38 protein-coding genes, 4 pseudogenes and 1 riboswitch (1 of these 43 only partly in view) are annotated in these 47,578 nt (G+C 71.1%); of the genes and pseudogenes, 20 read left to right on the top strand and 22 right to left on the bottom strand.

Going from position 1 to position 47,578, the window contains the following annotated elements; all coding sequences use genetic code 11:
• Positions 1-414 precede the first annotated feature (414 nt).
• The 3 genes and pseudogenes from ACLJT4_RS15030 (at position 415) to ACLJT4_RS15020 (ending at position 4,024) form a co-directional block, all read left to right on the top strand.
• Positions 415-1,446, top strand: a complete 1,032-nt coding sequence (locus tag ACLJT4_RS15030) for an endonuclease/exonuclease/phosphatase family protein (RefSeq protein ID WP_411122820.1) — start codon at positions 415-417, stop codon at positions 1,444-1,446.
• A 32-nt stretch (positions 1,447-1,478) separates the two neighbouring features.
• Positions 1,479-1,565, top strand: a pseudogene (locus tag ACLJT4_RS15025) (styrene monooxygenase/indole monooxygenase family protein); the annotation flags it as partial.
• A 1,058-nt stretch (positions 1,566-2,623) separates the two neighbouring features.
• The gene (locus ACLJT4_RS15020; protein ID WP_411122800.1) at positions 2,624-4,024 is read left to right on the top strand and encodes an acyltransferase family protein; all 1,401 of its coding nucleotides are present in this window, start codon (positions 2,624-2,626) and stop codon (positions 4,022-4,024) included.
• 126 nt (positions 4,025-4,150) lie between these two features.
• Here ACLJT4_RS15020 and ACLJT4_RS15015 read toward each other — a convergent pair whose 3' ends face one another.
• Entirely contained in the window at positions 4,151-5,167 is a 1,017-nt protein-coding gene (locus ACLJT4_RS15015; protein ID WP_411122799.1) for an Lrp/AsnC family transcriptional regulator, read from the bottom strand.
• A 112-nt stretch (positions 5,168-5,279) separates the two neighbouring features.
• On the opposite strand from ACLJT4_RS15015, the gene ACLJT4_RS15010 reads away from it, so the two are divergent.
• From ACLJT4_RS15010 to ACLJT4_RS14995, 4 genes and pseudogenes are all read left to right on the top strand, one after another.
• Entirely contained in the window at positions 5,280-6,731 is a 1,452-nt protein-coding gene (locus tag ACLJT4_RS15010) for an MFS transporter (RefSeq protein WP_411122798.1), read from the top strand.
• Positions 6,728-7,906, top strand: coding sequence for an amidohydrolase (locus ACLJT4_RS15005; protein WP_411122797.1), 1,179 nt, complete (start codon positions 6,728-6,730; stop codon positions 7,904-7,906). Before ACLJT4_RS15010 ends, ACLJT4_RS15005 begins: the two co-directional genes overlap by 4 nt.
• Before the next feature lie 73 nt (positions 7,907-7,979).
• A pseudogene (locus ACLJT4_RS15000) lies at positions 7,980-8,636 on the top strand (MSMEG_1061 family FMN-dependent PPOX-type flavoprotein); the annotation flags it as partial.
• Positions 8,637-8,744: 108 nt separating this feature from the next.
• Positions 8,745-9,341 (top strand): Imm63 family immunity protein, encoded by a 597-nt coding sequence (locus tag ACLJT4_RS14995; RefSeq protein WP_411122819.1) that lies wholly within the window; start codon positions 8,745-8,747, stop codon positions 9,339-9,341.
• 203 nt (positions 9,342-9,544) lie between these two features.
• Here ACLJT4_RS14995 and ACLJT4_RS14990 read toward each other — a convergent pair whose 3' ends face one another.
• The 6 genes from ACLJT4_RS14990 to ACLJT4_RS14965 all read right to left on the bottom strand — a co-directional run bounded on the left by ACLJT4_RS14990 (position 9,545) and on the right by ACLJT4_RS14965 (position 15,381).
• Positions 9,545-10,297 (bottom strand): alpha-ketoglutarate-dependent dioxygenase AlkB family protein, encoded by a 753-nt coding sequence (locus ACLJT4_RS14990; RefSeq protein WP_411122796.1) that lies wholly within the window; start codon positions 10,295-10,297, stop codon positions 9,545-9,547.
• A 400-nt stretch (positions 10,298-10,697) separates the two neighbouring features.
• Positions 10,698-11,336, bottom strand: coding sequence for a hypothetical protein (locus ACLJT4_RS14985; RefSeq protein WP_411122795.1), 639 nt, complete (start codon positions 11,334-11,336; stop codon positions 10,698-10,700).
• A gap of 5 nt (positions 11,337-11,341) precedes the next feature.
• Positions 11,342-11,836 carry a methylated-DNA--[protein]-cysteine S-methyltransferase gene (locus tag ACLJT4_RS14980; protein WP_411122794.1) on the bottom strand — a complete coding sequence of 165 codons (495 nt, stop codon included), beginning with the start codon at positions 11,834-11,836 and terminating at the stop codon, positions 11,342-11,344.
• A 438-nt stretch (positions 11,837-12,274) separates the two neighbouring features.
• On the bottom strand, positions 12,275-12,469 hold the full coding sequence (locus ACLJT4_RS14975) for a hypothetical protein (protein WP_100606552.1): 195 nt from the start codon (positions 12,467-12,469) through the stop codon (positions 12,275-12,277).
• Positions 12,470-13,492: 1,023 nt separating this feature from the next.
• Positions 13,493-13,966 (bottom strand): nuclear transport factor 2 family protein, encoded by a 474-nt coding sequence (locus ACLJT4_RS14970; protein WP_411122793.1) that lies wholly within the window; start codon positions 13,964-13,966, stop codon positions 13,493-13,495.
• Positions 13,967-14,025: 59 nt separating this feature from the next.
• The gene (locus ACLJT4_RS14965) at positions 14,026-15,381 is read right to left on the bottom strand and encodes a serine hydrolase domain-containing protein (protein ID WP_411122792.1); all 1,356 of its coding nucleotides are present in this window, start codon (positions 15,379-15,381) and stop codon (positions 14,026-14,028) included.
• Between the two features lie 363 nt (positions 15,382-15,744).
• Between ACLJT4_RS14965 and ACLJT4_RS14960 the strand changes: the two genes are divergently transcribed.
• Entirely contained in the window at positions 15,745-15,975 is a 231-nt protein-coding gene (locus ACLJT4_RS14960; protein ID WP_016577015.1) for a DUF6296 family protein, read from the top strand.
• Positions 15,976-16,526: 551 nt separating this feature from the next.
• Here ACLJT4_RS14960 and ACLJT4_RS14955 read toward each other — a convergent pair.
• The 3 genes from ACLJT4_RS14955 to ACLJT4_RS14945 all read right to left on the bottom strand — a co-directional run bounded on the left by ACLJT4_RS14955 (position 16,527) and on the right by ACLJT4_RS14945 (position 20,181).
• Positions 16,527-17,234, bottom strand: a complete 708-nt coding sequence (locus ACLJT4_RS14955) for an aspartate/glutamate racemase family protein (protein ID WP_411122791.1) — start codon at positions 17,232-17,234, stop codon at positions 16,527-16,529.
• A 65-nt stretch (positions 17,235-17,299) separates the two neighbouring features.
• On the bottom strand, positions 17,300-18,637 hold the full coding sequence (locus ACLJT4_RS14950) for a cytochrome P450 family protein (RefSeq protein ID WP_411122790.1): 1,338 nt from the start codon (positions 18,635-18,637) through the stop codon (positions 17,300-17,302).
• Positions 18,638-18,891: 254 nt separating this feature from the next.
• Positions 18,892-20,181 carry an ATP-binding protein gene (locus ACLJT4_RS14945; RefSeq protein WP_411122789.1) on the bottom strand — a complete coding sequence of 430 codons (1,290 nt, stop codon included), beginning with the start codon at positions 20,179-20,181 and terminating at the stop codon, positions 18,892-18,894.
• A 226-nt stretch (positions 20,182-20,407) separates the two neighbouring features.
• Between ACLJT4_RS14945 and ACLJT4_RS14940 the strand changes: the two genes are divergently transcribed.
• The gene (locus ACLJT4_RS14940; RefSeq protein WP_411122788.1) at positions 20,408-21,133 is read left to right on the top strand and encodes a Mut7-C RNAse domain-containing protein; all 726 of its coding nucleotides are present in this window, start codon (positions 20,408-20,410) and stop codon (positions 21,131-21,133) included.
• A gap of 15 nt (positions 21,134-21,148) precedes the next feature.
• Here ACLJT4_RS14940 and ACLJT4_RS14935 read toward each other — a convergent pair whose 3' ends face one another.
• Positions 21,149-21,811: an HAD-IA family hydrolase gene (locus ACLJT4_RS14935; RefSeq protein ID WP_411122787.1), complete on the bottom strand. Its 663-nt coding sequence runs from the start codon at positions 21,809-21,811 to the stop codon at positions 21,149-21,151.
• Between the two features lie 628 nt (positions 21,812-22,439).
• Between ACLJT4_RS14935 and ACLJT4_RS14930 the strand changes: the two genes are divergently transcribed.
• The 3 genes from ACLJT4_RS14930 (at position 22,440) to proP (ending at position 25,895) form a co-directional block, all read left to right on the top strand.
• On the top strand, positions 22,440-23,195 hold the full coding sequence (locus ACLJT4_RS14930; protein ID WP_411122786.1) for a hypothetical protein: 756 nt from the start codon (positions 22,440-22,442) through the stop codon (positions 23,193-23,195).
• Positions 23,196-23,377: 182 nt separating this feature from the next.
• On the top strand, positions 23,378-24,070 hold the full coding sequence (locus ACLJT4_RS14925) for a class F sortase (protein WP_411122785.1): 693 nt from the start codon (positions 23,378-23,380) through the stop codon (positions 24,068-24,070).
• A gap of 232 nt (positions 24,071-24,302) precedes the next feature.
• Positions 24,303-25,895, top strand: a complete 1,593-nt coding sequence (proP, locus tag ACLJT4_RS14920) for a glycine betaine/L-proline transporter ProP (RefSeq protein ID WP_411122784.1) — start codon at positions 24,303-24,305, stop codon at positions 25,893-25,895.
• A 27-nt stretch (positions 25,896-25,922) separates the two neighbouring features.
• Here the strand turns inward: proP and ACLJT4_RS14915 are convergent, their stop codons facing one another.
• A complete protein-coding gene (locus ACLJT4_RS14915; protein WP_411122783.1) occupies positions 25,923-26,543 on the bottom strand; it encodes a hypothetical protein in 621 nt (206 codons plus the stop codon).
• 220 nt (positions 26,544-26,763) lie between these two features.
• Here ACLJT4_RS14915 and hemC point away from each other — a divergent pair, with 220 nt between their 5' ends.
• A complete protein-coding gene (hemC, locus tag ACLJT4_RS14910; RefSeq protein ID WP_411122782.1) occupies positions 26,764-27,699 on the top strand; it encodes a hydroxymethylbilane synthase in 936 nt (311 codons plus the stop codon).
• Between the two features lie 220 nt (positions 27,700-27,919).
• Here hemC and ACLJT4_RS14905 read toward each other — a convergent pair whose 3' ends face one another.
• Both ACLJT4_RS14905 and ACLJT4_RS14900 read right to left on the bottom strand, forming a co-directional pair.
• Positions 27,920-28,957 carry a D-alanine--D-alanine ligase gene (locus tag ACLJT4_RS14905; protein WP_411122781.1) on the bottom strand — a complete coding sequence of 346 codons (1,038 nt, stop codon included), beginning with the start codon at positions 28,955-28,957 and terminating at the stop codon, positions 27,920-27,922.
• A 290-nt stretch (positions 28,958-29,247) separates the two neighbouring features.
• Positions 29,248-29,325, bottom strand: a complete 78-nt coding sequence (locus tag ACLJT4_RS14900; RefSeq protein ID WP_411122818.1) for a 50S ribosomal protein bL37 — start codon at positions 29,323-29,325, stop codon at positions 29,248-29,250.
• A gap of 257 nt (positions 29,326-29,582) precedes the next feature.
• On the opposite strand from ACLJT4_RS14900, the gene ACLJT4_RS14895 reads away from it, so the two are divergent.
• The 5 genes from ACLJT4_RS14895 to ACLJT4_RS14875 all read left to right on the top strand — a co-directional run bounded on the left by ACLJT4_RS14895 (position 29,583) and on the right by ACLJT4_RS14875 (position 35,605).
• On the top strand, positions 29,583-30,137 hold the full coding sequence (locus ACLJT4_RS14895) for a MarR family winged helix-turn-helix transcriptional regulator (protein ID WP_016576462.1): 555 nt from the start codon (positions 29,583-29,585) through the stop codon (positions 30,135-30,137).
• The gene (locus ACLJT4_RS14890) at positions 30,134-32,692 is read left to right on the top strand and encodes an MFS transporter (RefSeq protein ID WP_411122780.1); all 2,559 of its coding nucleotides are present in this window, start codon (positions 30,134-30,136) and stop codon (positions 32,690-32,692) included. Before ACLJT4_RS14895 ends, ACLJT4_RS14890 begins: the two co-directional genes overlap by 4 nt.
• 291 nt (positions 32,693-32,983) lie before the next feature.
• Positions 32,984-33,490 carry a DUF1269 domain-containing protein gene (locus ACLJT4_RS14885; RefSeq protein ID WP_411122779.1) on the top strand — a complete coding sequence of 169 codons (507 nt, stop codon included), beginning with the start codon at positions 32,984-32,986 and terminating at the stop codon, positions 33,488-33,490.
• A 240-nt stretch (positions 33,491-33,730) separates the two neighbouring features.
• Entirely contained in the window at positions 33,731-35,131 is a 1,401-nt protein-coding gene (gene lpdA, locus ACLJT4_RS14880; protein WP_411122778.1) for a dihydrolipoyl dehydrogenase, read from the top strand.
• 150 nt (positions 35,132-35,281) lie between these two features.
• A complete protein-coding gene (locus ACLJT4_RS14875; RefSeq protein WP_411122777.1) occupies positions 35,282-35,605 on the top strand; it encodes a hypothetical protein in 324 nt (107 codons plus the stop codon).
• Positions 35,606-35,780: 175 nt separating this feature from the next.
• Here ACLJT4_RS14875 and ACLJT4_RS14870 read toward each other — a convergent pair whose 3' ends face one another.
• From ACLJT4_RS14870 to ACLJT4_RS14835, 8 genes and pseudogenes are all read right to left on the bottom strand, one after another.
• On the bottom strand, positions 35,781-36,245 hold the full coding sequence (locus tag ACLJT4_RS14870) for a winged helix-turn-helix domain-containing protein (protein ID WP_411122776.1): 465 nt from the start codon (positions 36,243-36,245) through the stop codon (positions 35,781-35,783).
• A gap of 577 nt (positions 36,246-36,822) precedes the next feature.
• Entirely contained in the window at positions 36,823-37,170 is a 348-nt protein-coding gene (locus tag ACLJT4_RS14865) for a hypothetical protein (RefSeq protein WP_411122775.1), read from the bottom strand.
• Between the two features lie 102 nt (positions 37,171-37,272).
• A complete protein-coding gene (locus tag ACLJT4_RS14860; RefSeq protein WP_411122774.1) occupies positions 37,273-38,916 on the bottom strand; it encodes an NRAMP family divalent metal transporter in 1,644 nt (547 codons plus the stop codon).
• A gap of 306 nt (positions 38,917-39,222) precedes the next feature.
• Positions 39,223-39,395, bottom strand: a riboswitch (M-box (ykoK) riboswitch).
• Between the two features lie 148 nt (positions 39,396-39,543).
• A pseudogene (locus ACLJT4_RS14855) lies at positions 39,544-40,296 on the bottom strand (helix-turn-helix transcriptional regulator); the annotation flags it as partial.
• Between the two features lie 262 nt (positions 40,297-40,558).
• Positions 40,559-40,867: pseudogene (locus ACLJT4_RS14850) on the bottom strand (fasciclin domain-containing protein); the annotation flags it as partial.
• 177 nt (positions 40,868-41,044) lie between these two features.
• Positions 41,045-41,992: an NAD(P)-dependent oxidoreductase gene (locus tag ACLJT4_RS14845; protein ID WP_411122773.1), complete on the bottom strand. Its 948-nt coding sequence runs from the start codon at positions 41,990-41,992 to the stop codon at positions 41,045-41,047.
• 354 nt (positions 41,993-42,346) lie between these two features.
• Complete coding sequence (locus tag ACLJT4_RS14840; protein ID WP_411122772.1) at positions 42,347-43,438, bottom strand: phage tail sheath family protein; 1,092 nt, start codon at positions 43,436-43,438, stop codon at positions 42,347-42,349.
• 982 nt (positions 43,439-44,420) lie between these two features.
• On the bottom strand, positions 44,421-45,077 hold the full coding sequence (locus ACLJT4_RS14835; RefSeq protein WP_411122771.1) for a TetR/AcrR family transcriptional regulator: 657 nt from the start codon (positions 45,075-45,077) through the stop codon (positions 44,421-44,423).
• A 132-nt stretch (positions 45,078-45,209) separates the two neighbouring features.
• Here ACLJT4_RS14835 and ACLJT4_RS14830 point away from each other — a divergent pair, with 132 nt between their 5' ends.
• Complete coding sequence (locus ACLJT4_RS14830) at positions 45,210-46,220, top strand: hypothetical protein (protein ID WP_411122817.1); 1,011 nt, start codon at positions 45,210-45,212, stop codon at positions 46,218-46,220.
• Between the two features lie 370 nt (positions 46,221-46,590).
• Positions 46,591-47,578, top strand: the 5' portion of a protein-coding gene (locus ACLJT4_RS14825; RefSeq protein ID WP_411122770.1) for a hypothetical protein. It continues 443 nt past the right edge of the window; 988 of the gene's 1,431 nt are visible here — the first part of the coding sequence; it begins with the start codon at positions 46,591-46,593; its stop codon lies beyond the right edge, outside the window.

The following is a 47,578-nucleotide window of genomic DNA, read 5'->3' as shown; positions in this document are numbered from 1 at the left end:
ATCCCGACCACCTCATGCACGAGCTCCGACATGGCCTTCGCCAGATCCAATACCGCAGCGACATCATCAACGGATGCCTCACCGGAACAGGGCTCACACCGACGACACCACGACTACAACCTCAGTAGCCGCAGCAGCCCTTTCACCGGTTGGTAGAAGCAGCTCCGATATCGCGGAACGTGCGAACGAGCGTTCCGCCAAGCATTTCGCGCCAGTTCATTTCGGGGGTACTTCCGCGGCTTCGGAAACTCCGGGAACGTGGGTCTCGTTGGTGATCGAGGCGGTTGAGGACGACCGCCGACGGCGGCCGTCGACGGCCGGCAACCCGTGGTCGGTGCCCGGCGACCGACCCCCGCAAGCCGGCGATCGACAGCCAGGACTCGGGAGCGAACGGTGGACGGTCGGGCATCTGGAATGACGGAAGAAGAGGGTGCTGCGGGCTCCGGAGGCCACCTTCCGGAGCGGGCCGCCGGCGCGGCGTTCAGCCGGCGGGCCGTGCTGCGCGGCGCGGCCGCCACGGCGGCGGTCGGTGCCGCATCGGCCACGGCAGCGGCATCGGCATCGGCTCGGGAAACGGGTTCGGCGGCGTACGGGGACCGGCCCGCGCACGCCGCCGCCCCGCGCGGCGAGAGCCGGTCCCTGCGGGTGATGACGTTCAATCTCCGCTATGCGTCGGACACCCGCCCGAACTCCTGGGCCGAACGCCGACCCGTGATGCGGAAACTCCTCCGCCGGGAGGCTCCGCACGTGATCGGCACCCAGGAGGGCCTGTACGGGCAATTGCGCGACATCGCAGCGGATCTCGGATCGCATTACGACTGGGTGGGCACCGGACGGGCCGGCGGAAGCCGGGACGAATTCGCAGCGGTCTTCTACGACGCGCGATGCCTGGCCCCCGTGGAATACGACCACTTCTGGCTCTCGGACACGCCCTACACGATCGGTTCCAAGTCCTGGGGCAACACGGTTATTCGCATGGCCACCTGGGTGCGATTCCGGGACATCAGGTACCTTCAGGATCACCGCAATCACCGCAATCACCGGAATCACCGAGAATTCCTTCTCCTGAACACCCACCTTGACCACGCCGTGCAGTACGCGCGGGAGCGCTCCGCCGAACTCCTCAACGAACGCCTGGCAGAACTGGATCCCGCCCTGCCGCGCGTGGTGACCGGTGACTTCAACGTCGCCGCGCACAAGAATCCCGTGTACGACGCGCTGATCGGCAGCGGCCGGCTCGTCGACAGCTGGGACGCGGCCGCCGGGCGCAGCGCGCAGTACGCGACCTTCCACGGATACCGGCCGCTGGTGCCGGACGGGGACCGCATCGACTGGATCCTCACCTCGCCGGCGGTACGGACCCGATACGCCTCGATCAACACGTACGCCCTGGACGGACAGTTCCCGAGCGATCACCTTCCGGTGCAGGCGTCGATCGAGTGGTGAGGCGGCCGGGGCCCGGGGGCGGAAGGACGTCGGGGCGGGACGTCGCGCGTTCCCCGTACGATGCTCCGCAGCGCGCGCTGGCTCTGGCGTACGTCACCGGCATGGTGGCGCTGCCGGACCCCCGGACCCGGCGGTCTTGAGGTTGGGCAAGAAGGGGTCGGGGTAGGCGGCCGGCGCCGTGTGCGTGGCCGGGTAGGGCTGAGCTGAGGCGCCGGTCGCGGTTGGCGCCGTGCCGACAAGCAGGGCGCCCAGTGCCGCGCAGGCGAGCGAGTGGGGCAGCGCGATCTTCACGGGAGCTCCTGCCGGAGCGTGCCGGCCTGGGGCCAGCCGGTTCGTGCTGTCGGGGAGAAGCATCGGCATCCCAGGGCGCTTTCCCTCGCGGGTGTTTCGGTCTGGCGCAACCTCGTCCGCGTCTTCGTGGTCGGATACCGGCCGCCATCGAGCGGGTCGCTCACGAACCCTGCCTGTCGTCGTCTCTGGAGGAGTACCTCCACGGACCGCTGGGGTGCGTAAACGCCGGTTGGCGTGCGGCAAGAAGGGACCAGCCATGCTCCGGCGGCCAACGCATTGGCCCGCCCGTTCACGGGCGCAACTCGCCGCCCCCGGAGCCTCGGACGTGCGCGTGCCGGTGCGCACTCCCGCGCCAGAAAACAGGGTCTGCCGGCGTCGACAGCCATGCTTTCCCGCCGGCCGCCGTCGCCACTGCGTTGCGTGGTCCTGGCGAGGGGGACCGGATCGCCTTCGCCTGATCGGGTGGCACGACCGGGGCGGGCGACTCGCACGACGTACGGGCCGGCCCGCGATTGATCTTGTGAGCGTGGCGGCCTGCAGGGTGGGCCGGCTGACGGTCCAACGGACTTCGGCGTTCGCCGCCGGGCCCCGGACCGCGGCGTACGGCCCCGACCGTCGCTGATCGTGGCCGTATCGGCGGCGTCTTGCCTGCGCCTGCCGGAGACGCAGGCCCCCGGCCGGGACGGCCCGCGGGTGGACGACGCGCCTGGATGTCCAACTTGCCGATCTCCAGGGAGACTTCCTCGGCCGCGGCAGCTGGGTCAACGCACCCCCTTGCCGCCAGTGCCCGGCTCGCCACCCCTCTATACTCTTCATGTATACATGCAGGGCATAGTAGAGGGTCCGTTGCTCGGCGACCCTCATCACCCGCTCTGGAGAAGTCACCGTGCGCAAAGACAGTTCGACGCCTTCCGTCCGACAGGGACCCGGTGTCGCCGAGGGGCCCGCAGGCCGGAGCGGCGAGCGGAAGTGGAAGCCGGGCGGGCCGGTCGGGGGGACGAGGCTCGCCGCCATCGACGGACTGCGCCTCGTGGCCGCCGTCGCGGTGGCCGCTTTCCACTACGTGGGCACGACGACCCCGCACTTCTGGGGCGACAGCGACCCGAGGCAATTTGCTCCGGCGTTGCACGAGATCAGCCGCTACGGCTGGCTGGGCGTGGAGTTCTTCTTCATGATCAGCGGATTCGTCATCTGCATGAGTTGCTGGGGACGCACCCCGGCACAGTTCGTCGTCTCCCGCGTCTCCCGGCTTTTCCCCGCCTACTGGTGCGCGGTGCTGATGGTCGTCGGCCTCGTCCTGATCGCCCGGCTCGGCCACCTCCGGGCAGCCACGCCGATCGACCTCAGGACGGTCCTGGGGAACCTGACGATGGTTCCGGGCCCACTGGGGCTTCAGTTGATCGAGGGAGTCGCCTGGACACTCTGGGTGGAGGCCCGCTTCTATCTGCTGATGGCGGTCATGTTGTTCTTCGGGCTCACCTACCGCCGCATGATCGCCTTCTGCGGGACGTGGCTCACGCTCGCGGTCGTCGCCCGCGAACTCGATTCGGCCGTCCTCGACGAATTCCTCGTCGGCCAGTACGCGGGCCTCTTCGTCACGGGCATAGCGCTCTACTTGACGCACCGGTTCGGACCGAACCTCGTCCTGTGGCTGCTGGCCGGCTTCGCCTGGTGCTACGAACTCACGGTACTCAACGACCGGGTGGCCGCCCACGCCGTGCGGCCCGCCGAAGGGGGCGCGCTCTCCTGGGCCGTCTGCGCCGCGCTGCTGACGTTCTTTCTCGCCGTCCTCGCGTTGGCCGGATGCGGTCCGCTCGCCCGACTCCGGTGGCGGTGGCTGGTGACCGCCGGCGCGCTCACCTACCCCTTCTACCTGGTGCACCAGAGCATCGGCATACCCGTGGCCAAGGGATTGCTGCAGAAGGCCCCCGCGCTCGGCGTCCTCCCGTCGATGGCTGTGGCGGCCGCGTTCTCCCTGCTGCTCTCGGCTGTCATCCACCACCTGGTCGACGGCCCCCTGGGCCGCGTGCTGCGCCGTCACCTCACGCGCGGAATGAGCCCGCGGCCACCCGTGGCGAGCCACAACGGCCCGGCAATAGGACGCATGGAACAGCCCGAGGCGGGCCGGTGCCGTTGTGCGCCGACGTCTGCGCCGGCCGATGCCGACCGAAGCAATTCCGGACGAGGGCACCGGGAGCCACCGCGCCGAGGCACTGCCGCGGTGGCAGCAGCGGCAACGGTGCCCCCTCCAGAACGAGGTGCGGCACGGCAACGGCCGCCCCGGTGACCGCTTCGGGCTGTCGTACGTCATGGTCGGCTTGATCAGGTAGAGCCGGCGGGCCGGGTCCCACACGGTCGTCCGCGCGCGGCCGCCCACGGCGAAGGCGGCCGAGGGGCCGTCGAGCGACCTCGGTCACCACGGCGAGATGGGCCGCGTACCGATGCGGCGCCCCTCCTCGTCGAGGAGATGGCCCATGCGTTTGGCCGTGCGCAGGCCGACGATGCGGTCGGTCACCGTGAGGGCGGGCAGGCGGGCGCACAGGGCGACCTCGCGCCGCTGGATGTCTCCGAGGTCGTGCACCCAGAGCGTGGCGAAGATGTTCGCGGGACCGGTGACGGCCGCGACCAGGCGGCACTCGGGCAGGGCGGCGAGGGCGCGGTGGACGGTGCCGATGTCCCGCGCGGGCACCTGCCCGAGCAGGGACACCGGGACCGGACGGCCGGCGAGCGCGGAGGCGACGTCGCAGCGGAAGGTCAGGACGGCCGAGTCCATGAGGCGGCGCAGGCGGCGGCGGACGGTCGCCGGGCTGGTGGCCGTGCGCTCGGCGAGTTCGGCCAGGCCGAGACGGCCGTCGCGGACCAACTCGTCGAGCAGACACCGGTCAACGGGATCGAGCGCGAGGGTACGGGCCGGTTCCCGGGCCGCGGCCGTACTGCTGAGCGCCGTCAACTGGGCAGGATCCAGGGAGCGCAGACGCCAACGGCTGCCCTCGACGTACAGCGAGGTGGCGAACAGGCAGCTCACCGAAACGATGCCGGGCAGCCGATCGAGCTTCTCCTGGAGAAACCGGCTGAGCGAGGGCAGGTCAGGCGCCAGCACGTCGAGAAGCAGGTCTGCGCTGCCCGGGCTGGTGAGTTCGATCGTCACGACTTCCGAAAACGCGCCCAGATCCGCCAGCAGCCGGGACCGCTGCCGGGGGCGGCAGCGCAGCAGTACGAAGGCCGTGCAGCGGTTGCGGGTGAACTCCCGCCCAGGAGCCGCGTACACCCAGGCGAGCCCCGCCCCGGCCAGCCGGTCCCAGCGCCGCGCGAGCGTGCCCGCGGTCACGCCGAGCAGGGGCGCCAGTTCGGTCCACGAGGCCCGGGGCCGCAGTTGGAGGGCGTTCACGAGGGCGAGGTCCAGTTCGCTGGCGATGACCGTTTCTCGCATCACAAGCACTCCGTACGTACGAATCAATGAATATTCGGGGCTGTTCGCGCCTCGGCCCGCACAGTAGCCACCACATTCGGTTCCGGCCACCAAATGATCCAGAGGTGAAGCTGTGTCCACACACCCATCGAGAACGGGGCGCCGACCCGGGGTGCTCAGCTCCGGCACGGGCCTCGTCGCGACGATGGCCGTCGTCGTCCTCTTCAGCGGCATCGTCCAGGGCTACCTGACACCGCTGCTGCCCGAGGTCGGCCTGCGCCTCCGCATCGGCACCGTGGGGCAGAACAACATCTACCTGCTGTCCCAGCTGGCCTTCGCGGTGATGACGCCGCTGCTGTCCCGGCTCGGCGACCTGTACGGGCACCGCCGTCTCCTGCGGGTGGCCCTCGCGATGGTGGCGGGCGGTTCGCTCCTGATCGCCGTGCGGCCCTCCGCCGTGACCCTCGCTGTCGGCGTCGTGCTCCAGGGCGCCCTGGTCGGCTTCTTCCCGCTCCTCGTGGGCATCCTCCGCTCCCGCGCCCCCGAGCACAGCCGCACCGGGATCTCCCTCCTCGTGGGGGTCCTGCTCATCGCGATCGGCGTGGGCGGCCTGGTGGCGGGCGCGCTCAGCGAGCGGCATGCGGAGGCGGGCCTGTGGGTGGCCGTTCCGGTCGCCGGCCTCGCCCTGCTCGCGGGCCTCGTCCTGCCCGACAGCGACGCACCGCACGGCGGGCGCTTCCACTACGGGGCGGCGACGCTGCTCACCACGGGCCTGGTGGCGCTCGTCCTGACCCTCGCGCAGGGCGGTACGTGGGGCTGGGGCGCACCGCGTACGATCGCGCTCGCCGTGCTGGCCGTCGTCGTCCTGGCGGCCTGGGTGGCGGTCGAACGGCGGTCCGCGCATCCCTTGGTCAGCGTGCGGTTGCTGACCAACCCGCGCCTCGCCCTGGTGAGCTGCTACACCTTCTGCGCCGCCTTCGGCACGATCGGCTTCCTCGGCGCCAACGCCCTCTTCCTGGGCTCCCCACGGTCCGCGACCGGCTACGGCATGGGCCTGGGACCGCAGGCCATCGCCACCCTGTCGCTGGCCATGGTGAGCGCCGGGTTCGTCGGCGCCACGCTGACCCCGCGGCTCGCCCGGCAGTTCGGCGACCGTGCTGTGCTCGTCTCGGGCGGCGGCCTCATCGCCCTGGGCTTCCTGGGGATGGTCCTCTTCCATCACACACTGGCCCAGTACGTGCCCTCCGCCCTCGTCGTGGGGCTGGCGACCGGGCTCTTCGAATCGAGCACGCGCACCCTGTCGGCGGAGGTCGTGGCACGGTCCGAGACCGCGCTCGCCGTCGGTCTCAACGAACTGGCCCTCTCCCTCGGCGCGGCCATCGGTGCCGCCGTGATCGGTGCGTCCTTCGCGGCCCACGTGGTGCACGGCACCACGCGCGTCGCCGAATCCGGCTACCTCTGGGGCTGGGGCGCCTGCGCGTGCGCGGCCCTCGTCGGCACCGCACTCGCGCTGCGCTACCGCGGCCCGCATGCGGCGGACGCGACGTACGCACGACAGCCGGTGCAGAACGGAGAACTCGCATGACGGACACCTCGGCCGTGCACAGGACGGTGACCGCCGCCGCGCGTTCCTGGGGCGAGCGGCTCGTGGCCCTCAGCCACGGCCTGCATGACGAGCCCGAGACCGCTCTCCGGGAGCACCGCTCGGCAGCGAAGATCGCCGACCTCCTGGAGTCGGGGGGCTTCGCCGTCACCCGGGGCGTCGCCGACCTCCCCACCTCCCTCGTCGCCACCCGCGGAACCGGCGACCTCGTCATCGGATTCTGCGCCGAGTACGACGCCCTGCCCGGCATCGGTCACGCCTGCGGGCACAACGTCAACGGAGCCGCGGCCGTCGGCGCCGCGCTCGCGCTCGCCGCCGCAGCGGACGAACTCGGCCTGACCGTCAAGCTGATCGGCACCCCCGCGGAGGAGGACATCGGGGGGAAGGTGCTGCTCCTCGACGCCGGCGTCTTCGATGACGTGGCCGCCGCGATGATGGTGCACGCCGCCCCGGAGGACAGCGTCGGCGCCTCCTCACTGGCCATCGGCGCCTGGGACGCCACCTACCTCGGCAAGCCCTCGCACGCCGCGCTCGCCCCCTGGGAAGGCGTCAACGCCCTCGACGCGCTGACCATCGCCCACACCGCCATAGGTCTGCTCCGCCAGCAGTTGCCGCCCGGTGTGGTCGTGCACGGGATCGTCACCGACGGCGGGCAGGCCGTGAACGTCATCCCCGCCCGCACCCGCGCGCGCTGCGAGGTCCGGGCGCAGAACGTGGAGCAGCTCGCCACGGCATGGCAGCGGGTGCGTGCCTGCTTCGAAGCCGGGGCCCTGGCCACCGGAGCCGAACTCCAACTACAGCAACGAGGACGGGACTTCGCCGACCTGCGCCAAGACCCGGCCATGACGGAGGTGTACGCCCGAGTCCTCGGCGGACTGGGCCGTACGGCCGTCGCGCGGCACGGCGAGTCGATGGCGTCGACGGACATGGGCAACGTCTCGCAACGCGTTCCCACCATCCATCCCACGATCGGCTACGACACGGGCGGCGCCCAGCAGCACACTCCCGAGTTCAGCGCGTACGGCAAGAGCCCGGGTGCGGATCGGGCGGTGCTCGACGGGGCGACCGCACTCGCCCTGACCGGTGCCTGCCTGGCGACATCACCGGCCCAGCGGAGCCGGCTGCTCACCGGGGTGCGGAACCGGCAACGGGGTTAGCGCCGGCCCGGGCCCAGACCGTTCTGGTAGCGGGTGACGATGTCATCGCAGGTCGGCCCATTACGGTCGGGGCATGACGCCACCCCTCGCCGGCAGCGCCTTCGACTCGCTCCGCCTGGGCGCCGTGCCCGATCAGGAGGCGCTGCGTCGGGCCTACGAGCTGCCCAGCGACGCGGCCGTGCGCAAGCAGATGATCGAACTCACCGCACAGGCTCGTCGGTTGATCGGATGCTCGCCGCTGGTCCTGGTCGCCAGCGCGGACGCCGAGGGCAACTGTGACGTGTCCCCGCGCGGCGGTCCGGCCGGGTTCGTCGCCGTCCTGGACGCACGGACGGTGGCGATCCCGGACGCGACCGGCAACAGGTGTCTGGACACCCCGCAGAACGTCGTCGCCACCGGTCGGGCCGGCTTGCTGTTCGTCATCCCGGGGCGCACCACGACGCTCAGGGTGAACGGCCGGGCCTGCGTCTCCACCCGCCCGGAGCTGCTGTCGCAGTTGACCGCCGTGGGCAAGCCGCCGGCCAGCGCGTTGGTGTTGGGGATCGAGGAGGTCTACCCGCACTGCCCCAAGTCGCTCCTGCGCAGCGGGGCTTGGAAGCAGCGGCAGTGGCTGTCGGCGGATGCCCAGCCGACCTCGGCCGAGGTGACGCTGGCCCAACTGCGGATGCCGGAGCTGACGGTCGCCGACATCGAGCAGGCGGAGGCGGATTCGCTGAAGTACCGGTACGAGTCACGGACCGACCAGCGATTGCTTCACCATCAGCCCGCCACCCCAGACCAGCCCACCCCAAGATCAAACTGCACGTGTACCGAGCCGTTCTCGACGCCCTGCTGTCAGATGGCAGGAGGGCGCGGTGTCGCTGCGTCACGTCGACCGGATTCCGTTACGGATCGATCAGATGCAATAATCGTCGCCATGACGATAACGGTCGAAGAGGTGCGAGCCGCGGTGCACGATATGTCCGCAATCCTCTACGGAGGGCGCAGGCGTGACCTGGTCGGGTTCACCATCCGCGACGGCTCCTACCCCTGGATCGAGGTCCACGACGGGGTCATCCACTGGACTCTGATGGAGCGCGGTGTGAAATACGGCCCCACGACCACCGAGGACCTTGACGAGGCCATGCACTGGGTCGCCCTCGAGGTCACCCGCTCCATGGCCATGCGCTGGGAGCTGGGCCAGCGGGACAGGTGGCCCGAGGACCGGGACACGCGGATCGGCTGGAACGCCAAGCAAGTCGGACTCCTGCGTCTCCTCGACGAGCAGTGGGCTGAGGAGTACCGGGCAGACATCCCCGTGAGATGCCCGGGAGTCCGGCTGGAGGACGTGGACGCCCACCCCCTCGCTGGCTGGGTCGCGATCAAAGCCGCCGACGAGTCCTTCCTCGCCCGGCACTGGCGCAAACTGCGCGACAAGCTACGCGAACCGTACTGACGCCCGCAGCGGAGACGTTGCAGGACCGGTGGGAGAAGTTCCGGCAGTCGGGGTCGTTTTGGTTTCCCCCAGTTCCCACTTCTCTCCCGGCTGATCAAAGGGTTGTGAGGCTCCCACAGGTCAGACGCCACATGGCGAACCATGTTTCTTGATACTGCGGCACATGCATCCAGTCCGCGTCCCCGGGAGTACGCGGGGGTCGATCAGCTGAGACCGGTGACGCGCATGGTGATGTTGAGGCGGCCGGCGGACATGCCGGTGGCGGGGTCCCCGGAGCCCGGGTAGACCTTGGGGACGCCGTGGTACACGAACCGCGACGGCCCCCCGAAGACGAACAGGTCACCCGAGACCAGTTCGATGTCCGTGTACGGCCTGGTGCGGGTCTCCGTATTGCCGAAGCGGAAGACGCAGGTGTCACCGATGCTGAGCGAGACGACCGGCGCACCGGATCGCTCCTCCTTGTCCTGGTGCATGCCGAGCTTGGCCTCGCCGTCGTAGAAGTTGATCAGCGCGGTGTCCGGCGTGTACGCGTCGCCCGCAGCGGCGTCCTGATACGCGTCGACCAGCGCGCGGCGCCCCAAAGCGACCATCCAGTCAGGGAATTCGGCGACCCGGGCACCGTTCACGTCGTCGGCGGTGCGCCGGTACGCGTACGGCTGCCAGTGCCAGCCGATGCACACCGTCTGGACGGACATCACACCACCGCGCGGAAGCCTGGTGTGCCGGATGGGGACCGGACCGCACGCCCAGCCCCGGCAGGCGGTGACCAGTTCTCGTTGCTCGGTGAGGGACAGCCAACCGGGGACGTGCACCGCCCCGGGCGCCAGCTCCCGACGGGCCCGGCCTTCCGGACCCGCGGACGCCCCGGGGCGGTGGGCGGGGCCGCGGCCTCCGCCCGGCCCGTCGTTCCCGCGGAGCGGCCCGACGTCCTCGAAGCCGGGAAGCGGGGTGCTCATGAGGTTGTGACCTGCCTTGATGCGGTGCGGGGAGGGCCCCGACGGGCCGGCCCCGAGGTGATGTCCGCCGGTGACCGTCGGCGTCGTTGCCCTAGCTGTCGATGTTGCTGCGGCCGTTGTTCGCGCGCTGCCGCTGTGCCTCCTTCCACCCTGCCATGGGGTGGGTGAAGGAACGCGCCGGGGCGGTGGGCCGGCCCGGCCCGGCGGACGGACACCGGTGAGTGGGGAAGGGGAGCGAGGCGGGTGGTGCCGTGATGCGCAGTGTCCTGGCCGTGCTGTCAGGGCGGAGGGAAACGGGGGACCGCTCCGCGTGGTCCGGCCGCCGCCGGTCCGTGCTGGTGGCGGTCGCGGGGGCGGTACCGATGGGAATGCCGGCCCGGTCAGGCGTGGCCAGGCCCGGTCAGGCGCGGCCAGGTGCGGGGCGTGGAGGTTGCCGGGTGACCCAGCGATGGTCGATGCGCCAGGTGCCGCCGTCCGGTGTGGCGCCGCGCATCCCGTGCAAGGTTTCCGCGCCGGCCAGCGCGACCAGCCGGGAGTCGCCGACCGACGCGAACCCGTAGGTGCGGGAGGGATCCCACGCGGTGCTGTGGCGGAGCCGACGGCTCATCTGGGCCCAGCCCAGCGGTGCGGCGGCGACCACCCAGGCGTCCGGCCCGCCGGCGGTGAAGCGGCGAGCCGCACGTAGCCAGGACGCGGCGTGCTCCGGCCAGTCGACCACTGCGAGGACGGTCCCGCCGGCCGCCCGCCAAGCCGAGGCGAACGCCGCCGCGGCCGCGGCGGACGCGTCGTCCCTGCTGTGGCCGATGGTGAGGGTGATGGGGGCGGTACGGCGGCGACGACGTGCGCGGCCGCCGTCGCCCGGAGCGGCTGGAGCGTCCAAGAGGGCCAGCAGCGCGGTCAGTTCGACTTCGGTGTGCGGGGCGGGCGCGGCGAACGGCCCGTACGCGTCCGCCTCGTGCTGGGGGATGCGCGGGGAGGGCGCACGGTGGGCGGAGGCGGCAGGGGCGTCGCCGAGGGAGGTCGGCCGGGGTCTGCGCACGGCGGTCAGACGAGTGCCTGCTGAAGGGCGCCTTCGTGGGTCAGCAGCGCGATCTTGCGTTCCACGCCGCCCGCGTACCCGTGCATGGTGCCGTCCGCACCGATCACGCGATGGCAGGGGCGCACGAGCAGCAGCGGGTTCGCCCCGATGGCAGCTCCCAGGGCCCGCACCTCGCTGCGCGGGACGCGGAGTGCCTCGGCCAGCCGCCCGTATGTGGTCGTGGTGCCGTACGGGATCTCGTCCAGAGCGAGCCAGATCCGCTCTTGGAATGTCGTGCCCGTGGTCGGGAAGTCCAGGTCGAAGCGGGTCAGCCGGCCGGCGAAGTAGGCCCGGAGCTGCCGAACCGCCTCGGTGAACGGGCGGACGTCGCGACGCCACTGCGTCTGGACGGTGGGCGCGTTGCGCTGCCCGGGTAGGGAGAGTGAGGTGAGGGCGACGCCGCCGGGTGCCGTGCGCGACTGCACGCCCACAAGCAGCAGCTCGCCTAGCGGACTGTCCACGGTGGTGAAGAACCTCGGGGAGGCAGCGTTCGGGGCAGGGGCAGGGGCAGGGGCAGGGGAGACGGGCTCGATGGGTGGGGGTGTGGAATGGGTGTGGGGAGTCATGGCGGGTCCTCGGGCGTAACGATTCCTGGGATTCTTCTACCTGCGGTTTCTTCGAGTCTGCCGGTTCGAGGACGCAGTTTCTGGCGGGTATCGGACGCGAAGGTTCCTGCGCGGGAGGCGGCGGAACGGCGCGAGGAAGGGCTCGGGGTGAGGGCCGGCGTCATGTTTCGCGAGCTGTTGAACGGCGAGCCGCCGGGCGGGGGCGGACCTCCGGCGCTGCAGAAGATCGGAATTCGGAATTCCGGGCGGTCCTCGGGATGGCCCTGGCGGCCCGTTCGCGACGGGGCGCCAGGGCCGGCGCGCACGTGCCCTCGTCCGTGCGTGGGTGTTCGGCTAGGCGGCCTCGACGACCTCCGTGACCTCGGCGCGCACCGCCACCGTCCAGATCTCCAGCAGCACCGCATACTCCGCCATGTCCTGAGCAGTCCAGGCCAGACCGTGCCGGGCGCGCACGAAGCGCCGGATCGAGTCGTTGGCCTCGGAAGCAGGAACGGGCGTCACCGTATGGGCAGAAGGAGTTGGGGACATGTGAGACATGCTAGGGGCAGCCACTGACAGTGCGTCCCCACGTGCTTCAGTCATAGAGCCCCCGAGCGCTCTCCACCGATCGACCTGACTCCACCTCAACTCGCTGACCAGCAAAGACCGTCAGCACCTCGCCCTCCCCTCCCTGCCTGCATGTGTCCATTCCCACACGCTCCGCGTTCGCCCCCACCCTGTCCGCCCGCCTCCGAACCGTCAACAGGGCGTCATGCGAACCGGCCTTCGAAGCCGTCGGCCTGATCTGCGGCGAGTCGACGATGCGGGCCGGTGGACCGCTGCTCGACTGCGACGCATGGCGGGGGGACGGGCGTGTGCTGTGGCCGGTATGTGGTCCGCAGCTGCCGCCGGCCTTCCCCTGGGGCCCCGCCCCCGCCCCCCCCGCCCGCCCCCGCCCCGTATTCCTGTCTCCCCTCCCTCCGGTCCATGAGGACGCATTCCTGGCCGAACTCATGCTGGATTGTGCCTTCGAGCCGATCCGAGCCGGGACGGCCGTCGCGCCTCACTTCGACGCCGTAACGCACCCGCGGGCCGGTGCGGTGCGGGATGAATCCCGAAGGACAGCCTTGAGCGAGACCGGGCCGCGGACGAACCGATGGCGGAGGAGAGTTTCGGCCCGTCGGCCCGTCGGCCCGTCGGCCCGTCGCCGGCCGGCGGGCGGTCCGCCGACCTGTCGGTCCGCCGGTGGTGCGCCGTCGCTGAAGGGCTTTCACCGGATCGGGTGGTGTTTTTCGTGTCGGTCCGGGATCCGCTGATGCTGCGGTCTGCGGAGACGGGTGTGGGAGAGGGGAGCCGCGGGGCTGGCCGGGGCGGTGGGTGGTGTGTGCGTGAGCTCCATTCGACGCGTGGCTGGTGCAGGTTGGCTCGGAGCGGTGTTGTCAGTGGTCGCCCGTACGGTGGTGTTCGTATCTATCCGAGCTGCTGGCGCTTCTCGGACCCGCCCCGCTTCCGTGGCCAAGGACACGGGAGCGGGGCTTCTTTCTGCTCTCCCTTCTGTGGAGCTTCTTCCGTTCAGTTGCTGCTGGGAGATGCCAGGCGCCGGGTGTCGGTGCCGAAGGCCAGGTGGGTGGACCTGGTGGCGAGGAGCCAGATGTCGTCGATCTTTCGGAACGTGTCCTCGTAGTGGCCCACGTTGGTGGGGAGTTGCGGTGGGACCAGGCCATCGCTGAAGCCGTCGACGCGGTAGGTGGTGAGGTACGAGGTGGCGGTTGCACTTGTGGGGGAGGTGACGGTCACCAGGATGTTCGTCATCAGACGGCGTGACAGGCGATCGGGCGGCCGGGTGCCGAAGTACTCGCTCAGGGCTGCGCGGCCTGCGATGCGACGGTTGCCGTGCGGCCATTCCCAAATGCCGTCGGGCGTGAAGAGCTCGGCCACGGAACTGGGGTTTCCGAGGTCGAGACGGTGGACGAAGTCGATGATCAGACGCTCGCAGGCGTGCTCGGCGAGTAGCCGTTCCAAGGGGGTGATGGCTGCATCGGTCATGGGCGGTCCTTGGGTGTACCGGTTGGGAGTGGGGTCGTGCGCTCGGGGTGAGGGCGGACCTACCGGGTCGGGTGCTGTGGAGAGGTGAGGACCTGGTCGTTCGGCGCGGATGCCGTGAGGGGGCGCTCGGAGGCGGCGCCGTGGGCGGTGCTCTTGGTGGTGCCGCAGGCCGCCTGGGCTATGTAGTCGTTCATGGCGTTGTCGATCGGGCTGGTGACGGGCTGGTTGTTGGCGTCGAGCTTCTGGTAGCGGGTGAGGTTGAAGCCGAGCGAGACCTGACGGCGGCCGTCCGGACTGGAGAGGGACCAGGTCATCGCACCGAGCACCAGCCCGTTGTGGCCCCAGAAGTCTCCGCAGGCGGTGGTCGTCTGTAGGAGGCCGAGGCCGTAACGCATGAAGGAGCCCTCGATCGGCACCGTCGTCTTCATCTGGCGCAGCTCTGCCGGGGCGAGCAACTCACCACCGAGCAGGGCGCGGTAGAAGCGATTGAGGTCGGGCATGGTCGATATGAGGGAGCCGGCCGTGGCGGCCCAGGACATGTTGTAGACGCTGAAGTCGCGTGGCGGGTTGAAGCCGCCGTAGGCAGCTTCGTACATCTTCGCGTGCGGACCGGAGATGGTGGCCGACTGCGGGAAATAGGTGTGCCGTAGGGCGGCTTTGCGGATGACGTGGCGGGCGATGTAAGTCTCCGGGGATTGGCCGGTGACCTTCTGCAGCAACAGGCCGGCCAGGACGTAATTGGTGTTGGAGTAGTGGAAGCCCTGACCCGGCGCGCCGAACGGGGGTGCCGCGATGCCCAGGCGGGCCAGCTCCTCCGGGGCGAACTGGCGGAAGCGGTTGCCCTCGAAGCTCTCCGCGGTGTTGAAGATCGCTGCGGAGTATTCGCCGATGCCGCTGGTGTGGTTGAGCAACATGCGGACGCTGATCGTCCGGCCGCGCTCGCCCGTCACGAGATCGGGGAGGTAGCGGCCGATCGGAGCGTCGAGTTCGATGCGTCCCTTGCCGACCTCCTGGAGCACGGCGACCGCGGTGAAGGTCTTGGTGATGCTGCCTATGCGGTGCTCCATCTGGGCTGACGTAGGCCGCCCGGTGTCGACGTCGGCGACGCCGACCGCTCCCTGCCACGTGTCGGAACCGTCCCGGACCGCGGAGTAGGCGCCGTACATGCCGGCGTCGCGGAACGCCTGGAGGGACTTCTTCAGAGCTTCGTCGTCGAGGACCGGACTCTGGTTGGGCTGTCGTGACGTCGAGGCCGGGTCCGGGGCGTCCGTGGTCGTCGTCCACGGTGGGGCGGGGGAGGAGACGGTACTGGCGGAGGCGGCCGTGGGGATGCTCAGGAGGGCGAGGGATAAGGCGGCGGCAGCGGCGGTGCGGGCCAGCCGCGGGTGGCGGTGCGGGGGGTGGGCAATCGACATGGTCGCTCCGTGAGTTCGTGCCCTGGTAGGCGGGTGCGGGTCGGTGGGGAGATCGTTCGTCGGTGTTTCAGCTTCGAGGTTTTTGCCGTGCTTTGATTCTGGCGTTCGGCACGTCGCCGGACATCAACCCACGGGTTTACCTTGATCCCGAATTTTCTGGTGGGAGGAGGAGCGTGGTGTGACGTCCCGCGCCACCACCCCAGGAATCCATTGAGAATTCAACGTTCGATTCAACGTTCTGGTGGTGAGGCGTGACGCGCGGGCATGGGTGAGGATGGAAGGGCCGGGGCGATGTGGCGCGCAGCGGCCGCGGGGGCGGCGCCTCGGGCGGCAGTACCCGCAGAGCAGTATCGGGAGGCCCCGATGGATTACCCGGAACTCTATGAGCTGGTATTTCAGGCCCCCGCGGTGGAGGACGACGTGGTGATCGTCCGGCGGACCGACCGGGCGGGAGCGGGTGGGTATCCGATCTACGAGGACGAATCGGGGATCGTGCGCGCAGAGATCAGCGACCGCGGCGAGGTCCGCATGCTGGCCAGCGGAGGACACCAGGCACCCCGCACCCCGCTGCTGGCGAGGAGGCTGGTCACCTGACGTGAGGGGTTGAGGCGTCGCACCCGTAGACCGCGCGTTCCGTGAACCGGAGTCGTCACAGGCCGCGCAGGTGGGAGCGGCGTGGGCGCGGAGGCCGGTTCGTGGGCTCCGCCCGTGGGCCGGGGGTGGCCGCGGACGGGTCTCCGGGGTCCGGCGAGGGTACGGAACGGAGCTTCGGAGGTGCGCCGCGCCCGCCGCCGGCCAGGGGCTCCCCGGACCCTGCCCCGGCGGCGCCGGATTCGACTCCTGCCCCGTCCGCAGTCCCGGCCCCGTTGTCGGCCCGGGCCTCGCCCTCCGTCCCGGTGGTGTCTCCGCTCAGCACGGCCAGGGCGCGTTCGAGGGTTTCCCCGGTCAGCTGTATCCGGATCCTGGCCAGGCGCTCTAACTCGGTGTGAGACACCGTGTCAGCGTACCCGCCCTCACGAGGCGCCCGGGCTGGGCTGAGGCGTGCGGCGTCGAACGAGTCCGCGGCGCGGGCGGCTTGGCCCAGGAGGCCACTGGCCGGGTCCGCGACCTCGGGGAGCGGCGGGAGCGGCGGGAGCGGAAGGCGTCTACGAGGCCGTGGCAACTGTGGCCAGTGCGTGGGCGACGGCGGCCTCGGCGTGGAGCCGGGTCGTCGGGAAGACGGGGACCGGGCTGTCCTGCGGGCGGACGAGCAGTTCGATCTCGGTGCAGCCGAGCACGATGCCCTCGGCTCCGGCGGCGACCAACTGGTCGATGACGGCGCGGTAGGCGCTGCGGGAGGTGTCCTTGACGACGCCCACGCAGAGTTCCTCGTAGATCACGCGGTGGACGGTCGCGCGCCCGGCGGCGTCCGGGACCAGCACCTCCAGGCCGTGGTCCGCGAGGCGGCCGCGGTAGAAGTCCTGCTCCATGGTGAAGGCGGTGCCCAGCAGGCCGATGCGCCGAAGTCCCGTGCGGCGCACGGCTTCCGCGGTGGTGTCGGCCAGGTGCAGCAACGGTACGGCGACCGCGGACGACACCTGGTCGGCCACCTTGTGCATGGTGTTGGTGCAGATCAGCAGCAGTTCCGCGCCCGCCGCCTCCAGGGCCCGGGCGGCGCCGGCCAGGACTTCCCCGGCCTCGTCCCAGCGCCCCTGGACCTGGAGGCGTTCGATCTCCGCGAAGTCCACGGAGTAGACCACGCACGCGGCCGAGTGCAGCCCGCCCAGCCGTTCCCGCGTGAGCTCGTTCAGCAGGCGGTAGTACTCCGCCGTGGACTCCCAGCTCATCCCGCCGATCAACCCGATGGTCTTCATCGGGTCACTGTCCCACAGGGGGCGGAGTTGTCCAGGGCGAGGGCGGGACCGGCCGCCCCGGTGCGTCAGCGGTCCCAGCGGACGGGCAGCCGGTCCGTGCCGCGCATGAGGAGCCCCGGACGCCAGGTCGCCGGTTCCGCGGCGTCGTCCAGGGCGAGTCCGGGACAGCGCTCCAGGAGGGAGCGGAGGGCGATCCGTCCTTCCAAACGGGCCAGCGGTGCGCCGAGGCAGAAGTGGATGCCGTGGCCGAACGCGGCGTGGCCGCGCGGATCGCGGGTGAGGTCGAAGTCGTCGGCGTCGGTGAACCGTTCGGGGTCGCGCGAGGCCGAGGCCAGCGAGATCAGGACGGCGGAGCCGGCGGGGATCACCGTGCCGCCGAGTTCCACCGGTTCGGCGGCGCAACGCCAGGTGGCGGTCTCCACCGGGCCGTCGTAGCGCAGCATCTCCTCCACGGCGTTGTCCAGAAGGCTGTCGTCGGCCCGTAGGGCGGCCAGTTGGGCAGGGTGCTCCAGTAGGGCGCGCACGCCGTTGGCGATCAGGTTGACGGTGGTCTCGTGGCCGGCGACCAGGAGCAGGAAGGCCGTGCCGATCACTTCCTCGGGGGAGAGCCGGTCGCCGTCCTCGTCGCTGGTCCGGATCAGGTCGGCGAGCAGCCCGTCGCCCGCTTCGCGGCGCAGCGACGCGATCAGGGTGGTGAGGTAGCCGGACATCGCCTCGACGGCCTGCTGCGCCGCTTCGGGACTGGTGGGTGAGACGAGCTCGTGGGACCAGCCGCGGAAGGCGTCGCGGTCCATGGAGGGGACGCCGAGCAGTTCGCAGATGACGGTCATCGGCAGGGGGAAGGCCAGCGCCTCGATGAGGTCGGCCCGGTCGTCGGGCGCCGTCAGCATCGCGTCCAGGAGCTCGTCGGTGATGCGTTGCACGCGGGGGCGGAGCGCCTCGACGCGGCGGCTGGTGAACTCCTTCGCGACGAGTTTGCGGAGCCGGGTGTGGTGCGGTGGATCGACGTCCAGCATGTTGGTGAACAGCGGGACCCCGTCACCGTCCGTGCGCGGCAGGTTGGCGCTGCTCCAGTCCTTGCCCAGGCGCGGATCGGCGAGCGCGGTGCGGACCGCCTCATGGCCGACGACCAGCCACGCCGCCTGGTCGTACGGGGTGAGCACCGGGTGGACGGGGCCCTGGGCCCGCAGTTTGGCGTAGTACGGGTACGGGTTCGTGACGAAATCCTGGCCGTAGGCGCGCAGGTCGACCAGAGGGGGCGCGCCGGGGGCGGGCGCAGCTGCGGAGGCCCGGGCTTCGGGGGACGTGTATATGTCGGAGCCGCGCGGGGCTGGTAGGTCTGTTGTGTCCTCGGAGGCCCGAGGGGTTCGTCCGTCCTGCGGGGCCTGCGGATTCTCCGGCATGGGCCGTCCCGCCTCTCTCGACTCGCATCCGTGTCGGCGTGCCACAACACTCGGTGCGCTGCCGCACCGTGCGGTCCGGCTGCACTTCCCACGGTAGGCAGGCCGGGGCGGCGCTTCGTCGTTCCAGCGGAGGAGCCGGCACGGAGGGACGTCCTCCAGACGCAGTGCGACGGCGTCGTCGGTCCGGTGGAGCACACTCGCCCTCGCAGGGGCGCGGTCGCGGCGGCCCGCGCCAGCCGCCGCGACCGCGGTCCTCAGCAGCGGGCGTGGGCGGTGATGTCGGCGCTGAACTCGTCGATCATCGCGGGGGTCACCGTCGGCCGGCACTGGCCGATCGCGGCGAGGTAGTCCGCGGTGCTCGCACCGAGCCGGCCCGGGGCGGCCGACCCGCCGCCGATCGCCTCCAGGTCCCGTTCGAACGACGCCTGGGCGGCGACCCGGGCGGCGTGCTCGATGTCCGCCGGCGTGAACAGCTCACTGGCCGCGACCAGGGCCGCGATGTCGACGTCGGGCCGCCCGTCGGTGTAGCGGGACCAGATCGCCGCCCGGGCGGCCGGGTCGGGCGTCCCGATCGGGATCAGGTAGTCGAAGCGCCCGGGGCGCAGGAACGCCGGATCGAGCGAGCGGATGGAGTTGGTGGCGCACACCAGCAGCCGCTCGTCCTGCTCCCGGAAGCCGGGAATCAGCTTGAGCAGTTCGTTGGTGACCCCGTGCAGCCCGCCCGGCTGCGCCGGCTCGCTGCGCACCGGTGCGATCTCCTCGACCTCGTCGATGAAGACCAGCACCCGCTCCAGTTCGGCGATCCTCGCGAACGCGCTGCGCAGGGCCGCCGCCAGGTTGCCCTCGTCCGCCAACCGGGACGGCAGCAGTTCGACGAACGGCCAGCCCAGCCGGGCGGCGATCCCACGGGCGAAGGTGGTCTTCCCGGTCCCCGGCGGCCCGAACAGGGCGATCGCCCGCGGCGGCCGGACCCCGTGCCGGGCCGCCCGCTCCGGCTCCGCCAGCGGCAGTACCACCCGCCGTTCGATCAGGTCCTTCTCCGCCTCCATGCCGGCGACCTTGGCCCACAGGTCGGTGGGCAGGAACCGGCCGCCCAGGTCGTCCAGGAGGCTGGCCGCCGGCCCGTGGTGCGGCTCGACCTTCTCGAAGTACGCGACCGCCGGCTGCCGGGTGTACCCCGCGTTCAGCAGGCCCTCCCCGAGCAGGTCCTCCTCGGGGAGCACGTACGCGATCCGGCTCACCCGGGCGGCGATCAGGCGCCGCTCCAGTTCGACCAGCAGCGCGCTGGCCAGCCCCCGGCCGCGCCAGGCCGAGGAGATCGCGATCCGCATCACCCAGCCCCGTTCGCCCGCGACGCAGGCGAGCGCCGCACCGATGGGGGCGCCCTGGTGGACGGCGACCACGGCGGGCTGCCGCGAGGTCAGGGCGCTGATGCACTCGGCGAGCGAGAAGACGGACTCCTGTCCCAACTCGGCCGTGGAGTCGATCAGGTGGACCACTTCGGCGAGGTCCTTCTCGCGGTAGTCGTGGATGAGCCAGTTCACCGGTGCCGCCCCTCGTTGGTGTCGCTGATGTTGCTGACGTGCAGGTGAGGCTAGGGGCGGGGGCCGGACGGGTCCTGTGCCGCGGTGCACAATCCGCGGGCCCGACCGCTACGGTCCGTACGTAGCGCCGCAGGGCCGGATGCGACACCGGCGGACGCCGCTCCAGGCCGCTCGCAGGGGCGAACCCACTGGTTGCCGCGGCTCGACCGATGCCATGCTGAGCGACGTGAACGGACCCGAGATCGCCCTCAGCTTCGCCCCTGAACTGCACCTCTTCGTCGGAGCGGCCCGCAGCGCCGGTCGCACGCCCTTCGTGACCGACGGCGCCTCGACCCTGGGTCACGTCGTCGAATCGCTGGGCGTCCCGCTCACCGAGGTCGGCCGGCTGCTCGCGGACGGCGCGGACGTGTCCGTCTCGCACGTCCCGCAGCAGGGCGAACACATCGAGGTCCGTGCCGTCGAGCGGCCGCAGCGCGTCCCCGGGGCACCGCTGCGGTTCCTGCTCGACGTGCACCTCGGCACCCTCGCCCGCCGACTCCGCCTGCTCGGGGTCGACGCGGCGTACACCAACGAGGACCCGGGCGACGCGGCCCTGGCCGCGCGCTCCGCCGAAGAACGACGCGTCCTGCTCTCCCGGGACCGCGGGCTGCTCCAACGCCGGGAGATCTGGGCGGGCGCCTACGTCTACAGCGACCGTCCGGACGACCAACTCCGTGACGTGCTGGGCAGGTTCGCGCCCACCCTAGCCCCGTGGACCCGCTGCACCGCGTGCAACGGCCGCCTGGCCGCCGCCGACAAGGACGCGGTCCACGAGCAGCTCCACCACGGCACCCAGCGCACCTACGACGTCTTCGCGCAGTGCACCGCGTGCGGACGCGTCTACTGGCGCGGAGCCCATCACGCCCGCCTGGAAGCCATCGTCCAGGAGGCCCTGCGGGCCGGCACCGGCTGAGCGGACGGGCTCCGCTCAGCCGCCCCCGGCCGCCGGCCCCACGAACTCCTCGATCCGCGCGAGCGTGCCCCCGGTGTCCGCGTGCAGGTGACCGGCCATGCCCAGCGCCCGGGTGGCGCGCACGTGCCCCGCGGTGTCGTCGACGAACAAGGCCCGCGCCGGGTCCGCCACGCCCGCCCGCCGCAGTGCCAGCAGGTAGCTGCGGGGAACGGGCTTGGCGCAGCCGACCTCGCAGGACAGCACGGTGCCGCTGACGGCGTCCAGCACCCCGGCGGCGGCGAGCGCGGCGCGCAGCTCCGGCCAGGCGTTGCTCACCAGGACGGTCCGGGCCCGGCCGCGCAGTGCCCGCACCCCGGCCACCAGCTCGGCGTCCCATCGCTGCCGGGCGACCAGGTCCCGCCGGATCTCCGTCATGAGGGCCGGGGTGGTTCCCAGTCGCCGCCGGACCACGCGCCACCAAGCCTCCTGACCGGTCCGGCCGATCAGTGCCTGGTCGTCGTTGTCTGCGAACAGCGCGGCAAGGAAGGCGTGTTGCCGTATGCCGAGCCGGTCGCCCGACGCGGCCGCGGCCGCCGGCAGGTGGTCCGGCGACAGGACCCCGCCGACGTCCAACAGGATCGCCGAGCCGTCCGGACCGCCCTCCCCACCACCGGGTTCCCCCGACCCACCGAGGCCCATGCGCCACCCTCGGCTCCCTCGCCACACCGCTCCGCTCCAACGGTCCCCGTGACGCCTCGGCTCCCTGACTCCACGAATGAAGCACAGAACTGATGCCACATCAGCAGACGTGACGTCAGGAGCGACGCGCCCGAGCCTCGGCCGGCGGGCGCCCGGGAGCCGGCCCGTCCCCACGTCTCCCCTCGCCTCCGTGCCTGCGTCGCGGCCCGGCCCGCCGGGCCGGAGGGTGGCTCAAATTCCGGTGCGGGACTGGCGATGCCGTGCCTGGGGGTGCCTGGGACGCGCCGGGTGCCTGGCGCGCGCTCGGACCCGCGGTCGGCGTTCGGCTCCGCCCGGCGTCCGGGTTCCGCCGCGCCGAGTGCTGCACCGAGGGCCCCCCGGGGGCCTTTCCCGGGCCCCTTTAGCGGCCCTCTAGCCCAACTTGATGACGACACGCCGGAGCCACCCACCGTCCAACGGGTGAATACGTGCGCCTCCGCCACCCGAAGAGCCGACGTTGTCCCCCGAATGCGACGTTCTCCGGTGGTGCCGCGCTCGAATCCGGCTGACGGTGATCACGTCGCTACTGCGATCCGATGTGCCGACGAAGTGTCAGCCTTCGCAGTCGCGCCGAAAGGAACATGACTCCATGCGCACTGCCCGCACTCTGTTCGCTTCCGCCGCCGTCATGGCGGCGCTCACGATCACAGCACCCGCCGCGTCTGCCATGGGTCTGGCCGAGGGCTTCACCTCGGGCATCGGGACCTCGGTCAGCGGCGACGACCACGGTCGCGGCGACCGGGACCACGGCGGTCGTGGCGACCGCGACCACGGTGGCCGTGACCACGGCGGTCGCGGTGACCGCGACAACGGCGGCCGTGGCGACCGGGACAACGGTGGCCGCGGTGACCGCGACCACGGTGGCTACGGCGACCGCGACCACGGTGGCTGGGGCGGTGACCACCGCCACCCGCACGGCGGCGTGCACACCGGTGGTGGCGCGCTGGCCATGCCGGTGACCGGCGACTGGGACACCAGCAGCAACTACGGCGACGACCACGGTGGCCGTGGCGACCGTGACCACGGCGGTCGTGGCGACCGCGACAACGGTGGCGGCCGCGGTGACCGTGACCACGGTGGCCGTGGCGACCGTGACCACGGCGGTCGCGGTGACCGCGACCACGGTGGCTACGGCGACCGTGACCACGGTGGCTGGGGCGACCGTGACCACGGCCGCGGTGGCGACCACTGGGGCCGTCGCCCGCACGGCGGCGTCCACACCGGTGGCGGCGGCATGGCGATGTCGGGCAGCGGCCTGGCCGCCGGTTCCGTCCTGATGCTCGGCGGTCTGGGCGCCGGTGCCTACATGCTGCGTCGCCGCAACGCGTCGGGCACCGCAGCCTGATAGGGCTGCCACCTCCGGAGGTCGATGTGCAGTCGCGGCCACCGTCCTCGCCGGGCGGTGGCCGCGGCGATTGCGTGGACGTCACCGCAGCTCCGCAGGTCCGTGCGGACCGACCGGCCCGCTGACGCCGCCGCGCGGCGGCTCCTCCACACCGCGCCCCGCCCGCTCACGAAAGGCCCCCCATGACCGCCCAGCAGTCTCCCCAGCCGAATCCGAACCCCGATCCGCCCAAGGCAGCCGCCGCCCGCCCCGTGGGACGCGGCTTGGTCTGGGCCGCGGGAGCATTTCTGCTGGGTTCCTTCCTCGTCTACAACTCCGTGGACACCACGGCGGACGCCAAATCGCAGTCCCGCCCCGCGGCCGCCGTCGCCCACCACGGGCCCGCCGCCCCCGTCTCCGACCTGTCGCTGCCCCGCTCCGCCCCCAAGCGGCTGACGATCCCGGAGATCGCCGTCGACGCGCCCTTCACCTCGCTGACCCTCGGCCCCACCGGGCAGCTCAATCCGCCCCCGGCCGCCGACAAGAACCTCGTCGGCTGGTACCAGGACGGGGCGGCGCCGGGAGAGCGCGGTGCCGCCATCGTCGCGGGACACGTGGACACCAAGACCGGCCCGGCGGTCTTCCTCCAACTGGAGACCCTCCGGCCCGGCGCCACCGTCGAGATCACCCGCGAAGACGGCATCGTCGCCACCTTCAAGATCGACTCGGTCGAGACCTTCAGCAAGGCGAGCTTCCCCAACGACAAGGTCTACGCCGACACCCCGGACGCCCAGCTCCGCCTGATCACCTGCGGTGGCTCGTACGACCACAAGGTCAAGGACTACATGTCCAACGTCGTGGCCTTCGCCCACCTCATCTCGTCGAAGCACGCCTAGGCGCGCGCAGCACGGTCCGCACACCAGCCGGGTACCGGGAGCCCGGGTCGGCCTGCCGTCGGCCCGGGCTCCCGGCCGTCCGGAAGGGACGCGGCATGGGGCGCCGTCCGGAAGGGACGTGGCACGAGGCGCCGCCCGACACGCGGCGGCGACGGAGCTGCTCTCGCCGCGGAACCCCCGGGGAAATAATGACGAATATGAGGCACCGAATTCCGCTCCCCGACGGGGTGAAATGATCGCCGCCCGCCGCAATCCGCCGAGTCGGCGCCCGGTTCGAAAAGCGAGCGGCCAGGGCAGTGCCGCCACCGACCGTCTCCTGCGCATTGTGCTGCGCCGCCGGAAACAGCCGCTGAGCGCCGGGGACGTGATGGTCACCGACCGGCCGGCGGTGCGCCGGGCGGTCTCGGCCGCGGCCCTCGGCAATACGATGGAGTGGTTCGACTTCGGTGTCTACGCCTATTTGGCGGGCACCTTGGGGAAGGTGTTCTTCCCGGCCAGTTCGCCCGGCGCCCAGGTGGTCTCGTCGTTCGCGACCTTCGCCGCCGCATTCCTCGTGCGACCGCTCGGCGGCATGGTCTTCGGTCCGCTCGGGGACCGCATCGGCCGTCAGCGGGTCCTCGCCGCCACCATGATCATGATGGCGATCAGCACCTTCGCCGTCGGATTCCTGCCGGGTTATCACTCCGTCGGTTTCGTCGCGCCGATTCTGCTGCTGATCTGCCGTTTGGTGCAGGGATTCTCCACCGGCGGCGAATATGCCGGAGCCACCACTTATATCGCCGAATATGCCCCGGACAAACGGCGCGGATTCCTCGGCAGCTGGCTCGACTTCGGCACCTTCATCGGCTATTCGCTCGGATCGGGCCTGGTCACCGTCCTCACCGGAGTGCTCGGCGAGGACGGACTGGTCTCCTGGGGCTGGCGGTTGCCGTTCCTCGTCGCCGGACCGCTCGGGCTCATCGGCCTCTACATGCGGCTGCGGCTGGAGGAGACCCCCGCCTTCCGGCGCGAGGCGGAGCAGGCCCACCGAGCGGCGGAGGAGGCCCGCGCCACAGGTGGCGACGACCCGGTGGAGGACGCCCGGCAGTCCGGCCACGGTCGACTGAAGGAGATCTTCACCAGGCACTGGCAGGCGGTGCTGATCTGCATGGGCCTGGTGCTGCTCTACAACGTCACCAACTACATGGTGACGTCCTACCTGCCCACCTTCATGACCGAGACGCTCGGCCAGGACCCGCTCACCGCCCAGCTCCTCGTCCTCGGCACCATGATCGTCGTGGTGCTCACCATCACCACCGTCGGCCGCACCTCCGACCGGTGGGGCCGACGCCCCGTCTTCCTGGCGGGCAGCCTCGCCCTGATCGCGCTCGCCGCGCCCGCGGTGCTCCTGATCCGGGCCGGCGGCATCCTGTTCCCCGCCCTCGGGTGCCTCATCCTCGGCCTGCTGCTGGTGTGCTTCGCCGGCACCTCCGCCGCGACCCTCCCGGCGCTCTTCCCGACCCGGCTGCGGTACGGCGCGCTGTCCATCTCCTTCAACATCTCCGTGTCGCTGTTCGGCGGCACCACGCCGCTGTTCGCCTCGGGGCTGGTGCAGCTCACCGGGGACCACATGGTCCCCGCGTACTACCTGATGGCCGCCGGCGTGATCGGCTTCGTGTCGACGCTGTTCCTCCACGAGACGGCCGGCAAGCCGCTGAGGGGCTCGGGTCCGATGGTGGAGACCGCGGAACAGGCCCAGCGGCTCGTCGCCCACAGCCGCACCGAGGCCGGCCGCCGGGCCCGGGACATCTGGATCCGGCTCCGACACCCCTGGTCCCGGCACTGACCGCGCGCCCTCCGGCCGCTGCGGCCCCTACGGCCGCACGGTGCCGTCCCAGCGCCAGGCGGTGCGGCGCGGACGTCCGGGGAGGGCGGTGCGTCCGGTCGCCCAGAGCAGCGTCGGCCACGGATCCGCCCCGGCCGGGACGTCGGGGAACAGCCGGGCCAGCACCCGCGCGCACACGTCGGCCGGCGGATCCCAGTCCAGTCCGAGCCCCACCGCCAGGTCGTGGGTGTGCACCACCGTCTCCACGATCCCCATCGCCGCGAACCCCTGCGGATCCGAGTTCCCGAAGACGTGATGGGCGCGGACCTCCGCGGGCGTGGTCCGCACCATGGCGACCAGCAGGGCGCCGCACGCCTCCAGGGTCTGCAGGAGCCCGGCGGGCCCGGCAGCGCGGTCCGCGTGCACCGCGTTGGCCGGTCCGCCGGGCCGGTTCCGCCGCCAGACGAAGGGCACCGCGCCGTCCAACGGCGGTGTGCTGGGCCCCAGTTGGGCCGCGTAGGCGAACAGGTCGTCACTCAGGTGCTCGACCGTCTCCCAGCAGTCCCAGGCCAACGAGCCGGCCGCCCGGCCGTCCCAGGCGGAGGCGGGCGCGGTGCGCAGGAGCGCCACCGCGAGCCGGACGGCGCGGGCGAGGTCGTCGGCGGTCACGGGCCCAGGGGCGACGGGGGCGGTGTCGGCGGGAGGGGGCGGTCGATGCTCCGCTCCGCCCTGTGTGCTTGATCGGGACATGCCCGGACCGTACCGCGCGAGCCGGACCGGGGGAGTGCCTGGTGGGAGCGGGGCGCGGGCCGAGCGGAGTGACGCGACGCACTCGAACTCCGACGTGCTGTCGGTAACTGTCCGAATTTGACGGTCTATCATCGGCGCCATGTCCGCCCCAGAACTGATTCGCATCGTGTCCCGTGACTCTCCGATGGCCCTGGCCCAGGTGGAGCGCGTCCGTACCGAACTGGCCGCGCTGCACCCCGGCATCACCACCGAGGTCGTCCCCGTCAAGACGACCGGCGACCGATGGATGGGGGCGCTGTCGCAGGTGGAGGGGAAGGGGGCGTTCACCAAGGAGGTCGACGCCGCCCTCCTGGCGGGCCAGGCGGACCTCGCGGTGCACTGCGTCAAGGACATCCCCGGTGACCGGCCGCTGCCGGCCGGCACGACGTTCGCGGCCTTCCTCAAGCGGGACGACGTCCGGGACGCGCTGATCCACCCGGGCGGGCTCACCCTCGACGAACTGCCCGCCGGGACCCGGATCGGCACCTCGTCGGTGCGCCGGATCGCCCAGCTCGCCGCCTCGCACCCGCACCTGGACTGCGTGCCGATGCGCGGCAACGCCAACCGCCGTATGGAGAAGCTGGCCGCCGGTGAGGCCGACGCCCTGCTGCTCGCCGTGTCCGGGTTGGAGCGGATCGGCCGCCCCGACGTGATCACCGAGATCCTGTCGGTGGACGCCATGTGCCCGCCCATCGGCGCCGGCGTCCTGGCTCTCCAGTGCCGCGAGGACGACGCGAACACCATCGACGCCGTCAGCGGCCTCGGCGACCCCGCCACGCACCGCGAGACCATGGCCGAGCGGATGCTGCTGCATGTTCTCCAGGGCCACTGCAACAGCCCCATCGCCGGGTTCGCCACCAGCGACCGGCGCGGGGAGCTCTCCCTGCGGGCCAGCGTCTTCACGCCCGACGGCAAGACCGTCCTCAACGCGCACGAGTGGGCCGGTCCGCTGACCCCCGAGACGCTGGGCACCTCCGTCGCCGTCGCACTGCTGCGGCAGGGCGCCCGCGAACTGATCGACGGCATCGCCCACTGACGTCGCCGACCGGCCCCGCACGCGACGACGCGCACCCGACCTCGAAACCGCCCCGTCCGGCGGCGACGGCGACGCGGCGCTCCGCGTGCGGGGCCACTTGTGTCCCACACGTCAGCCGATGAGCCGGGCGGTGCCCGGTCAAGGGGCGATGCCCGGGGCGTTCCGCCGTGACGGTGGCGGAACGCCCGCAGCCCCCGTCGACCAGGCGGGACGGGCGGACTCAGCGGGGCGAGAGCTCCATGATGCGCCGGATCAGGTCGGGGTAGGTCCACCCGGCGCCCGCGGCCGCCCGCGGCAGCAGGCTCGTCGCCGTCAGGCCCGGGAGGGCGTTCACTTCGATGCACCTCGGTTCGCCGTCGGCGTCGCAGCGGAAGTCGGTGCGGGAGTATGCGTCATCGCCGAACCCGAGGGTCCGGTGCGCGCGCAGGGCCAACTCCTGGAGCCGCGCGGTGAGTTCGGCCGGCGCCTGCGCCGGGCACACCTCGCTGACCGCGCCCGGCTGGTACTTGGCCGCGTAGTCGAACACCGCCGTGGTCAGCTCGATCTCCACCACGGGGAGCGCCTGGCCGCCGACCACGCCGACGGTGAATTCCCGCCCCGGGAGGAACGGTTCCGCCATGAGCTCCACGCCACCGGCGCGGGCCTCGGCCGCGACCTCTGCCAACTGCGAGGGGCCGGCCACGTGATGGACCGACACACTGGAACCGCCCACCACCGGCTTGACGACCACCGGGCCGTCCGCAGCCAGGCGCCGCACGTCCGGCGGCACCTCGGTCGCCCCGGGTCGCCACACCACCCGCTCGGTCACCGGCACGCCGGCCGCGCCCATCGCGGCCTGCGCCCGCCCCTTGTGCCAGGCCGCCGCGCACGCCGCACTGCCCGCACCCGTGAACCGCAGGCCGGCCATCTCCAAGAGCGCCTGGACGTGCCCGTCCTCGCCCCAGCCGCCGTGCAACGCCAGGAACAGCAGATCCGCGTCGCGGAGCAGGTCCAGGACCGGACCGCCGGTCAGGGCGGCATGCATCCGCCGTTTGGACTGCTGCACCTCCGAGAGGGACGGCGGCTCCTTCCCCACCGCCGACGCGTCGACCACGTCGCCGGGATGCAGCGGTCCGGCCAGGACCGGCACCGCGGCGGCCGGGTCGACCAGCGTCACCTCGTGCCCCAGGTCGAGGAGGGCCCCGGCCACCGACCGGCCGGAGGCCAGGGAGACGTCCCGTTCGGCGCTCTCTCCGCCGCAGAGGACCACCACGCGCATGTTCGTCTCCTTCGTCTTCGTCCGTCTCCGGCCCGCTCGCTGCCGGCGCCGGCGCATTCCTCGACGATCAGCCAGGACGTCGAGGGAGGGAGGGGCGTGGCCGCCGTCTTCCCCGTTCCTGATCTCGAAGGGGGAGCGTAACGGTGGAACTTGGTTTTTCCAAGCTACGACTTTGGGAAACCAAGTGGTGGGGGGTGTGGGCGAGGGGTCTGGGGAAGTCGGGCGGTTGCCGGTGGGATGCCGCCCGGCAACCGCCCGGACCGTCGGCCCTTGCTGGGGTGCGGAGTGGTTCAGGGCTGCGGGCGCTTGCCGTGGTTGGCCGCGTGCTTGCGGCGCGACTTCTTCTTGCGGCGACGCTTCGACGACATGGCATCTCCTTCCTGATTGCCGAATAAATGGCGTATTTCCGGCATGCCTACCCAGTGGTGGCGGTTTGCCACGGGGGTGGTGGTGTCGGGGGCGCGCGGTTGGCGCTTCGGTGCTCCTTCGCGCCGCATGAATTCGCCCTGTGGTCGGTGACACCCGCACGCACCCGCTATGCTTGCTGGATACAAGCAACGTATCCAGTGGACCGGCTGGATCACGGAGTTACGCATGCACGCATTCAGTGCGAGGGATCACGACGATGAGCAACGGCACGGTCCATGCCTGCGACGGGGCTGGGATCTCGGAGATCACCGCCACGTCGAGCCTGGACGAAGCAGCCGCGGGGCTCGGGACGGAAATGGTCCGATTCACCCGGCTGATCGCAGCTTGGAAACAACGGGTCAAGCACGACGCCGGGGCGGCCGACCGGGTACTGCTGGCCAGGCTGGTGTGCGGAGGCGACCAACGGGCGACCGATCTGGCCGCCGACGCCTTCCTGGACCTGTCCACCGTCAGCCGACAGGTGCGCTCGCTGGTCGAGCGCGGCCTGGTCGCGCGCCGACCGGATCCGGAGGACCGGCGCGGTTCGCTGCTGACCGCCACCGAGGCGGGGCGGGCCCGCTTCGAGGACTACCGGCGTCAGCGTGACGCCGAGTTGGCCGAGATCCTCGAAGCCTGGTCGGCGCAGGACCGGGCCGACCTGATCCGGCTGATGGGTCGGCTCAACAAGGACTTTGCAGAACGTCAACACGCACGGCCGGGCCCCGACGGAGACCAGGGCGCCACCGTGGAGCAGGGAGAGATACGTAGATGAGCACAGCCACCTCTCCGCCAGGGGCGCAAGCCAAGGCGATACCCGGGGCCGGGGGACTCAGCCACCGCCAGATCCTCACCATCCTCAGCGGCCTGATGCTGGGGATGTTCCTCGCCGCACTCGACCAGACGATCGTCAGCACGTCCATCCGGACCATCGCCGACGACCTGCACGGGCTCAGCGAGCAGGCCTGGGCGACCACGGCCTACCTGATCACCTCCACGATCGCCACCCCGCTGTACGGCAAGCTGTCCGACCTCCACGGCCGCAAGCCCTACTACCTGGCCGCGATCAGCATCTTCGTGGTGGGCTCGGTGCTCTGCACCTTCTCCACCTCGATGACCGAACTCGCCGGGTTCCGCGCCCTCCAGGGCCTGGGCGCCGGTGGTCTGATGTCGCTGGCACTGGCGATCATCGGTGACATCGTCCCGCCCCGGGAGCGCGCCCGGTACCAGGGCTACATGCTCGGCACGTTCGCCACCTCCAGCGTCGCCGGTCCGCTGATCGGCGGCGCGCTGGCCGGCCAGGCCAGCCTGCTCGGCATCACCGGCTGGCGCTGGGTCTTCCTGGTCAACGTGCCGATCGGCATCGTCGCGCTGTTCGTCGTCGCCAAGGTCCTCAACATCCCGCACACCCGCCGGAACCGCCGCATCGACTGGTGGGGCGCGCTCACCATCACCATCGGCGTCGTCCCGCTGCTGCTCGTCGCCGAGCAGGGCCGGGAGTGGGGCTGGACCTCGGCGGAGTCGATCTCCTGCTACGTCATCGGCGTGGTCGGGATCATCGCCTGGATCTTCGTGGAGCGCTGGATCGGTGACGACGCACTGATCCCGATGCGGCTGTTCCGCAACGGCACCTTCAGCAAGACCAGCCTGCTGTCCGTGCTGATCGGCATGGGCATGTTCGGCGGGATGCTGATGATCCCGCAGTACCTCCAGATCGTGAAGGGCGCCAGCCCCACCAAGTCGGGCCTGGAGATGCTGCCGCTGATGGCGGGCATGATGATCGCCTCCATCGTGTCCGGCCAGATCACCGCCAAGACCGGTCGCTACAAGATCTTCCCGATCGTCGGCACCGCCCTGATGGTCGCCGCCATGCTGCTCTTCCACTACCGGGTCCAGTGGGACACCGCGCTGTGGGAAACCATGGTCTACATGCTGGTCTTCGGTCTCGGCCTGGGCGGCTGCATGCAGACCCTGGTGCTGGCCGTGCAGAACGCGGTCCCGCCGCAGGACATGGGCGTGGCCACCGCCTCCTCCACGTTCTTCCGTCAGATGGGCGCCACCGCCGGTACCGCGATCTTCCTGTCGGTGCTGTTCAGCACGGTCGGCGACAAGATCGGCGACGCGTTCAAGAGCGCCGCGTCCACCGCGCGCTTCCAGAGCGCGCTCAAGGACCCCGCGGTCCTGCACGACCCGGCCAGCAAGCCGGTGCTGGACATGCTCAAGCACCCCACCGGTGGTGGCTCCTCGGGCGTGCTGAGCGACTCCTCGTTCATCCAGCACCTGGACCCGCGACTGGCCGAGCCGTTCAAGCGCGGCTTCGCCGACTCCATGCACACCGTCTTCCTGATGGGTGCCGTCGTCGTCGCGCTGGCCTTCGTGCTGATGTGGTTCATCAAGGAGGTGCCGCTGCGGCAGATCTCCGGCCTCCAGGCACGGGCCCAGGCGGAGGCCGAGGCCAACGGCGAGGTGCCGCCCGCGGCGGACGCCACTCCGGTCGCCGTCCCGGCCCCGGAGGCGGTCGTCCCGGCCGCCGTGGCCGCCGAGAGCGTCCCGGACGCCGCGTCCGGCGCGTTGATCAGCGGCACCGTCCGCGACAGCGGCGGCCGGCCGGTTCCCCAGGCCGCGGTCACCCTGATCAGCGTCGGCGGGCGGCAACTCGGCCGCACCACCACCGACGCGGACGGCGGCTACGCACTGCCGACCACCGGTCCCGGCACGTACGTGCTGATCGGCTCGGCGGGCGCCCGCAAGCCGCAGGCCCTGACCGTCGTGGTGGGCGCCGAAGCGGTCTCGTTCGACCTGACGCTCAGCGGCGCGGCCGGCCTGTCCGGCGAGGTCCGCGAGGAGAAGAACGACGACCCGGTCCCCGGTGCGCTGGTCGTGGCCACCGACGTCCGCGGCGAGGTCGTGGCCTCCGGAGTCGTCGGCCAGGACGGCGGATTCGCGTTCGACGAACTGACCCCGGGCAGCTACACCCTGGCGGTCAGCGCAGAGCGCCACCGTCCGTCGGCCCTCCAGGTCGAGGTCGCCGCCAGCTCCCGCAACTGGTACGAGGTCCGGCTGACGCTGGGCGCGCAGGTCCGCGGCACCGTCCGGACCGCCCAGGGCAACTCGGTCGACGACGCCCGGGTGACCCTGCTGGACCCGGCGGGCAACGTCGTCGGCAGCGCCACCAGCGGTCACGACGGTGAGTACGTCTTCACCGACCTCGACAGCGGCGAGTACACGCTGATCGCCAGCGGCTATCCGCCGGCCGCCACCCCGCTGCGGCTGACCGCCTCCGGACAGGCCGAGTGCGACATCGAGCTCAGCCACGACACGGCGAACTGACACCCGTCACGGCGGTACGGCGAGGGCCCGGCGACTTCGGTCGCCGGGCCCTCGCCGCGTGCTGGCGGGCTCCCAGACCGTGCCTGGGGGAGCGTGGCGCAGGTCCGACGGGCCGGCCGGACGGCTGCCGGCGCCCGGCCCCGCGCGCATGAAGTGCACACGGTGGTGGGCCGGGGCTAGCTTGAAGAAGGAGGAGGCACTCACACCTGACCGCGCACGCCAGGCGCCGACACCGCGAGGCGCGTCCGGTCGTGCGTGAGCCGGTGGCCTCCTGAGGCGAGGGAGGCACCCATGTCAGACTTGATCATGATCGGGTACGACAGCGCGGAGCACGCCAGGCGGGCGGAGAGCCGCATCCTGGAGCTGGAACGCAAGCACGCCGTCGTCCTCACCGGCCTGGCCGTGGTCTCCGCCGACGCCGACGGGCACACCCACGTCGACACGCACGACGACATTCCACGCCGCGCCATCGCGACCTCGGCCACCGCGGGAGCACTGTGGGGCCTGGTCATGGGCATGCTGTTCCTCATGCCGGCCATCGGGCTGCTGGGCGCCGCACTGGGCGGACTGGCGGGCAAGCTCAACCAGTCCGGTCTCGACAAGCGGTTCCGCGACCGCGCCCACGAACTGCTCGAACCAGGCAAGGCCGCCGTCGTCGTCATGGCCACGAAGCTCAACGAGGGCCAGTTCGCCGCCGCCCTCCAGCCCTTGGGCGGAACGGTGCTGAAGACGTCCCTCTCGCAGTCCGACGAACACGAACTGGTACAGCAACTCGTCGGGGCCCCGCAGGCGGCCTGAACGAAGCGGAGCTCCGGCCCGCCCGCCGTCGCCGAACCGCCCGGCAGCCGTGCCGCCGACGAGGCCGCGGCCACCGCCCACCTGCACCGCCGCAGCGTCGCACCGCACCGCCGGCCCCCGGCTGGACCGCGGCGCGCTGCGGCCCCGGGCACCCCCGCTTAGGCTGCCGAGCATGAGCCAGCGAATCACCGGACGGTCCCCGTCCCGCGCCCACAACGGTGAACGACGCGGACGTCGGGCATGAGTCCGCACTTCGACGTGGTGGTCCTGGGCGCCGGCCCGGGTGGGTACGTCGCGGCCATCCGGGCCGCCCAACTCGGCCTGCGCACGGCGATCGTCGAGGCCAAGTACTGGGGCGGGGTCTGCCTCAACATCGGCTGCGTCCCGTCGAAGGCGCTGCTCCGCAACGCCGAGATCGCCCACCTCGTCAACCGGGAGGCGAAGACCTTCGGGATGCACGTCGAGGGCAGCGTCACCTTCGACTACCGGGAGGCGTACCTGCGCAGCCGCAAGGTGGCCGACGGCCGGGCCAAGGGCGTGCGCTTCCTGATGAAGAAGAACAAGATCGAGCAGTTCGAGGGGGTCGGCGCGTTCATCGACCCGCACACCCTGCACGTCACCCTGGGCGACGGCCGGACCGAGACCCTGTCGTTCGACCACGCGATCATCGCCACCGGCTCGGTGACCCGACTGCTGCCCGGCACCTCGCTCAGCCGCCGGGTGGTGACCTACGAGGAGCAGATCCTCTCCGACGAACTGCCGCGGAGCATCGTCATCGCCGGCGCGGGCGCCATCGGTGTCGAGTTCGCCTACGTCCTCCACAACTACGGCGTGGAGGTCACCCTCGTCGAGTTCCTGGACCGCGTCGTCCCGCTGGAGGATGCCGAAGTGTCCGCCGAACTCGCTCGGCGTTACCGCAAGTTGGGCATCAACGTCCTGCCGTCCACCCGTGTCGAGGGGATCGACGACTCCGGGGAGCGGGTGCGCGTCACGGTCACCACCGGCGGCCAGCGCCAGACCCTGGAGACCGACCAGGTCCTCCAGGCCATCGGATTCCAACCCCGCACCACCGGCTTCGGGTTGGAGAACACCGGCGTGCGGTTGACCGAGCGCGGCGCCATCGACGTCGACGGCCGGTGTCGGACGAACGTGCCGCACCTCTTCGCCATCGGGGACGTGACCGCCAAGCTGATGCTGGCGCACGCCGCCGAGGCGATGGGCATCGTGGCGGCGGAGACCATCGGCGGCGCGGAGACCATGGAACTGGACTACGTGATGATCCCGCGGGTGACGTTCTGCCAGCCGCAGATCGCCAGCTTCGGCTGGACCGAGGAACAGGCCCGCGACCGGGGCTTCGACGTCCGGGTGGCCAAGTTCCCGTTCACCGCCAACGCCAAGGCCCACGGCATCGGCGACACCGCGGGCTTCGCCAAGATCATCAGCGACGCCCGCCACGGCGAGATCATCGGCGCCCACCTCATCGGCCCCGAAGCCACCGAACTCCTCCCGGAACTGACGCTCGCCCAGAAGTGGGACCTCACCGTCCACGAGGTGGCCCGCAACGTCCACGGCCACCCCACCCTCGGCGAGGCGATCCAGGAAGCGATCCACGGCCTGGCGGGGCACATGATCAACATGTGAGCGCCGCGCACCTCCGCCAGGGCGCTGACCAGCGAGAAGCCGCCTCACCGGCGCCGCGCTCCCACCCGAGAGCACGGCCATCACCGCCTGCGCCACTTCTTCTCACGGGACGCATCTCAGAGCCACGATGGGAGGGGAAGGTGAGATGCCATGAGGATCGTGCCTGGCCGGAGGAATGCCGAGGTCATCGCCATGGTGGCGGTTCTGGTCGTGGCCGGCGCCGAGCTGCTGCTGATCGTTCTCGCCACCTCCCGGCAGCGCCCCGTGATCAGCGGCGTGCTGCTCGGCTCCGCCGCTGCAGGCGCCCTGGATGTCGCCGAGACGGGCCTCGTCGAGTACGGCACTGGTCCGCGGCGGGCGGACCGGGGGCGCCGGGCGGGCGACGGCCTCCTTCGCCGGGCGCTCGGTGCGGCGCTCCGGCGGCGACGGCGGTGGGGTCGGTGTTGGCGAGGGCTTCGGCACCGCCGGGCGTGACGTTTCCGGGACGCCGGGGTGGTCGGGCCGGCCGGGGGAAGTGGGGTGCTGTGGACCTGGGCCACACGCGCCACCAGGCCGGTGACCAGCGGATCGTCGCATGCGTACGGGGCAGGGATCGCATGGGTACCTCGTGGGTCACGTCCGGTCGGGAAGCGGTGGGAGGGGTAGGGGGTCAGACGGTGTTCCCGGAGCGGTTTCCGGGCAGCGGCTGAGGGCCCAACGCGTAGCCGATCCGATGCACGGTGCGGATCAGCGCCCGGTGGTCGGGGCCGAGCTTGCGGCGCAGCCGGGCGATGTGGACGTCTACGGTGCGCAGGTCGCCCATGGGTGCCTGCTGCCACACCAGTTCCATCAGCCGGCGGCGCGTGTGGATGCGGTCGGGGTAGGCGGCGAGATGGGCGATCAGCTCGAACTCCATACAGGTGAGGGGGAGTTGACGGCCTTCGATGGAGGCGCGTCGGATCGCGCAGTCGACGACGAGGCCGTCCACGCGGTACACGGGGGCCTGGGGCGGCTCCGTGGCCTCGGGGGTGTGCGGTGACCGCGGGACGGGCCAGGTCGTGTCCCGCACTCGTGGTGCGGGCGGGGTCGCCCGGTCGTGGTGGACGCGGTCGGCCGTGCGGTGGTTCATGGTCATGTCGTTTCCTGTCGGCTCGGTGTGTTGAGGACGGCCGTGCGTGGGGCGTGGGGCATGGGGCGTCGGAGGCGGCGCCGGCTTGGGGTGCTGGTGCGGCATGGCGGGCAGTGCTCACCTGCTCGCAGGAGCGGGCCGGATGGGGGAGGGGCGCCATGACCTCTCCGGGCAGGGAAGCGGGCGCGGGTCCCTACGGGTGCGGCGTCCGCGGAGCCGCTAGTGCCATGTGGCTTCGAGGCGGGGCCGGCCATCGGGGCCCGTGACGGTGTGCCAGTGGGCGTGCAGCCCAGTGGGCCGTTCCCGGCCGGTCGCCCCGGCCGCGGACGCCGGACGGGGCAGTGTGCGGACAACGGGGCTGTCGAGAGGGCTGTCGGCGATGCGCCGTAGCACTGCGGAGAGCAAGTCGCGTACGACGCGGCGGGTGTTCCCGCGGCGGAGGGCGGGCCGGTGGATGTGGACAGCGGTGAAGACGGACATGCGGGAGTCACCTCCGTGGGGCGGCGCGCTGTCGGCGTAGGACAGGCATGGCCGGGGGCGGGTGAACGGTGCGGTGGTGTGCGGGCTTCAGCGCCCGCGGGAGCTACGGAGCGTATCCGGCTCGGGTGGCCGAGGAGGCGGCTTCGGTGAGGCGATCGGCCGCGGGCAGCGGCAGGTCGGCGAAGCGGGCGAGCCAGTGGGCGTCGTGGCCCTGCTGGGCGAGGAGGTAGGCCAGGTGCACGCGCGGTTCGTACCTGGCGTGCGGGTCGCGGGGAAGGGGGCAGGTACCGGGGCCGTCGAGCAGGTACTCCCGCTCGGTGCCGTCCTGCAGGGCCAACCGCACACGCGGGCAGATGTGGCCGGTGGGGCTCGGGTCAGGACGTTCGTCGGTGGCGTGGTGGTGCCGCCGGGCCGGTGCGGTGAGCTTGGTGAGGTGCGGGAGAAGGCGCATGGGTGCCCTCCCATCTCCGTGAGGGGTCGGTGGGGTGGCGGCGGGCGGGGAGGTCCCGCCGCCACCCCGGCACGGGAGTGATCGGTCGTCGACGTGCGCGGGTCAGCTGCCGAGGGCAACCTGGACGATCTTGATGACGACCAGGACCGCCGCGACCAGCAGGTAGGTGCGCAGGGCTCCCATACCGATCTTGCGGCCGGTGGACATGACCGGCCGGGTCAGCGTCTCCAGCGGCGGCATCCGCCACGAGTCGCGGCCGGTGCGGTCGATGGGGTCTTCCTTGGTGGCGGTGCGCCGGCGGGTGAAGGCGTAGCCGGCGGCCAGTACCCCGGCGACGCCGCAGCCGGCCATGATGTCGAGGATGGCGGCCGCGCTGATGTCGGGGAAGAGCACCGAGGCGGTGAGGATGATCGACAGTGACACCAGGACGCCGACGACCGCCGCGGTGAAGGCGTTGGTCTTGGGCCCGTTCACCCACGGTCCGAGGACCTGCTTGTCGTTGCAGAGCAGCAGCAGGAAGACGGAGGCGGAGGGCAGCAGGACGCCGGCGAGGGTCTGCACGCCCTGGGTGAGCAGGCCGAGCGGGGAGCCGGGGATCAGCACGATGGTGGCCGCAGCGGCGACGAGGCCGGCGTAGACGGCGTAGAAGCCCTTGGCGCCCTTGACGCCCCGGTGCAGGGAGTGCTTCATCCCGAACACGTCACCGATCGCGTACGCGGTGGACAGCGACACCGCGAACGCGCCGATGATCGAGGCGTCCAGCAGGGCGATCGCGAAGAGGACACCGGCGACCTTGCCGGCCTTGGCCGAGATGCCGTTGATCAGGCCCGCGGTGTCGGTGAAGTCGCCGAAGCCCTTCGTCCCGGCGAACGCGGCGGCGACCAGGCCCATCAGGGCTGCGGCGCCGATGACGACGATGGCGATGCCGATCCACAGGTCGACCTTCTCGTACTTCATGAAGCGCGGGGTGATGCGCTTGTCGATCACGTAGGACTGCTGGAAGAACAGCTGCCAGGGCGCCACGGTGGTGCCCACGATCCCGATGATCAGCAACATGACGGTGGCCAACTCGCCGCTGCCGCCAGGGATGACCGGGGTCACGAAGTCGTGGGCCATCTGCGACGTCTTGGGATGGAGCATGAAGTAGAGCGGGACCAGGAGGAGCGAGGCGGCGCACAGGGCGACGGCGATCCGCTCGAAGCGGCGGAAGGACCCGGTGAAGGCGGAAGCGATGATGACGGCTGCGGCCAGGACCACCGAGGCCGTCTTCGGCAGCCCCAGGTAGTCGGCGGCCATGGTGATGCCGATGAACTCGGTGACCAGCGTCAGCGCGTTGAGCAGGAACAGGTCGATGACACTGAACGCGCCCCAGAACTTCCCGAACCGCTCCAGGATCAGGCGCGCGTGCCCCACTCCGGTCACCGCGCCGAGACGCAGCACCATCTCCTGGTTGACGTACAGGACGGGGACGAGCAGGAGCAGGGTCCACAGCAGCTGCGTGCCGTAGTTCTGTCCGGCCTGGCCGTACGTGGCGAAGGCGCCGGCGTCGTTGTCGCCGACCATCACGATCAGGCCGGGGCCGACTATCGCCAACAACGTCTTGAGCTTGGCGGACAGACCCCGGCGTTCGCCGGTGTCGTCGTGCTTGATGGTGCCGAGCGCACCGCGGATGTCGCCCACGTGCGCGTCGTCGAGGACGGCGCTGCGCGGTGCGGGAACAGTCTTGTCGTTGATCAGGCTGGTCATGGCGGGCCTCCCAATTCCCCCGTTGGGGAGCGGTGTTGAGGGCGCGCGGGAGCCGTCCCGTTGCGAGCGCGCAGCCCGGACACCCGGGACGGCGAAGGCCGTACGGGTGCCTGGGGCGTGGAGGCGCGTGCGCGCGGGAGAGGTGGTTACCGCGTACCGGAGGTCGAGAAGGACATGCGAATCCGGATGACGGGCCTACTGTGGCCCGGACTACTGCAACTGCAGTCCATGTCTCTCGCCTCCTCCCGGCCGGAGCGCACGTGGGCGCTGGACGACGCGGCAAGGAGCAGACCGGTCCCGATGACCGGTTCACCCCAACTCGTCAGAGCTTTGGCACTGCACGGCGTATTCCGCTTGTGGGGAAGCCACTTGGGGTCACCCCTTAGGCCGGGGAGACCTGTCCTGAACCTGGGCGTCTCTCGACGTCGTCGGGTCAGTGGCCTGTGTCCGTGCAGACGCCTCACCGAACGAGGTGCCTTCTTCAAACCTCCAGAAGCATAACGGCATAGTTGCGAGATCACGCAACTGCTTGGCGAAGTCTTGACGCGCCTCGCCACGGAACCCGTTCCCGGCCGCAGTCGTCGGAGTCCGTTGCCCGCCCAGGGGCCGGTCCGCAGCACAGAACGCCTGGGCGGACAGGTCCAGGGCGTCGAAGTCGAGGGTGAGTACGCCGACGGCGGGGTGACGGAAGGACTTGCGGCCGGTGTGGTGCAGGCGCACGTTGTGTTTGGCCCAGGCGGTGCGGAATTCCTCGCTGCGGGTGACGAGTTCACCGATCAGCTGCGTCAGGTCGTTGTCGTGCGGGGCGCGCCCGGCCTCGGTGCGCAGCAGGGACACGGTGGTGTTCAGGGATTGCTCCCAGTCGGGGAAGAAGTCGCGGCCGAGCGGGTCGAGGAACTGGAAGCGGGCGATGTTGGCCTGTTGGGCGGTGGGGTCGCGGAACAGGGGCGAGTACAGGGCGCGGCCGAGGGAGTTGGTGGCGAGGATGTCGAGGCGGCCGTTGCGGATGAAGGTCGGGGAGTCGGTCATGGAGTGCAGGACGCGCAGGACGCTGTCGGGGAGCGGGCCGCGGGCGCGCCTGCGGTGGGCCGGGCGTTTGGCGGCGGCGCGGGCCAGGTCGTAGAGGTGGGCGCGTTCGGCCTCGTCGAGATGGAGGGCGTTGGCGACGGCGTCGAGGACTTCTTCCGAGGCCCCGGTGATACGGCCGCGTCCCAGGCGGACGTAGTAGTCGACGCTGACGCCGGCGAGCATGGCGACTTCCTCGCGGCGCAGGCCCTTTACCCGGCGGTTGGTGCCGTAGGCGGGCAGCCCGGCCTGCTGGGGGGTGATCTTGGCGCGGCGGGAGGCCAGGAACTCGCGGATGTCGCTCTCGATGCTCACGCCTTCCACGCTAAGCCGGGCAGCGGTGGCCTGAGGTGCGGCCGATCTCCACTGCGCCGATCTCACGGGGCTCGCCGCCGACAGGAAGGGCGAGCGCGAACGTGGAACGGTATCTGACGCTATGTCAACTATCTTTCGCCGGCAGGGCGTCGGTGCCCGCCGCCTGGCCTGTGACACCCGCGACGGCGACGGCCGAGCCTGCTGCGGTCGCCGTCCCCCGGGTGCCCCGGCATGCACCGGGGCACCCGGACTCAGGCTCCGGTCAGCTCTTGGGCAGCAGGACGGTGTCGATGATGTAGACGGTGGTGTTGGCGGTCTGCACGTTGCCACAGACGACCTTGGCGGAGCCGTCGACCGTGTAGTTCTCGCCGGAGCCGGACGTGGTGAGCTTGTTCTTCGCCAGCGTCTCGTACGAGCCGTCAGCGAGCTTGGCCGGGGCGATCTTCTCACCGACGACGTGGCCGGTGAGGAACTTGGTCGTCATCGTCTTGTCAGTCAGGACCTTGTCCAGCCGGGCCTTGGGAATCTTGTTGGTGATCGATGCGCGTCCGGCCACAGCATCATCGCCTGGCCGTCTTCGACCGGTCCGCTCGGCGCGCCGAGGCCGCCGGCCGCTGTTGGTGGCGGGGCCGCCTGCTGGCGTGGCTGGCAGCCCCATGAGCCGTTCCCATCCCGGCTGGCGGTTCGGTCCGCGCGTTCTCGTCGAGGCCGCTCGTCGTCTCCTGCGATCCGGCCGAGTCAGGGCCGGTCAGGCGTGCGGTGACAGGCCGTCGTCCACGGGGATGTCCTGGGCCTCCAGGGTGATGCCGGAGTTCCTGGCCTGTTCGAGGATCAGGGCGGCGAAGTCCTCCTCGACGTGCCCCGCGCCGATGGCACCCGCGATCAGCTGAGCGGTGGCGGCGGCGAGCGGCATCGGGACCTCCAGCTCGCGGGCGGCAGAAAGCCCCAGGTCGAAGTCCTTGCGCAACAGCGGCATGGTGAACGTCGGTGTGAAGTCCAGGTTGACCAGCGCGGGCGACTTGTAGCGGGTGTAGAGCGAACCCAGCACGGATGCGTTGAGGAATTCCAGGAAGGCGGAACGGCTGACACCGCCCTTCTCCGCGAGAACGGTGATCTCGGCGAGCGACTGGGTGACGACGCCGAGGAAGACGTTGTGTGCGATCTTGACGAGCCGGGCGACTTCCCCCTCGCCGACATAGGTCACTCCGCGCCCCAGCAGGGCGAGCAACGGCTCGACCTGGTCGAACGCCTCGCGCGAGCCGGAGACCGCAACGGTCAACTTGCCCGCGGCGATCACCTTCGGGTTCCCACTCACCGGGGCGGCCAGGAAGTCGGTGCCACGCTCGGTGGCTGCTTTCCGCATCAGCGCGGAGGTTTGCGTCGACACCGTGGAGCTGTCCACCAGCACCCCCGGTGCGGCATCGGGTGAGGTCAGCACACCGCCCGGCCCTGTGATGACGGCCTCCAGGTCAGGCGAGGCGGAAACCATGCTGAAGACGACGTCCCGGTCCGCCAAACCGACCGGCTGGTCGACGACCGTGGCTCCCCGTTCAACCAGGGGCTCGGCCTTGGCGCGGGTCCTGTTGTAGACGACTACGTCGTGCCCCGCGTCCAGCAGCCGGGCGGCGAGTTGGAATCCCATGCGGCCGGTGCCGATCCAGCCGATGCGCGGTCGATCCTGGGCGACGTACGGCATTTCTCTACCTCGTTCCTGGAAGAAGACCGGCCCAAGCAGCCCCGGCCCCGCAGCTCAAGCGGACGGCCCGTGACGTACGACCGGCCCTGTGTCGACCTACGACGGCCACAGCATCAGGTTTCCTACCCATTCCGTGCTGCCTGGAGTGACAAGCATCCAAAGCCGCCGAACCGGGCGGCCTGGCGGTACTCGGACGGCACAGCGACCACCTGGCGACGCCCAGGACACCCCGCACGGGCCACCGACATCGCGGGGCGGGCCGCGCAGGCTCTGCGAGCCGACCTGCTGCACCATGGCCGTGAACCGCACGGGACTTGGCGTTCGTGCCGGGCCGCCGGACCGTGGGGGCGCGTCTCAGGAGCTCTGTTCGGTGGTCTGGTCGACCTGGAAGGTGATGAACTCCGCCGGGCGGACGAGGGCGACGCCGATCTGCACGAGCAGATTGCCCTGGGAGCTTTTCTCCGGCGGGTTGTTGGTCTCGTCGCAGACCACGTAGAACGCCTCCTCGGCAGACCGCCCGACCAGAACCCCTCGCCGCCACAGCCCCGTGAGGAAACTGGTGACCATGGTCCTCACCGATGTCTGAAGGCGTTCGTCGTTGGGCTCGAAGACCGCCCAGGTCGTGCTGCGGCGGATGGACTGCCTGAGGGAGTTCACCGACCGCCGCACGTTGAGGTAGCTGTTCTCGACCTCGCTCTCGTCCGCGGCTGCGAGGGTGCGGGCACCCCAGATGAGCGGGCCCGAGCCGGGAAAGTTCCGGATCGCGTTCACGCCCTGGTCGTTGAGGGCTCTGTGCTCGGCGTCGCTGAGCTCATGCGTCAGGCTGAGCACGCCTCGGAGGCCCTCGTTGGCCGGGGCCTTGTGGACGCCTCGATCCTGGTCCACGCGCGCCCACACACCCGCCGCGTGCCCGGTCGGGGGCACCGTCAGCGGGGCGGCATTCGGGTCGCCGGGGTCCTGGACGTTGATCCAGGGGTAGTAGGCGGTCGCGTATCGACGTGCCGCGGCGCTTTCGACTCCCAAGGTGGCTGCGACGTTTCCCGGCGGGGCCTCATCGGGAAGGTGCAGGACCGCGATCCGGTCGGCCATCCTCTGGCAGTGGTCCGCGATCAGGCCGGCCGCCTCCTGGCTGGCCTCCTGGTCCGTCGTCCCGCTCCACAGGTCCGGAGCGAGCACGATGGCGATCTCGTCGAGGGACTCCAACTGCTTGAGAGTGTCGGCGAGACCGCCCGGGTCGACGACAGGCGCCAGGTAGCACTCGCCACCCCCGTTGGCGAACCAACCGTGGACCGCGGCCCAGAGGGTCTTCGACACCAGGATCCGCCGTGTTGTCTGTTCCGCATCCGAGGCACCGTCCGCAAGCCTCGCCGCGGCTTCGAACCCCTTCCACGAGGCGAGCTTCGTGGGGGGCCGCTCGCCGCCGCCCGCGGTTTCGGCGAGGAACACGGCGACGGATGTCGGAGCGCTACCGACGAACCGGGCTCCCGAAGGTGCCTGGTCCACCGAGACCCCGGGAGGCCGCTCAGAGGTCCCGCCGACCTCAATCACGTCGCGCATGACCGCCCTTTCGATTGAAGATCACCAACGATCGGGCAGCGTAGGAGACACCGAGAGCGCCCAGGTACCACTCGCTGGAACTTTCCCTCGTACGAGCCGCAAACCCTGACGACTGGTCCAACTGTGTGGTTATCGACGGCCCCTCAACTCCTCAGTTGAGGGAGCCGCCGTGACCAGACCGGCATTCGAGCTGAGCGGAGCAAGGGAGGAGGAGGGGAGGGAGGGAGGGAGGGAGGGAGGGAGGGAGGGAGGGAGGGAGGGAGGGAGGGAGGGAGGGAGGGGAGCCAGGCTGCTTGCTTGGGAGTTGCCCGGGAGTCAGTAGCCACTCCGAGGGGTGGGTGCCTGGCCGGGTTCGTCGCCACGGCTGTGTCGGTCGCCACGAAGACGATCGAAGTCTTCGTGGGGTCGCGCCACCGCCAACCGCGTCGGACGTCTCTGTCAACTTTCCTTCCCCGCAACGGTTTTGCGTCCTCGCAAAGGGTTTGCGGATCTGTGTGTTGCTGCGGGGTTGGCTCGCCTCTGCCGTCAGAAACGACTGACGGACCGGCCCACAGCTCGTCCGAAACCAGCTACGGCGGGCCCCTGATCCACTGCGTCCTCAACGGGTGGCGAACGGAGCGGACATGGCACATGACGCGTGGCGCATGGCCGGGGCTCTACGGTGCGTCGAGGCGACGGCGTGTACGGATGGCGTGCTGTGGTCGGGCCGGGATCAATGGCGGGGATCGCGGCGGTGGAGTTGGGCGTGGTGCTGACGCCGGGGTCGAACATGATCGCCTCGCGCTGATGGCACCCGTCGGGCCCGCATTCCGGGTCATCGGCGTGTTGTGGAGCCGTTGTTTGCCTGGCGGATGCCCCAGCCGGGTCGACTTCACGGCTGGGTGTGTCGCTCTGCGGCGTCGAGCGCGGGCGCGAGCGGGGCCAGCGCAGCGCGGAGCTGGTCGGGTAGTGAGCCGGAGGGCACGACCAGTCTTCCGGCGCCGAAACTCCTGGGGTCCTCTGCGTTCCCGGCCGGCCGGAGCCAGTCTTCCAATGCGATGCGAACGGCCGCGGCGACGCTTGCCGCGAGAACGCGGGCTGTGTGCGCCCCGGTGTCACCCAGGCGTTCGGCGATCACCGCCGTGAGTGGGGGCTCGATGTTGGCGGTGGCGTCGAGGAATGCGTCGCGCAGCGTGGTCCGGGTGGTGATCAGCAGCAGCGCCTCGTGTTCGCGCTCGCCGGTGTTCGTGTACTGCTCGACCACCGCTTCGGCGACGGCGTCGGCCAGGCGCACTCCTGCGGGCCGGGCTGCGACCGCTGCCGCGATCCGCGCCTCTCGGTCCGCGGTGATAGCCGCGACGATCGCCTGCTCGCGGCTGGCGAAGTAGTTGTTGTAGGTGCGCGGCGAGACTCCGGCCGCCTCGGCGATGTCCTCGACCCGTACCTGTTCCGGTCCGCGCTCCACGGCCAGGCGCAGGGCCGCCTCGCGTAGCGCCTCGCGTGTGGCCTGCTTCTTCCGCTCCCGCAGCCCGGGTGGTGGTGTCGTCACGGCATCAGCGTTCCACACAGGGCTGCGTGCGCGAAAAGTTGCGCGTATGAAAGTTTGCGTGCACGCACTTTTTCTGTCAGTGTCGACCCGACCGAGACCGACGGAGAGGACGTCACCATGCGCGCAAGAGGAATGACCTACGACACCGGATTCGTCGTGCACGGCCAGACATCCCGCGAGCACTTCGACCCCGCAGTGGTCCGACGCGAGCTCGCCATCATCCGCGACGACCTGCACTGCAACGCGGTCCAGATCATCGGCGGCGACCCGGACCGACTGGAGCTGGCCGCCGGTGCCGCCGCCGAACTCGGCCTGGAGATCTGGTTCTCGCCCTATCCGCTGGAGCTGGATGCGGAGCAGATCCTCACGCTCTTCCGCGACTGCGCCGAGCGAGCGGAACGAATCCGACAGCAGGGCGCCACCGTCGTGTTCGTCGCAGGGGTCGAGCTGAGCGTGATGAACCGAGGGTTCCTGCCCGGAAAGAGCCCCGAGGAGCGGGTCGAGCAACTGATGAGCCAACCCGAGCGGAGGGCCGAAGCGATACGCGAACTCGGCGTGCGCATCAACGCGTTCCTCCGCGACGCCGCGGCCACGGTCCGCGAGCGCTTCCAGGGCGAACTCACCTACGCAGCCATCCAGTTCGAGCAGGTCGACTGGACCCCCTTCGACATGATGACGTTCGAGCTGATCCGCTCCGCCGAGGTCGCCGACCGGTTCCGGGACGCGGTGCGCACCCTGGCCCAAGGCCCGAAGCCGCTCGCCATCACCGGGTTCGGCACCGCGGCCTACCGCGGCGCGGGAGACCGCGGTGGGCGGGTGCTGGAAGTGGTCGAGTACGACCCGCAGACCAAGGCCCCTGTACGGCTGAACGGCATATACGAGCGTGACGAGGCCGGGCAGGCTGCATATCTGAGCGAACTGTTGGAGATCTTCGAGACCGAGGGCGTGGACAGCGCGTTCGTGTTCTTGTTCGCCTTGCCCGGCTACCCGCACCGCCCGGACGGTGACCCCCGGGACGACTTGGACCGGGCCGGCCTGGGCATCGTCAAACTCCTCGAAGGACGCCGTGGGCAGACCTACCCCGACATGGAATGGGAACCCAAGGCCGCCTTCACGGCGGTGGCACAGCGGTATCGGAGGTGACAGGCCCCGCGGCCGGGCGGGACGGGTAACTGCTGGTCGATCGTGCAGGCAGCTTGTGACTGGTTGCAGAGCTTCCGGTTCCGCGCGCCGGCCGGGCGTACAGAGGTGGCCTGCTCGCGGTCGCGGGGGTCGGGCTCGTTCGCTGGTTCACGGCGATTTCATCGGGCGCTTTTAGTGTGTGCGTGCTCGGGGATGCCTTGGGCGGGACACTCGGGCGGGGGAGCCGCCTGCGCGGATGCTGCACGGATCGCGGCCCCGGAACCGGGGGGCTGCGATGGCCGTCCCCCACCCGAAACGATGGCCTGAGCAACGAAGTGGGCGAGGCAGTGCGCAGCCGCGGCTGGCCGTGGTGCCGCGGAAGGAGTGCGCCGTGCATGACTACGTCAAGCGGCTGCCGACGGTGGCGCTGCCGGAGGGCGGCGTGGTGTCGTGGTCCGTCGCCGATGGCGAGCGGTGGTTGCGGGCTCGCGTTCCGGCGGTTTTCGCCCCGGTCGCGGGTAGTTGGGTGCTCATCGTCATGGCTGCCGTGTCGTACGTCCTGACGTCCGGGTTCTCGGCCTCGTCGTGGAGCGGTGTCGGGGCGACGCCGGGTGGCACTGACTGGCTCGGTTATCCCGCGATGGTTCTGCTGCCCGCGCTGCCGCTGTGGTACCGCTATCTGCCGGTCCCGGCCGTGCCGGCCGCGGTCGTGGTCGCGGTGGATGCGGCGGTGTCCCTGGCGTCGCCCGCGGCCGACGACCGACTGGTCGGAGGCGGATACCTGCTGGCCCTCACGGTGTCCGCCTGGGTGTTGGCCGGTGCGTGCCTGCGTCTTCGGGCCCGTCGCAAGCAGCGGGCGTTGGCGCTCGCCGCGGCCGGCCGGCGCCGTCTCGAACTCCCTGAGCGGGCGCCCGAGACGGATGACTACCGCGGGTTCCGACAGTTCTACTTCGGACTCGCTCTGTGCCTGATCGCCGGCGTCATCCTCGCCGACGGCCTCGTCGAGAGCCTGACGGCGCCGGCCCGGGCACCGTACGACGCCATCGGGCAGCAGATCGCCGCCCTGCTGTTCCTCGTCCCCGGCACCACGGTGTACGGGTGCGGTCACGTCGCCTACCGGGCGGCCCGCCGCCTGTACGAGGAGCCCCAGCCCGCCTTGCTGGTGGGCGTACGGATCGCGCCGGACGGTTGCCACTGGTTGTACCCGGATGCCCGCAGCACCGAGGGGCGGCCCCTGATCGCGTTCCGGCCCAAGAGCCGGGACGTCGACCGGGGGGCGCGTCTTTTGGGCACGAGCTCCACCTACCGGGTGGGCGACGGGCACTACGACATCGACCCTCGCAGCGAACCCTTCGAGGCGCTTCTGTACGGCGCGCCCC

Source organism: Streptomyces sp. x-19 (assembly GCF_046549115.1).
GTDB classification, from domain to species: Bacteria; Actinomycetota; Actinomycetes; order Streptomycetales; family Streptomycetaceae; genus Streptomyces; species Streptomyces albulus_C.
This window is presented reverse-complemented; position numbering and strand designations above follow the sequence as displayed.

Bases quoted from the DNA above. Each gene is read 5' to 3' on its own strand.
- ACLJT4_RS15005 (WP_411122797.1), top strand. From the start codon at position 6,728: ATGACGGACACCTCGGCCGTGCACAGGACGGTGACCGCCGCCGCGCGT.
- proP (WP_411122784.1), top strand. From the start codon at position 24,303: ATGATCGCCGCCCGCCGCAATCCGCCGAGTCGGCGCCCGGTTCGAAAA.
- ACLJT4_RS14885 (WP_411122779.1), top strand. From the start codon at position 32,984: ATGTCAGACTTGATCATGATCGGGTACGACAGCGCGGAGCACGCCAGG.
- ACLJT4_RS14865 (WP_411122775.1), bottom strand. From the start codon at position 37,170: ATGCGCCTTCTCCCGCACCTCACCAAGCTCACCGCACCGGCCCGGCGG.
- ACLJT4_RS14925 (WP_411122785.1), top strand. From the start codon at position 23,378: ATGACCGCCCAGCAGTCTCCCCAGCCGAATCCGAACCCCGATCCGCCC.
- ACLJT4_RS14890 (WP_411122780.1), top strand. From the start codon at position 30,134: ATGAGCACAGCCACCTCTCCGCCAGGGGCGCAAGCCAAGGCGATACCC.
- ACLJT4_RS14935 (WP_411122787.1), bottom strand. From the start codon at position 21,811: ATGGGCCTCGGTGGGTCGGGGGAACCCGGTGGTGGGGAGGGCGGTCCG.
- ACLJT4_RS14860 (WP_411122774.1), bottom strand. From the start codon at position 38,916: ATGACCAGCCTGATCAACGACAAGACTGTTCCCGCACCGCGCAGCGCC.
- ACLJT4_RS14960 (WP_016577015.1), top strand. From the start codon at position 15,745: ATGGATTACCCGGAACTCTATGAGCTGGTATTTCAGGCCCCCGCGGTG.
- ACLJT4_RS15015 (WP_411122799.1), bottom strand. From the start codon at position 5,167: ATGCGAGAAACGGTCATCGCCAGCGAACTGGACCTCGCCCTCGTGAAC.
- ACLJT4_RS14965 (WP_411122792.1), bottom strand. From the start codon at position 15,381: ATGTCGATTGCCCACCCCCCGCACCGCCACCCGCGGCTGGCCCGCACC.
- ACLJT4_RS14995 (WP_411122819.1), top strand. From the start codon at position 8,745: ATGGCAGGAGGGCGCGGTGTCGCTGCGTCACGTCGACCGGATTCCGTT.
- ACLJT4_RS14975 (WP_100606552.1), bottom strand. From the start codon at position 12,469: ATGTCCCCAACTCCTTCTGCCCATACGGTGACGCCCGTTCCTGCTTCC.
- ACLJT4_RS14955 (WP_411122791.1), bottom strand. From the start codon at position 17,234: ATGAAGACCATCGGGTTGATCGGCGGGATGAGCTGGGAGTCCACGGCG.
- ACLJT4_RS14830 (WP_411122817.1), top strand. From the start codon at position 45,210: ATGACCTACGACACCGGATTCGTCGTGCACGGCCAGACATCCCGCGAG.
- ACLJT4_RS14930 (WP_411122786.1), top strand. From the start codon at position 22,440: ATGCGCACTGCCCGCACTCTGTTCGCTTCCGCCGCCGTCATGGCGGCG.
- ACLJT4_RS15030 (WP_411122820.1), top strand. From the start codon at position 415: ATGACGGAAGAAGAGGGTGCTGCGGGCTCCGGAGGCCACCTTCCGGAG.
- ACLJT4_RS14845 (WP_411122773.1), bottom strand. From the start codon at position 41,992: ATGCCGTACGTCGCCCAGGATCGACCGCGCATCGGCTGGATCGGCACC.
- ACLJT4_RS14870 (WP_411122776.1), bottom strand. From the start codon at position 36,245: ATGACCATGAACCACCGCACGGCCGACCGCGTCCACCACGACCGGGCG.
- ACLJT4_RS14950 (WP_411122790.1), bottom strand. From the start codon at position 18,637: ATGCCGGAGAATCCGCAGGCCCCGCAGGACGGACGAACCCCTCGGGCC.
- hemC (WP_411122782.1), top strand. From the start codon at position 26,764: ATGTCCGCCCCAGAACTGATTCGCATCGTGTCCCGTGACTCTCCGATG.
- ACLJT4_RS14895 (WP_016576462.1), top strand. From the start codon at position 29,583: ATGAGCAACGGCACGGTCCATGCCTGCGACGGGGCTGGGATCTCGGAG.
- lpdA (WP_411122778.1), top strand. From the start codon at position 33,731: ATGAGTCCGCACTTCGACGTGGTGGTCCTGGGCGCCGGCCCGGGTGGG.
- ACLJT4_RS14970 (WP_411122793.1), bottom strand. From the start codon at position 13,966: ATGACCGATGCAGCCATCACCCCCTTGGAACGGCTACTCGCCGAGCAC.
- ACLJT4_RS14990 (WP_411122796.1), bottom strand. From the start codon at position 10,297: ATGAGCACCCCGCTTCCCGGCTTCGAGGACGTCGGGCCGCTCCGCGGG.
- ACLJT4_RS14900 (WP_411122818.1), bottom strand. From the start codon at position 29,325: ATGTCGTCGAAGCGTCGCCGCAAGAAGAAGTCGCGCCGCAAGCACGCG.
- ACLJT4_RS14875 (WP_411122777.1), top strand. From the start codon at position 35,282: ATGAGGATCGTGCCTGGCCGGAGGAATGCCGAGGTCATCGCCATGGTG.
- ACLJT4_RS14905 (WP_411122781.1), bottom strand. From the start codon at position 28,957: ATGCGCGTGGTGGTCCTCTGCGGCGGAGAGAGCGCCGAACGGGACGTC.